General features: G+C 49.9%; 49 protein-coding genes and 2 other annotated features (2 of these 51 only partly in view). Of the genes, 10 read left to right on the top strand and 39 right to left on the bottom strand.

Features of this window, described 5'->3' with window-relative positions; all coding sequences use genetic code 11:
• Positions 1-3: the beginning of a dTDP-glucose 4,6-dehydratase gene (rfbB, locus tag HMPREF1207_RS16030; protein ID WP_009675212.1), read on the bottom strand. It extends 1,002 nt beyond the left edge of the window; only the first 3 of its 1,005 coding nucleotides appear in the window; its start codon is at positions 1-3; its stop codon lies beyond the left edge, outside the window.
• Positions 1-569, bottom strand: the 5' portion of a protein-coding gene (gene rfbC, locus HMPREF1207_RS16025) for a dTDP-4-dehydrorhamnose 3,5-epimerase (RefSeq protein ID WP_009675208.1). Its footprint begins 1 nt before the window's first position; the window shows 569 of its 570 coding nt (coding positions 1-569); its start codon is at positions 567-569; only part of the stop codon is in view: it crosses the left edge, with 2 bases visible at positions 1-2. Before rfbC ends, rfbB begins: the two co-directional genes overlap by 4 nt.
• Before the next feature lie 17 nt (positions 570-586).
• Positions 587-1,330: a sugar phosphate nucleotidyltransferase gene (locus HMPREF1207_RS16020; protein ID WP_009675204.1), complete on the bottom strand. Its 744-nt coding sequence runs from the start codon at positions 1,328-1,330 to the stop codon at positions 587-589.
• 99 nt (positions 1,331-1,429) lie between these two features.
• A complete protein-coding gene (locus HMPREF1207_RS16015; RefSeq protein ID WP_009675211.1) occupies positions 1,430-2,503 on the bottom strand; it encodes a glycosyltransferase in 1,074 nt (357 codons plus the stop codon).
• A 16-nt stretch (positions 2,504-2,519) separates the two neighbouring features.
• Positions 2,520-5,273, bottom strand: coding sequence for a methyltransferase domain-containing protein (locus HMPREF1207_RS16010; RefSeq protein ID WP_016423811.1), 2,754 nt, complete (start codon positions 5,271-5,273; stop codon positions 2,520-2,522).
• Positions 5,257-6,483 carry an ABC transporter ATP-binding protein gene (locus HMPREF1207_RS16005; protein ID WP_009675164.1) on the bottom strand — a complete coding sequence of 409 codons (1,227 nt, stop codon included), beginning with the start codon at positions 6,481-6,483 and terminating at the stop codon, positions 5,257-5,259. The genes HMPREF1207_RS16010 and HMPREF1207_RS16005 overlap by 17 nt, the downstream gene beginning before the upstream one ends.
• On the bottom strand, positions 6,473-7,330 hold the full coding sequence (locus tag HMPREF1207_RS16000) for an ABC transporter permease (RefSeq protein WP_016423810.1): 858 nt from the start codon (positions 7,328-7,330) through the stop codon (positions 6,473-6,475). The genes HMPREF1207_RS16005 and HMPREF1207_RS16000 overlap by 11 nt, the downstream gene beginning before the upstream one ends.
• Positions 7,331-7,458: 128 nt before the next feature.
• On the opposite strand from HMPREF1207_RS16000, the gene HMPREF1207_RS15995 reads away from it, so the two are divergent.
• Together HMPREF1207_RS15995 and HMPREF1207_RS15990 are read left to right on the top strand one after the other, a co-directional pair.
• Positions 7,459-9,915, top strand: coding sequence for an O-antigen ligase family protein (locus tag HMPREF1207_RS15995; protein WP_009675172.1), 2,457 nt, complete (start codon positions 7,459-7,461; stop codon positions 9,913-9,915).
• 170 nt (positions 9,916-10,085) lie between these two features.
• Positions 10,086-11,774, top strand: coding sequence for an S-layer homology domain-containing protein (locus tag HMPREF1207_RS15990; protein WP_009675228.1), 1,689 nt, complete (start codon positions 10,086-10,088; stop codon positions 11,772-11,774).
• Between the two features lie 53 nt (positions 11,775-11,827).
• Here HMPREF1207_RS15990 and HMPREF1207_RS15985 read toward each other — a convergent pair whose 3' ends face one another.
• The 7 genes from HMPREF1207_RS15985 to HMPREF1207_RS15960 form a co-directional block, all read right to left on the bottom strand.
• Complete coding sequence (locus HMPREF1207_RS15985) at positions 11,828-12,472, bottom strand: DUF4352 domain-containing protein (RefSeq protein WP_009675232.1); 645 nt, start codon at positions 12,470-12,472, stop codon at positions 11,828-11,830.
• 169 nt (positions 12,473-12,641) lie between these two features.
• On the bottom strand, positions 12,642-12,773 hold the full coding sequence (locus HMPREF1207_RS30590; protein ID WP_009675218.1) for a hypothetical protein: 132 nt from the start codon (positions 12,771-12,773) through the stop codon (positions 12,642-12,644).
• Positions 12,774-13,158: 385 nt separating this feature from the next.
• Complete coding sequence (locus HMPREF1207_RS15980; protein WP_009675158.1) at positions 13,159-14,352, bottom strand: metal-dependent hydrolase family protein; 1,194 nt, start codon at positions 14,350-14,352, stop codon at positions 13,159-13,161.
• A gap of 1 nt (position 14,353) precedes the next feature.
• A complete protein-coding gene (locus tag HMPREF1207_RS15975; RefSeq protein ID WP_009675163.1) occupies positions 14,354-15,835 on the bottom strand; it encodes a sodium:solute symporter family protein in 1,482 nt (493 codons plus the stop codon).
• The gene (locus HMPREF1207_RS15970; protein WP_009675199.1) at positions 15,835-16,044 is read right to left on the bottom strand and encodes a DUF3311 domain-containing protein; all 210 of its coding nucleotides are present in this window, start codon (positions 16,042-16,044) and stop codon (positions 15,835-15,837) included. Before HMPREF1207_RS15970 ends, HMPREF1207_RS15975 begins: the two co-directional genes overlap by 1 nt.
• A gap of 37 nt (positions 16,045-16,081) precedes the next feature.
• Positions 16,082-17,323 (bottom strand): metal-dependent hydrolase family protein, encoded by a 1,242-nt coding sequence (locus tag HMPREF1207_RS15965; RefSeq protein WP_009675222.1) that lies wholly within the window; start codon positions 17,321-17,323, stop codon positions 16,082-16,084.
• A gap of 65 nt (positions 17,324-17,388) precedes the next feature.
• Positions 17,389-18,522, bottom strand: a complete 1,134-nt coding sequence (locus HMPREF1207_RS15960) for an aminotransferase class V-fold PLP-dependent enzyme (protein ID WP_009675234.1) — start codon at positions 18,520-18,522, stop codon at positions 17,389-17,391.
• A gap of 41 nt (positions 18,523-18,563) precedes the next feature.
• Here HMPREF1207_RS15960 and HMPREF1207_RS15955 point away from each other — a divergent pair, with 41 nt between their 5' ends.
• Positions 18,564-19,262, top strand: coding sequence for a Crp/Fnr family transcriptional regulator (locus tag HMPREF1207_RS15955; protein ID WP_009675171.1), 699 nt, complete (start codon positions 18,564-18,566; stop codon positions 19,260-19,262).
• 231 nt (positions 19,263-19,493) lie between these two features.
• On the opposite strand, the gene HMPREF1207_RS15950 is transcribed toward HMPREF1207_RS15955, so the two are convergent.
• The 11 genes from HMPREF1207_RS15950 to HMPREF1207_RS15900 all read right to left on the bottom strand — a co-directional run bounded on the left by HMPREF1207_RS15950 (position 19,494) and on the right by HMPREF1207_RS15900 (position 28,542).
• Positions 19,494-20,366 (bottom strand): hypothetical protein, encoded by an 873-nt coding sequence (locus tag HMPREF1207_RS15950; RefSeq protein WP_009675161.1) that lies wholly within the window; start codon positions 20,364-20,366, stop codon positions 19,494-19,496.
• Between the two features lie 87 nt (positions 20,367-20,453).
• Positions 20,454-21,071 (bottom strand): suppressor of fused domain protein, encoded by a 618-nt coding sequence (locus HMPREF1207_RS15945; RefSeq protein ID WP_231392101.1) that lies wholly within the window; start codon positions 21,069-21,071, stop codon positions 20,454-20,456.
• Positions 21,072-21,139: 68 nt separating this feature from the next.
• Positions 21,140-21,721, bottom strand: a complete 582-nt coding sequence (locus HMPREF1207_RS15940) for a hypothetical protein (protein WP_009675219.1) — start codon at positions 21,719-21,721, stop codon at positions 21,140-21,142.
• Between the two features lie 273 nt (positions 21,722-21,994).
• Complete coding sequence (gene groL, locus HMPREF1207_RS15935; RefSeq protein ID WP_009675226.1) at positions 21,995-23,623, bottom strand: chaperonin GroEL; 1,629 nt, start codon at positions 23,621-23,623, stop codon at positions 21,995-21,997.
• Between the two features lie 137 nt (positions 23,624-23,760).
• Positions 23,761-24,042 carry a co-chaperone GroES gene (gene groES, locus HMPREF1207_RS15930; RefSeq protein WP_009675186.1) on the bottom strand — a complete coding sequence of 94 codons (282 nt, stop codon included), beginning with the start codon at positions 24,040-24,042 and terminating at the stop codon, positions 23,761-23,763.
• Positions 24,043-24,451: 409 nt separating this feature from the next.
• Positions 24,452-25,207: a twin-arginine translocase subunit TatC gene (gene tatC / locus HMPREF1207_RS15925; RefSeq protein WP_009675181.1), complete on the bottom strand. Its 756-nt coding sequence runs from the start codon at positions 25,205-25,207 to the stop codon at positions 24,452-24,454.
• Positions 25,208-25,250: 43 nt separating this feature from the next.
• Entirely contained in the window at positions 25,251-25,556 is a 306-nt protein-coding gene (locus HMPREF1207_RS15920) for a twin-arginine translocase TatA/TatE family subunit (RefSeq protein WP_009675193.1), read from the bottom strand.
• A gap of 29 nt (positions 25,557-25,585) precedes the next feature.
• Positions 25,586-26,713, bottom strand: a complete 1,128-nt coding sequence (locus HMPREF1207_RS15915) for a molybdopterin-binding protein (protein WP_016423808.1) — start codon at positions 26,711-26,713, stop codon at positions 25,586-25,588.
• Positions 26,703-27,203, bottom strand: a complete 501-nt coding sequence (gene mog, locus HMPREF1207_RS15910; RefSeq protein ID WP_009675197.1) for a molybdopterin adenylyltransferase — start codon at positions 27,201-27,203, stop codon at positions 26,703-26,705. The genes HMPREF1207_RS15915 and mog overlap by 11 nt, the downstream gene beginning before the upstream one ends.
• 36 nt (positions 27,204-27,239) lie before the next feature.
• Positions 27,240-27,734: a cyclic pyranopterin monophosphate synthase MoaC gene (gene moaC, locus HMPREF1207_RS15905; RefSeq protein ID WP_009675189.1), complete on the bottom strand. Its 495-nt coding sequence runs from the start codon at positions 27,732-27,734 to the stop codon at positions 27,240-27,242.
• Positions 27,718-28,542 (bottom strand): 5-formyltetrahydrofolate cyclo-ligase, encoded by an 825-nt coding sequence (locus HMPREF1207_RS15900; RefSeq protein ID WP_009675178.1) that lies wholly within the window; start codon positions 28,540-28,542, stop codon positions 27,718-27,720. The genes moaC and HMPREF1207_RS15900 overlap by 17 nt, the downstream gene beginning before the upstream one ends.
• 331 nt (positions 28,543-28,873) lie before the next feature.
• On the opposite strand from HMPREF1207_RS15900, the gene HMPREF1207_RS15895 reads away from it, so the two are divergent.
• Positions 28,874-30,829: an ABC-F family ATP-binding cassette domain-containing protein gene (locus HMPREF1207_RS15895; RefSeq protein WP_009675223.1), complete on the top strand. Its 1,956-nt coding sequence runs from the start codon at positions 28,874-28,876 to the stop codon at positions 30,827-30,829.
• 191 nt (positions 30,830-31,020) lie between these two features.
• Here HMPREF1207_RS15895 and HMPREF1207_RS15890 read toward each other — a convergent pair whose 3' ends face one another.
• The 3 genes from HMPREF1207_RS15890 to HMPREF1207_RS15880 form a co-directional block, all read right to left on the bottom strand.
• Positions 31,021-32,772: a methyl-accepting chemotaxis protein gene (locus tag HMPREF1207_RS15890; protein WP_009675176.1), complete on the bottom strand. Its 1,752-nt coding sequence runs from the start codon at positions 32,770-32,772 to the stop codon at positions 31,021-31,023.
• A gap of 46 nt (positions 32,773-32,818) precedes the next feature.
• Positions 32,819-34,570: an alpha-glycosidase gene (locus tag HMPREF1207_RS15885; RefSeq protein WP_009675229.1), complete on the bottom strand. Its 1,752-nt coding sequence runs from the start codon at positions 34,568-34,570 to the stop codon at positions 32,819-32,821.
• A gap of 305 nt (positions 34,571-34,875) precedes the next feature.
• Positions 34,876-36,426 (bottom strand): 2-isopropylmalate synthase, encoded by a 1,551-nt coding sequence (locus tag HMPREF1207_RS15880; RefSeq protein ID WP_009675213.1) that lies wholly within the window; start codon positions 36,424-36,426, stop codon positions 34,876-34,878.
• Between the two features lie 112 nt (positions 36,427-36,538).
• Positions 36,539-36,825, bottom strand: a binding site (T-box leader).
• Between the two features lie 242 nt (positions 36,826-37,067).
• Positions 37,068-37,416 (bottom strand) — a binding site (T-box leader).
• Positions 37,417-37,766: 350 nt separating this feature from the next.
• Between HMPREF1207_RS15880 and HMPREF1207_RS15875 the strand changes: the two genes are divergently transcribed.
• Complete coding sequence (locus HMPREF1207_RS15875) at positions 37,767-38,723, top strand: macrolide 2'-phosphotransferase (protein ID WP_009675196.1); 957 nt, start codon at positions 37,767-37,769, stop codon at positions 38,721-38,723.
• Positions 38,724-38,934: 211 nt separating this feature from the next.
• On the opposite strand, the gene tsaD is transcribed toward HMPREF1207_RS15875, so the two are convergent.
• The 6 genes from tsaD to HMPREF1207_RS15845 form a co-directional block, all read right to left on the bottom strand.
• On the bottom strand, positions 38,935-39,960 hold the full coding sequence (tsaD, locus tag HMPREF1207_RS15870; RefSeq protein WP_009675233.1) for a tRNA (adenosine(37)-N6)-threonylcarbamoyltransferase complex transferase subunit TsaD: 1,026 nt from the start codon (positions 39,958-39,960) through the stop codon (positions 38,935-38,937).
• A 52-nt stretch (positions 39,961-40,012) separates the two neighbouring features.
• The gene (gene rimI / locus HMPREF1207_RS15865) at positions 40,013-40,456 is read right to left on the bottom strand and encodes a ribosomal protein S18-alanine N-acetyltransferase (RefSeq protein ID WP_231392150.1); all 444 of its coding nucleotides are present in this window, start codon (positions 40,454-40,456) and stop codon (positions 40,013-40,015) included.
• Between the two features lie 70 nt (positions 40,457-40,526).
• A complete protein-coding gene (tsaB, locus tag HMPREF1207_RS15860) occupies positions 40,527-41,534 on the bottom strand; it encodes a tRNA (adenosine(37)-N6)-threonylcarbamoyltransferase complex dimerization subunit type 1 TsaB (protein WP_016423807.1) in 1,008 nt (335 codons plus the stop codon).
• Positions 41,531-42,004, bottom strand: coding sequence for a tRNA (adenosine(37)-N6)-threonylcarbamoyltransferase complex ATPase subunit type 1 TsaE (gene tsaE / locus HMPREF1207_RS15855; protein WP_009675175.1), 474 nt, complete (start codon positions 42,002-42,004; stop codon positions 41,531-41,533). The genes tsaB and tsaE overlap by 4 nt, the downstream gene beginning before the upstream one ends.
• A gap of 15 nt (positions 42,005-42,019) precedes the next feature.
• The gene (thiL, locus tag HMPREF1207_RS15850; protein WP_009675198.1) at positions 42,020-43,051 is read right to left on the bottom strand and encodes a thiamine-phosphate kinase; all 1,032 of its coding nucleotides are present in this window, start codon (positions 43,049-43,051) and stop codon (positions 42,020-42,022) included.
• Positions 43,052-43,215: 164 nt separating this feature from the next.
• Positions 43,216-43,410: a hypothetical protein gene (locus HMPREF1207_RS15845; protein ID WP_009675200.1), complete on the bottom strand. Its 195-nt coding sequence runs from the start codon at positions 43,408-43,410 to the stop codon at positions 43,216-43,218.
• A 191-nt stretch (positions 43,411-43,601) separates the two neighbouring features.
• Between HMPREF1207_RS15845 and ku the strand changes: the two genes are divergently transcribed.
• Positions 43,602-44,468 (top strand): non-homologous end joining protein Ku, encoded by an 867-nt coding sequence (gene ku, locus HMPREF1207_RS15840; RefSeq protein ID WP_009675216.1) that lies wholly within the window; start codon positions 43,602-43,604, stop codon positions 44,466-44,468.
• An 84-nt stretch (positions 44,469-44,552) separates the two neighbouring features.
• Here the strand turns inward: ku and HMPREF1207_RS15835 are convergent, their stop codons facing one another.
• Positions 44,553-45,500 (bottom strand): ATP-dependent DNA ligase, encoded by a 948-nt coding sequence (locus HMPREF1207_RS15835; RefSeq protein WP_009675166.1) that lies wholly within the window; start codon positions 45,498-45,500, stop codon positions 44,553-44,555.
• Positions 45,501-45,683: 183 nt separating this feature from the next.
• Here HMPREF1207_RS15835 and ligD point away from each other — a divergent pair, with 183 nt between their 5' ends.
• Positions 45,684-46,577 (top strand): non-homologous end-joining DNA ligase, encoded by an 894-nt coding sequence (gene ligD / locus HMPREF1207_RS15830; RefSeq protein ID WP_009675209.1) that lies wholly within the window; start codon positions 45,684-45,686, stop codon positions 46,575-46,577.
• A 204-nt stretch (positions 46,578-46,781) separates the two neighbouring features.
• Positions 46,782-47,189, top strand: coding sequence for a hypothetical protein (locus HMPREF1207_RS15825; protein WP_009675187.1), 408 nt, complete (start codon positions 46,782-46,784; stop codon positions 47,187-47,189).
• A 79-nt stretch (positions 47,190-47,268) separates the two neighbouring features.
• On the opposite strand, the gene cls is transcribed toward HMPREF1207_RS15825, so the two are convergent.
• Positions 47,269-48,699 carry a cardiolipin synthase gene (gene cls, locus HMPREF1207_RS15820; RefSeq protein ID WP_009675205.1) on the bottom strand — a complete coding sequence of 477 codons (1,431 nt, stop codon included), beginning with the start codon at positions 48,697-48,699 and terminating at the stop codon, positions 47,269-47,271.
• Between the two features lie 203 nt (positions 48,700-48,902).
• Between cls and HMPREF1207_RS15815 the strand changes: the two genes are divergently transcribed.
• The gene (locus HMPREF1207_RS15815; protein ID WP_009675230.1) at positions 48,903-49,649 is read left to right on the top strand and encodes an HAD family hydrolase; all 747 of its coding nucleotides are present in this window, start codon (positions 48,903-48,905) and stop codon (positions 49,647-49,649) included.
• Between the two features lie 39 nt (positions 49,650-49,688).
• Here HMPREF1207_RS15815 and HMPREF1207_RS15810 read toward each other — a convergent pair whose 3' ends face one another.
• From HMPREF1207_RS15810 to HMPREF1207_RS15800, 3 genes are all read right to left on the bottom strand, one after another.
• Complete coding sequence (locus HMPREF1207_RS15810) at positions 49,689-51,173, bottom strand: glutamate synthase subunit beta (RefSeq protein WP_009675221.1); 1,485 nt, start codon at positions 51,171-51,173, stop codon at positions 49,689-49,691.
• Between the two features lie 43 nt (positions 51,174-51,216).
• A complete protein-coding gene (gene gltB / locus HMPREF1207_RS15805; protein ID WP_016423806.1) occupies positions 51,217-55,806 on the bottom strand; it encodes a glutamate synthase large subunit in 4,590 nt (1,529 codons plus the stop codon).
• Between the two features lie 382 nt (positions 55,807-56,188).
• Positions 56,189-56,716: a YdcF family protein gene (locus HMPREF1207_RS15800; RefSeq protein WP_231392100.1), complete on the bottom strand. Its 528-nt coding sequence runs from the start codon at positions 56,714-56,716 to the stop codon at positions 56,189-56,191.
• 347 nt (positions 56,717-57,063) lie between these two features.
• Here HMPREF1207_RS15800 and HMPREF1207_RS15795 point away from each other — a divergent pair, with 347 nt between their 5' ends.
• Positions 57,064-57,642 carry a thymidine kinase gene (locus HMPREF1207_RS15795; RefSeq protein ID WP_009674701.1) on the top strand — a complete coding sequence of 193 codons (579 nt, stop codon included), beginning with the start codon at positions 57,064-57,066 and terminating at the stop codon, positions 57,640-57,642.
• Positions 57,643-57,671 lie beyond the last annotated feature (29 nt).

Raw genomic sequence — 57,671 nt, 5'->3', positions numbered from 1 at the left:
CATGGATGCAGCTCCTCCTCGTATTCAAAGTTTAACTCCGCATCTTGCAAAAGTGGATGCCGCCTGTCTTTGTCCGATAAAACCGGTGTTGAAGTAGGCCAATCGATGCCAAGAGCCGGATCATTCCATAAAATCCCTCTATCGTTCTCCGGCGAGTAATATTCATCCACTTTGTACAAAACTTCCGTGTTAGGAACTAGCGTACAAAATCCATGAGCAAAACCTCTTGGGACAAGAAGCTGCCGCTTATTGTTCGCACTAAGGATAAAACCTTGCCATTGGCCAAAAGTTGGAGATCCTTTACGTATATCCACAATTACATCGTAAATTCCGCCGACAAGTACACGTACCAGCTTCGTCTGCGCTTTTGGATTAAGCTGATAATGAAGTCCGCGAAGAACGCCTGTTTCGGAAGATAGTGAATGGTTGTCTTGGATGAAGCTGTAAGTTATTCCTAAATCGTCGAATCTTTTCTGGCTATAACTTTCCATGAAAAAACCACGGTTGTCGCCATGCACCGTGGGCTCAAATAGTAGAGCTTGAGAAAATTTTGTCGGAATGATGTTCATGATTTAGAACTCCCTTCTTACAATTTCAGTTTACCAAATTCCTCACCAAAGATAATGTCTTTCGCCAGCTCATTTGCTTTGGCCAACGATGCATGGGTCCCGGCATCCGTCCACCAGCCATTCAACACATCACAGGTAAGCTGGCCTCTCTCTATGTATGCATTATTTACATCCGTGATTTCTAACTCACCGCGTATGGACGGTTTCAATGTTTTGATAATGTCAAAAACCAGACTATCATACATATATATTCCCGTTACAGCGAAGTTGCTTCTAGGATTTAGCGGTTTTTCTTCAATCGAAACAATATGGTTGCCTCTTAATTCAGGCACACCATAGCGCTGAGGATCATGAACCTCTTGAATCAAAATTTTAGCTCCGGCTCCCTGCTCTCTAAAATTCTGTACATAAGTGGAAATATTATCTTCAAAAACATTGTCACCTAGTATCACAACGACCTGATCGCCAGATGCGAAGTGTTCTGCTAAACCTAAAGCTTGCGCTATACCGCCAGCTTCGTCCTGAACTTTATATGTAAATGTAACTCCCATCTCATGCCCACTACCAAGCAGATTTACTACATCCCCCATATGGTCTTTGCCTGTTACCACAAGAATATCAGTAATATTAGCTTGTTTAAGCTTTCCTACAGAATAGAATATCATGGGGTATTTGCCCACAGGGAGTAAGTGTTTGTTGGTGACTTTGGTCAAGGGAAACAATCTAGAGCCTGTACCGCCAGCTAGAATAATGCCTTTCATTTGGAGCACCTCTTTATCCCGAAATACAAATGAATATTTTACATTTGTTAGTTAAAAGATTCTAAGCACATATCTATTGATTATCTTCATTTTACTCATTTAATTAATAAGTTTTTTAACAACCTTTTTTATCCCTTTAACGAAATTCTCTTTTTTTACTATTTGTTCAGAAGTTGTATTTATCTCGGCATTACTATTGGTAAACGGGTCTTGAAACTTATACGGCATTTCCAAGTTGTCTCTATAGGCAATCCTGGTAGTTCTATCGATCTTTTCACCACTATTAAAATAATCATACGACCACGGAATCGCACCCAATTCCTCTTGGCCCATAATGTTCATCTCATTAACATACTCATCTCTCAACTTATAGATAGCATTCTTTTTATCGGGTACGTATTTATTTATCATCCCCTCATTAGCTCCGGAATCAAAACCGGAGAAATGAAAAAATCTAAGAAGCTTATCATTCACAATGTACTCATTATTAGAATTTATATGGATTTTTCTTTTGGATACATTCCATGGAGCCGCATTATAACCAGGATGTTTTAGTATATAGACATCAAAGAAGCACGGGGCTAAGTCCATCCATTTTTGATCTGTAAAAATTCCACGCGGAATGTCATCATAGCAGAACATATTCAGCCTCGAGGCCCACCATTCAATAAACTTTTTCGACTCTTCCGATCTGCTGACGGCTAAAAAGCCTAAATTGAACGCACCATGCTTTAATGCGCTAAGTTCGTTATCCATCACAGCATCCATTATATCCTCGGGGATTGTTAAATGAGGAGTTAAAACAATCGCATTTGATTCTAAAGCTTCTTCAAGCTCAGTCAAAGAACTTAACACTTGGATATCTGGATCTAAATAAACAAATTTTGTTTCTTCCTGATAATTTTCCATAAGATATAAGAACAATTGCCCTTTAACCGCTGTAGAGGCTTCAACTATAGAGTGTTTAAAAATAAATTTTTCGAAATTTTCAAAACCCAAATCTTTCCCTAAAACGATATCATCAAAATACTCAAAAGCCTGTGCTTCAGGGGTTATTTCTCTTTCCAACAAACTGACAACCACTTTTATAGTGGGATCAGCTTTTTTTATAGACTTTGCCAGAACCATAGCTTTGGGCAAGTAATTGGCACAAATAGAAGTAGTTATGATCATGCTTATCTTCTCCTTTTTAATCCAACTCATTATATTCTAGTTCATATAAGTTCCTTGTTCTATTCAATAAATTTAACATCCTATTATTATCTGATAGTAAACCCCATAGTTCTTTTTCATTATTAAGAACAACACCGATATCTTCCGAGCTATGCTGTACACTAAAGGCTATGTTGCCACTATTTTTATTAGTGATAATCGGAATACCGGCTGCTATGGACTCATAAAGAGTATACGAGTAACTTTCAGGCACAATGGACCATAAAAGCACTACATCTATGTTCTCTTTTTTCAAAAGATTTGTGGCTGCCATCCGCCCGTCCTTTATAAAAGAGTATTCATGTGAACGTACATTGGTATTATAGTGCTCAGACGAACCGATATGATGAAATTCATACAAATCGGCAAATTGCTCGTTATTGATCATCTTTAGCCATGCAGACCATCCCTTGTTCTCCATCTTGTACCCAAGATAGGCGATTTTGATTTTCTCATTTACTTTTTCTTTTTTTATAATTCCATCTTTTATGAGACGCAAGTGGCCATGCACAAGAAATTTATCTTCCCATTTGGGATATATTAGCTTAAAAACCTCAAGCACATATTGAGACGGCAAGACTATTTTTTCACACACGGTAAAGATATCGTTAAATATTTCTTTCCGTTTCTCCAAGTCAGTATAATGATCACATTTGAAACAGACATTTTCAGTACCGTATGTCATTAAATCAGGTATGCAACCTTTTTGGCCATTCGAATCAGAATACATCATATGGTAACTGGAGCAACAAGCGAAAAAATCATGAGCGACAAAAAAGGAAGGAATCCCCTTAAAACTAACTGCCTCAAATATATCTTTGAAATCAGAATATATCCAAAACAGTAAATGATGTATATACGTTTTTTTGTATTTATAGGCGCTATCTTGAATGAATTCGACTATTTCTTGAGCTGTCAAATATCCCAGAAATGTATCTCCAACATTAATACCATAAAAACTCTCTTCTTCCGCATAAAAATCATATCTATTAGAAGGAAAAATTTGAACAGTCCCTATACCACTTCTTGCGTTATAGCTGGCTTGCTCATAAATATACTTCTCGGTTCCACCCATGGAATTTAAATAATTCGTATGAGAGAACACCAAAATATACCTTTCTTTATCCAATAAATTAATCATTTCTTTTTTATTGCTTTTTTTTTTATACTTTACGATCCTGTTCTTGACTCTATGCTTTGCACTGTTTTTTAACTCTCTTAAGGAGTTCATGGCTGCTCTAAAAAATCGGGTATATTTCCATGAAGTAGAATTCAGCAAAACTTGTAATTCATTTAAAACTTTTTCTGTAGCCTCTTCTCTCTTTTGTAGTTCGTTCTCATAGTTCTTTCTGTGCTCCTCTAGGGTCACGTTCATTACTTCAAGTTGAGCTTCTAGTTGCAACACTTTATTTTTAGATGTCTCTACATCTTTCGTATACTTTTCCTGCAAAAATTGTTTAATATGTTCTAACTCAAACAGTAATTTATCTTGTTTTCTCTGTTCTTCTTCCATACTCATATTGAGTAGCCCTAAGCGCTCAGCTTCTCTCTTTATCTTAGAATATTGTTGGTTCATTTCTTCGATAAGCTCACTCATTTTAACAGACACACTCATTTTAACTCTTAAAAAATATGTTTTATCTTTTTTTATTTTGGTGGTAGGATTTAGTATAATATAAGGATCATTGTTTAAAGATATAAGAGGTTCCCTGCCTCCAAAATTCACAAGATTATAAAAGTGGCATCCTTCAAAATTATTTTCATTTGACCATTTTTGTATGTACGAAGGAGTACCATTTTCATTATCACACACTGTCTCTATTAAATAAATTTCAGATAGTTTTATTAAAGCTAGTTCTGAAATGGGATCCAATCTTAATTTGTTTATCTCGTTATTAAGAGGAAGCGGTACGTCATATGTTATAGTGCTGCCGTCTATATGTAACGGCAAATGAGCTGAATCATACTCTGTAAATTCTTCATTGGCGGACCAAAATAATTGAAGATAGTAATTAGATAACCTGTATCTTTGTTCTATCATTCCTTGATTAAGTTTTCCTGCATCCTTACTCTTTTTACCGACCGTTATATATTGGTAAACTTCTCCTTCCGTTCGTTGTTGTAAGAAGTCCCTTACCAAGGGGTAATTTTCATAACTTTGTTTGAACTCTGTCTGCTCTGGCATCATATACGTCGCATACCATTCAATCGGTTGCAATCCGGCATGTTCATATAACTCAAGAATACTTGACTTTGTAAAGAATCTTAAATGGGTATTATCCAGCAAACCTAAAGTCTTATATTCAAATCTTCCAGAAAGAAGTTCCATAATAACAGCGTTATTTGAGATATTGGGTATTGAAGTGATTAGAGTGCCTTCCTCTTTAAGAAACTCAACAGCAATTTTCAAGACTCTCCAGGGGTCTTTTAAGTGTTCAAGGACATCTACAAAAATGATATGATCAAATTTTATATCCTTAAATTTAGTTGCCCATGTTAAGCTTTCAACATCTCCTATTTCCATATCGACCGTAAATGCACTAGCCACTGTAGCCGCACTTTCTTCTATTTCTACTCCGTACACTTCACATTTAAGTTCCTTGAACATGTATTCTGTCATATATCCGGTAGCCGTTCCAAATTCGAGAACCGTTGTTTCAGGCCTGATATGTTGGAGAACTACGGTGTGTGCATTCTGAATAGAAGTATTTATTTTAAAGTCGTATTTCATCGTACGCTTCCTTTCTTGAATTCCAGTTATGGGGAATACAAGTTATTCCTTCGGCAAAATATTCAGAAGTACTGATAGTGAAAAAATCCATTTTCTTTTTAAAATCAAGTCTTACAATTCCCGAACTTTCAAAGAAACCGACATCAACAAAGTAAGATCCGGGTAACAAATTCATTTGTTCATAGTTGAGAACCAACTGATAATCACCTGGTTCAGACGGTAAGGGATACTTATCTAGTTTTGTATTTAATCCGCAGATATAATTATCTTGGGAATCATAGAGAGCGATTCCTCCCACTATCCCTTCTACATTCTTCTTTAACGTGTAATTAACTACAATAGAAAGCTTTTCGCCATAATTGAATCTTTTCTTGTCCGAAAATTGTGTATCATAAAATTCAATTCCATTAATATTTAGCACATCATCTTGCTGATTTTCTTCAATTTCCTCTTCTTCTATATGTTGGGATGGACTTGTCTTCATGAAATTTTCGTAGCTATTAGAAACTGAATGAACATCGCCGCGCATATGGATTTGCCCATCCATCATCCAAATGGCTTGATCACAAAAATTCTTTATAGAATACAGGTCATGGCTGACAAAGATAATAGTTTTTCCTTGTTTCTTAAACTCTTTCATTTTTTCAATACATTTTAGTTGAAATTGTATATCTCCAACAGCGAGCGCCTCATCGATAATTAAAATATCAGGATTCACATTTATAGCACACGCAAAGGCCAAACGTACAAACATACCGGATGAATAGGATTTAACCGGCTGATCAATGAACTTTTCAATTCCGGAAAAACTTATGATATCGGGTAATTTTGCTTTTATTTCTTCGGCATTCAACCCTAATATAGCTGAATTCATAATTATGTTTTCTCTACCAGTAAAATCAGGATTAAATCCACTGCCAAGTTCCAGCAGCGCCGATATCCTTCCATTCACATCCACGCTCCCACTGGTGGGTTGCAATGTACCTACAATAATTTGAAGCAAAGTACTTTTTCCTGACCCGTTCTTACCAATTAGTCCTATCGTTTCGCCTCTATTAACCGTTAAATCCACATTTTTTAAAGCCCAAAATTCCTTGGTAAATTTATTCTTGTTTGATGAAAAAAATTGTTTCAACCTGTCTTCAGGTCGATCGTAAAGTTTATATAATTTACTGACATCAGTAATTTTAACTGCAAAATCATAAGACATCAGCGAATCCTCCTTTGGTCTTTACAAACCAGATATACCCCAAAACAACCATTATTGTACTTAGGAGCAGACTGGTACCCATGAAGCTCCAATCGGGCATTTGACCCCAAATCAAAATTTTTCGGATGTCTTCAACAACGTAGCTCATGGGGTTTAAAAATAGCAAAGCTCTAAATTTTTCAGGCACAGAAGAAACGGGATAAAAAATTGGACTTAAAAACATTAGACCCTGCATGAATAAAGTAATAATATGTCCTATGTCCCTAATGAATACTCCTAATGAAGCTAGGAACCAAGACAAACCAAGTGCAACCAATAATAAAGGCAATAAAACAAGTGGAAGAAAAACAACAGTCCAGTGTATCGTTGAATAAGTAAACAAAATACCCAACAAGAGAATTAGCAACTGGATCACGTAATGAAACAATGCACTTCCAATCAAGGTTAAAGGAAGAATTTCAAGTGGAAACAATACTTTTTTAACATAATTTACGTTTCCTATAATTAAGCGTGGAGATTGAATTATAATCTCTGAAAACAAATTAAAAACACTAATGCCGCAAAATAAAATAAGTGCAAATTCAATGTTGTTGTCATTTGATGTTCCCCATCTTGCCTTAAAGACAATACTAAACACAAATGTATAGATCACAAGCATAAGTATCGGAGTTAAAAAAGACCAGAACATCCCTAGTTTAGAGCCACGGTATCGAACAGCTATTTCTCTTTTGATTAATTGATAAATTAATAATTTGTTTAATTTTAATAGTGAAGCTAGTTTCTTAATCTGTAATTTTAAGTTCCTCATTAGAGGATTTGATTTTAAAAAAACATCTTGTTTGGACATAATATTAATTTCTTTCCTCTCGTTAATAAAAATCTCGTCCTCTAACTGTACCCCATCCAATGATAAATTGGAATATTTTCTCCGCTATGATAAAATATTGTCGAGATTTATCGGAGAGGGAGACTGTGATGTACGCGTATAAAAAGCCAAAGCTAGACGAAAGAGAACAGGCTGAAAAGAGTTCTATCATCTTTTGGCTGTTGATCGGGTTCGTAACCCTGTTTTTATTCTGGGCCCCTTTTCAGAAGGCCTTGTTTAACGGAAATTCGCTGAATTTCGAAAGACCTATTTATTCCGCAGTTATATGGGCTTCCATTTTTCTGTTCCTGACGGGAATCTACTTCTTCTACTTCTGGAAGCTGCGGGAACGTAAAGATCTGCTGAGTTTGTTTATCTTTTTAATTCCACTCACTTATCTGATTTCCTTGCTGCCGGCCGCTTCCAAATATTCGGCGGTTAACCTCCTGCTTATTCAGATCGTGCTCGTAACGCTGTTCCTGATCGGAGCCTATCTGACCAAATCGGCATTAGGGAATAAAATTATCCAGACTGGTCTTTTGACTAGTGGCTATGTCATCGTCCTCTTCGGGATCATGAATTGGCTTGGCAACGGGAAGGTGGCAGGTGCAGTCATTGGATGGTTTTCCGAGTTAGACGCTGCAGGGTTATACAAAGATGCCGTCATGACTGATTCCAACGGTTTGCGTCTTACTTCCGTATTCCAGTACGCCAATACCTATGCGGGCTTCTTGATCGCTCTGTGGGGCACGGGACTATTCCTGGTATCGAAGAACCGCGGCTGGTCCAAGGTTCTGGTACACGCACTGTTCCTAGTGCCAGTTCTGGTGTCCTTTATGCTGACCCTGTCACGCGGAGCGATTATCTTTCTGCCCATTATTTTCTTTCTTATTCTAATCTTTCAGAAGCCATCTAGGCAAATCCTCCTGCTAGTTCATGCGATATTGTCAACTCTAGCCTCCTTCGCCGTTTTAAGCAAGATTACAGCGATCGGTATCGATGTGAACAAAGAGTTTTCGGCCTCTCTTTCGGGAAAAGGCTGGATGCTGCTTATCGGAGCTAGCGTGATTTACGGAATCCTTGCCTTGCTGGTTCAGCGGTTCCTTGCTCCAGCTTTGGAAAGCAAGCTCGGAAATTTCTACACCAAGAAGTGGGCTCCCTTTGCAATTCCGGCTGGTTCCATTGTACTGGGGATTCTGGGTGTCCTGATTGTTATGGCCACTCCGCTCAAAAACCTGCTTCCCGAAAATGTGCGGATCCGCCTGGAGACGATCAATTTCGGCCAGCACAGCGTACTTGAGAGGATCACTTTTTACAAAGACGCCTCCAAGCTTTTTGCGGATTACCCGCTATTCGGCGCAGGCGGCGGCGCTTGGTCGAGCTTGTACGAGCAATACCAGAACAACCCATATACAGTCCGTCAAGCTCATAACTTTTTCATGCAGTATCTGGTCGAAGTCGGGGCTGTGGGCATCCTGATTCTGGCTGTACTGCTGGTTGCGATCTTTGCGATCTACATTCGTAACTATATCCGCAGCACAGAACAGGAACGCGACAAACATTTTGTTTATTTCATCTTTGTCATTGCTATCCTGGGGCATAGCGTGCTCGACTTTGATATGAGCTATGTGTACATTGGAGCGCTTGTGTTCCTTTGCCTGGGCGCCATGATTGCAGACGTCAAAACAAAAGAATTTGCCAAACAAGCCGCACCGGTAAGATACGTGTATCCTTCGGTTATACTTGTTCTTTCAATCGTTACCCTCTTTGTTTCCGCACGCTATCTGAGTGCAAATAGTTCTTATAATAAAGCGCTGGAAGTGGCGAAAACTTCTCAGAACTATATGGAAATTGTAACCCCTTTAAACAATGCGCTTGATCTGAGACCAGCACATCCGGAGTTTGTATTGTTCAAAGTCGATATGCTTTCTCAACTTTATACACAAACACAAGATAATCAGTATTATCAAGAAGAGATCGCCCTTATTAATCAAGCCAGAAATAAAGAACCTTATAACAAGTTGCTGCTTGATCGTGAAATAAAGGCCGCTCAATCAAAAGGAGATAATACGAAGGCGGCTGAATTAATTCAATACGGAATGAATCACTTTATTTGGGATATTTCATTCTATGAGCGCAGTATTCAGTATCAAGTATCTGAAGGCTTGAAAAATTACGCAGCCAAAGATAAAACAGCAACAGAAAAGAACTGGAAGCAAGCCATGGAAATTTATAATCAAGTACTTGCCAAAATGAATGAGTTATCCAAACTTCCCAAAGGTCAACTGCAAGGCCGTGAATTTGATGTTACGAATCAGATCCGCTCAAGCATAGGTCAGATGCAGTTTGTTCAAGGCAAATACACGGATGCTGAAGCAATGCTGCTTCCTTTCACAACTATGGAGCTTAAAGATGCTCCGGAACAGATAGGCATACGCTATTATTTCGCTGCGCTAAAAAAACAGAATAAAACTAATCAACCGGCTTTGGAAAAAACTAGTGTTCAGTTACCTAATATCCAGCATGATATTGATCAAATTATTACAAGTACACCTCCTTTACAATAATCTTTTCGCTAACCGCATCTTTTAAAGATGCGGTTGTTTTTTATTTGCAACTTATAATCAATCCACATAACAAGAAAACTTTTGTTTCATTTTTCCATACTACGGATAATTATGATTGTTAAATACTTACAAGCCCACTTTTTCATCATAAAGGAGGTGAATCGACAAAGATGAAACGTAAAACCATAAACACAGAAGCAAAAATAAAGAGAGAATGGAGCGTTGCCCAGATGAACCGATGGTTTACCAAAACTGCACAAGTGCTGTGCTTCTCGTTAGTAGTTTCGGCTTTCACACCAATCCTAGCTTTTGCTAAGACAGAATTCTCTACTCCCGTTTCTTATACGGAAGGGACAGTAAGCGGCACTGTCTATTTGGATGAACGCGTTGCGGGAGATCAAACACAAATTCGGGTTTACGGACCAAACGGCAACTTACTCAATGTCATTGATGCAACATATACAAGTAAATTTGATGCCACAAATAATCGTTACGGGTATGATTTTTCGACTCCTGTTTCGAGCACTTATGAATATATAAATCTACAATCCGTTGTTGATTCCGTTTATCAAAGAGTTAACAATGCAAATTATACTAACGATTCCGATAACGGTTCCACTACTCCGGGCGGAAGCACAGGCGACGGTAGCGACAATGGTGGAGGCACGACCACTCCTGGTGACGGAAGCACAGCCGTGAACTCCATTAAAGCAAGCTCTGATGGCTCTCTTGACGCGAAGGCGCTGCAAGATGCCCTTGCCAAAGGCGACACGCTGGAAATTGCTTTAAACGGCAGCGACATGGTAAATATCCCGGCATGGGTGCTAAAAGATAACAGCAACTATAAGCAAATCACAGTTAAAAACGGCAGCGCCGTTTATTACCTTCCTCTGGCGGCATTAAATTACGATACTCTTGCTTCTTCCTTGAGTGTTGGACTCAATGAGCTTTATATCCGTGTCACTGTGAAAATGGTTTCTGAAAGCATGCGCAGTACGATGCAAACGGAAGCGGCCGCTATGGGTGGCAAAATCATCGGTACACCTGTAGATTTCAACCTGGATGCAACTACTGCTGCTGGAAAGACAACCATGATCAACACCGGTAATGTGTACGTGCCTCGCAGCCTGAACTTCGACACCGTGCTGAATCAGGCAAAAACGACGGCTTTCCTGTATAACGAAACAACTAAAACCATGACGTTCGTTCCCGCTTTCTACTCGTTTAGCGACGGCAAAACAGACGTAATGGTGAAGCGTCAAGGCAACAGCATTTACGGTGTACTGGAGCTTAACAAGACCTTCTCGGACATCAAGGGACACTGGGCGGAGTCCAACATTACGATGCTGGCTAACAAGCTCGTTGTTGACGGCGTAACCAACACAACCTTCCAGCCGGATCGCAGTGTAACCCGTGCTGAATTCGCAGCTATGCTCGTCCGTTCTCTGGGTATTCAGAACACCGGCGGAACTTCCACGTTTAAAGACGTTGCTTCCAACCAGTGGTATGCGGACGTAGTGGCGACAGCAGCCAAGCTGAAGCTGGTAGACGGCTATGAAGACGGCACGTTCCGTCCGAACAACCAGATTACCCGTGAAGAGCTTTCGGCTATGGTCGTTCGCGCTCTTAGCTACGCTGGGGTAAACACCAGCACTGAAATCACTAAGGGACAAGCCATGCTGACTAAGTTCAATGATTCCCATAAAATTATCTGGGCTAAAGATGAGATTGCTGCGGCACTCAGCCTCGGTATCATCGACGGCATGACTTCGACTACGATTGAGCCTCTCCAGCAGGCTACACGCGCACAAAGCGCAACGATGCTGAAGCGTTTCCTGACGGCGGCTAAATTTATTTAAACAACCCAAAAAGACAGTTCCTGAAAAGGAACTGTCTTTTACTTTTTCTACGACTACTCCACTTTCAACTTGATCTTCTTGCCGGTAAACCCGCCGCTTGCTTCCAGAACAAAACCTTTAGCGTCTGCAGGTACGTCAAACACTACGTAACCGGTAGCGGATAGACCTGGATTCAGCTTTTTCAAAAAGAAAGAGTCTTTCTTATCTTTAATGGAAGATTCCAGAGCGATTTGTGCTTCCGTGGAGTAAGAAAACTCACGTTTTTGATCATCTATCAGTTTAAAACTGTTGCCATCGATCGTAATCGCGTCTTTTTGATTATTTGTAAGGGTAACTTTCACAATTTTAAAAGCACCTTGCGCTTTAGCTTTACTGAATTGGTTATCTCCAACTTCAGCTTTCGATTCGAAACCGTCTACTACGATTTTGACGTCAGAAGAAACGCCCTCTTTAGACAATTCCTGCTGAACCGGTGCAGCATCCTTTTTAGTTTCTGTGCCCGCTTTCGTAGAGGCTTCCGTAGTCGGCTTATCCTTACCCATATTTGCAATGATCGCTATGACGATAATAAAACCTACTACACCAAGAATAGCTTTCTTAAAAAAGCCGGCCTTTAACTTTGCGCCACATCCCGGACAAACTTTCGCCGACGTTGCAACCTCTTTCGAACATGTCTTGCAAGTAACCATCTTTGCCATTTCATTGCTCCCCTTTTTTGCAGTTAAAATTTACCTCCTCCATTATAACACTTACATAATATTACACAATTCTTTTTTTTACGACTTTAGGGCACATAACAGGTTCTCAAAAATTAATTTTTATAGGACTATAGTCACACAAAAAAAGACCGCCTCTGTATCCGGCAGTCTAATTCGTATTTTCTTCCCGCTGGGGCACTTTCCAGTTGGTCTTGTCAATCTTCTTCTGCAAAAAGAAATGGCCTACGGCCAGCAGCAGATTGCTGATCAAGGGAATTATTCCTTTGATGATTTCCGTCATCCCTACGCGCCTCCTCTGCTTTCTTACTCCTTTTATTATACCAGAAAAAGCCATATGGGATCCAATGAAACCCGCCTCGTTACTTTATCTCTTTTATTCCTTACGCGAAATTTCCCGTTATCGTTCCACTTTTGCGACGAAGAATAATGAGTTCAACTCAACAAAAAAGCAGACTTCCCGATTTCTCGAAAAAGTCTGCTCCGGACCTTAATCCGTAATTCAGCGGAAGGCTGAATTACAGCATACCGCCCAAGAGGGACACGAATGCCGAAATCATAGGCACGCATTGACCAATGATCGGCGTAGCCAGTGGAAAGCGGTATGTCTTCTTCGTCTTCTTCGTCTTTCACCGCCTAAACGAGCAACACCGCGGCAGCCTCTATCCCTAAACTTCCAAAGCATGCATGTACATGCTTTCCCCGCTTTTGAATACATGGGTTACTCGGCGAAAAGCAGAGAAATCCGCTTCGGGATCACCTTCGAGGAGAATGACATCGGCCCATTTCCCGATCTCCAAGCTGCCGGTCTCCCCTTCGATGCCGAGCGCTTCGGCAGCCATGTAGGTAGCGGCGTGTATGACGTCTTGCAGGGACATGCCTTCTTCTTTCATGAGCTCAAGCTCCGTTGCAAAATCTCCATGCAGGTTAAAGGGGGTACCCGCATCTGTACCGGCGGCAATTTTTATTTTCTCTTTATGTGCTTTGCGAAAGCTCTCACGATGAGGAATCATGGCCTCCTCATTTTTTTTTACCGCAAACTCCGGTATGCCGGCAGCCGTTCCATTCTTTACAATCTGATAGGGAGCCGCCAGTGTCGGGACGAGATACGTGTTACGGTCTTTCATCAATTGGATCGCTTCATCATCCAGCTCGACTCCGTGCTCAATTGTTGTCACGCCTGCGCGGATCGCATTTTTGATCCCCTCGTTGCCTTGGGCATGTGCGGCTGTTCGTTTTCCGGCCTCTTTGGCAACTTGGCAAGCGACAGCTAATTCTTCTTCAGTTAGTTGGGAAGCTCCTGCCTTTACCCCGCGTGTTAGTCCACCGCCTGTAGCCATGAGCTTAAGAAAGTCGGCCCCTTCTTTTATCTTGCTCCTCGCTGTTTTTCGAACTTCCTCGATGCCATCTACCTCTGTACCGAACATATGGCAGTGGCCGCCTGTCATCGTAATCGGTTGACCGCAAGCAAAGATCCTTGGGCCTTTTACAATCCCTTCTTCAATCGCTTTTCGCAGTTCAATATCTATATTGTATTTGGAGCCACAATTTCTAACGGTGACTACGCCTGATTGAATCTGTTTCCCTGCACTAACAAGTGCGCGATAGGCAGCAACACCGGCCGAGTCCGCGATTGTTTTACCCATGGAATCGGGACTGCCATCCATTGTCAAATGAACATGCAAGTCAATGAGACCAGGTAGTGCGGTTAATCCTGTGCCATCAATGACCAGATCAGCTTGACTCGTCAGATCATAGGTACCTAATCCAAGAATTCCGGTTTCATCAAAAAGGATATTGGCGCCTTCCGTTTTGTTGCCTCGTCCGTTATATAAAGTAACGTTCCGAATGTAGGTTTTCATGTTAAGCCCCCTTCTCTAATCCGACGTTATTCATAGGAATAGTTTGTTTGCGTGTAAACATACTGACGAGGATTAACGCTGCAGTATTTAGAAGTACGGCGATGAACCCGATATTTAATTCTTGAATGGCTTGCGGCAGACCCGGGAATAGCTGAGCTATCGTAAGGTCGTTCAGTGTAATAATGATGACAGTGAGAACACCGACGAGCATTCCGGCTGCAGCGCCTTGCTTGGTGAAGAATCTCTTATTGACCAGAGAAGCGAGTAAGGGCGGGAATAATTGGGTTACAAAATTATAGCCCATCAGGAGCAGGGTCATGATCGTGCTGCTGTTGAAAATGGCGTAAAACATGCAAACGAGAGCGATAATCGGAACGATCATCTTGGCAACCCTGCTAAGCCCCGCATCTGTGGTTGCAGGAAAGATTACTTGGTAGATGTTTTTCGCGATAGCTGTAGAAGCGGCCATGAGCAGCAAGGAGCCGGGAACGACCCCTGTTAACAATCCTGCAGCTCCGATTAATCCAACGAGCCAAGGGTCGAACGTTTGGATCGATATTTTTAACAGCGCCAAATCTCCATTGGGACCGGTTAATCCGGGGACCTGTAAGATAGCCGTGAACCCAACGATTAATACGAATGGCAGCATCAGTGTATAAAGGGGCATGATGATCGTATTTTTCTTAAATACGTTCGTGCTTTTCGCGGAAAAATAGGCTGCGAAAGTATGGGGCCACATGCTGAAGCCGATCACAGTGAGCAAGGTTGTCGAAATGAACCAAGAGAAGGATAACCCCTTTTCAGGAATAAGCAAAAAGTTCGGTTTCGCTTCATTCACTGCCTCAAACATCGATTGAATACCGCCATAATAGTGGTAAGGGAGATAAATACCTAAAAAGAGAACGATTATAAAGATTAATATATCTTTCATGACTGCCGTCCAAGCCGATCCATGAATACCGGAAACGCTTACATAAACCGTGATGACGATGGTAGAGATGACAATGGCAAGAGAGGGCGAGATCGAACCATATGAAGCTGCGGATACGATAATCCCCAATCCTTTAAATTGCAAGATCAGATACGGTATGAGTGCCAAGACACCTACAATCGCTACCAATACACCTAAACCTTTGCTTTTGTATTTGATGGCAAAGAAATCAGATTGTGAAACGAGTTTGTGCTCTTTTGCATATCTCCAAATCGGCGGCAGCAGCCAATACCCCAGTAAATAGCTTAAGGAAGAGGTACATAGGATATAAAATGCGGGGCCGCCTTTGGAGTAGGACCAACCGCTTGTCCCAAGGAAAGTAGAAGTGGTGTAAATCTCCCCGGCGAGTAATAGAAAAACGAATACGGTGCCAAATCCCCGTCCCCCTACAGCCCACTGTTCCATATTCATATCTTTTCCTCTTCTCGCCATTAACCCGAGAAAGAGAGACAGCAAAAGAAACCCAAGCATAATGAGCAGAGCCGTATTCATTAGTCATCGCCCTCCTTATCGAGCAATCCGTTTGATTTATCCAGCTGATAAATTACCAGCATCGTAAGCGAAGAGAGAACAATCCACAGCAAGATCCAAAAGAGCAGGAAAGGCAATCCTAATACGTAAGGAGTAACTTGATTAAAGACAACGGCACCTCCGAGCATTCCAATAAACGGAATGATAACCAGCCAATAATAATTTCTCATTCTAGTTAACCCCCTCAAGCTTTTTCTATGATCAGAATCAGCATTCCGCAGAATTGGTATGAACGAGTTGCCCTCCTTTATAGACCCGCTTGATTCTCGCTTTATCTTGAAGGATTTTGATATCCAGCAGCGGATTCCCGTCGACGACGATCATATCTGCGATCTTCCCCGTCTCAATGACCCCTAGTTCCGTTAAACGAAGGGCTTCTGCGGCTACTTGCGTAGCACTTTTAATCGCATCCATTTCAGACAAACCGTTTCTCACGAGACATTCCAGTTCATACGCATTTTCCCCGTGATAATTAAAAGGGGTTCCCGCATCCGTACCGGCGACAATCTTGACGCCTGCCGCAATCGCCTTTTGTAAATTGGCTTCATGGGCAGTTTGGTAGTATTCCACTTTTTTAAGATGGTGTTCGGGGACTCCACCCGCTCTGCCGTATTTAATCGTTTTAAAAGCAGACAGTGTAGGAACGAGATATGCGTTTTTCTCCAAGAAGAGTTCAATCCCTTGATCATCTAAGAATGTCCCATGCTCAATAGTTCGAACACCCGCTTTCAAAGCATTATGAATTCCCTCGACACCAATGGCATGGGCGGCTGTGACTTTCTCGAATTTCACCGCTTCTTCTACGGCAGCTTGCATTTCCTGAATGGTTAATTGGGCGATCGTTCCCGGACCGGGGGACATTCCTCCGCCCGTAGCCATCATTTTAATATTGTCGGCACCCAGCTTTAATTGCTCTCGGGCAGCTCTTCTTGCTTGGTCGACACCGTCCAAGACGATGCCGATTCCATCCACACTTACTCCTTCAGGAAACATATCTCCGTGCCCGCCTGTTATGGTCAAGGCTTTTCCGCTGGCAAAAATGGTGGGTCCGACGATGATTCCTTGTTCGACTGCCTTTTTAATGGCGATATCAATATGTCCCTTTTCGCCCATGGTGCGAAGTGTCGTAAATCCTGCTTCGAGCGAGCGTTCGGCTCTTTCTACCCCTTTAATTGCGGCGAACGCCGGTGTATCCATGACCATGTCGGTGAAGGTGCTCGGCTCGCCTGCCATACACAGATGCACGTGTGTATCAATCATTCCCGGCATCAAGGTCATGCCTTTTAGATCGAACAGCTCCGCATCACCGGCTTGTTGCACGATGGTTTCATCGTATAAGCCAACATACGTGATTCTTTCGTTTTCCACCATTACTAGAGCTTCTTTTTGTACCGTGTTACTTTTTCCGTCTATGAGCAATGCGTTCTTGAAAATTTTCTGGTTAGCCATCTAGCATTTCTCCCTTTTTCTTCATAATTAAGATTGGATTGCACCGTAAAAGTAAGCGCATACAATCACGATTTCAGTTCATACAGCGTATCAATTGCAATAGCCACTTCTTCTTTTTTATTATAAAAATGGGGTGCAATCCGAATGACGTCATTGCGCGCCGACACAATAACTCCTCTTTCCCTCATTTTCATTTCGATCAGGGATGCGTTCGGGCAATGAAATGCCGTATTCGCTGCTTTTCGCTTGAGATCTAGCGGGCTTGCGATGGTTAATCCCTTTTCTTGTCCATAAGAAATGGCAAAGCTCGATAATTCGTTAAGATAGGACTCAATTCGATTGACACCTATCTGATTAATCAGTTCCAGCGCTGCATGAGCGGCGTAAGCGTTGATCATTGGAGGAGTTCCCGTATCAAAACGTCTTGTTCCTTCCGCATAATCCAGCGATTTAACATCAAACGAAAAAGGATCTATTCGGCCGAACCAGCCGGTAATGGAAGGCTGCAATTCATCGGCAAGTTCTTTCTTCACATATAGGAAGGCGATTCCCGGTATCCCCAGCAAATACTTCTGAGCTCCTGCCGCAAGAAAATCTACGTCCATCTCCTTAACATCTATAGCAACACAACCCGCTGACTGATACGCATCAACAAATAGCCGTGCCCCTTTATCGTGAACAATGGAGGAAATTTGTTTTAAATCTTGTTTAAGTCCATTATAATAAGCAGCATGCGACATGGAGACGATCAACGTTTGTTCATCCACACATTGATCATAAAATTCAATGGGAATCTCGTTGTTTTCACTTGGAACAAATGCGACTTGGGCCCCCCGAGATTGTTGAGCCAACCAGACGTGCCCGATTGAAGGGAAATCCATTTCGGTGGTCACGACTTTATTCCTGCGTGTTGTAAATTGCAGCGCGGATGCAACTGCCGCCGCCGCTAATGAAACGGACGGAAGCACCGCAATTTCATCGGGTGACGCATTAATCAGTGTGGCAAAAGATTGTTTAGCCATCTCTACCCGATGCACCCAGCCCGTCCAGTCCATGCCTTCTGCTAACCAACCGTCGGTATACTCTTTTACGGCCCCTTCCACTTGAAGGCTCATCGCGCTTTGCGAGCAACTGGACAGCTGAATCTTGTTTTTCAATATCGGAAAATATTGTCTTTCCTTACCAAAAGGATAGTCCACAGAAATCGCTCGCTTTCAATTTATATTTGAGGAGATTGACTATGACCAAGATAGAAAGCGCTATCAATTCTTCGGTAACATCTTGGCTGGAGAGCTTGGCTTTTCATTGGCATCCGCTCCCTCAACTTGGACAAAAACTGGTTTTTCAAAAAAATGCTTTTATCTTTTTGGAAAATCAACCTGATGATTTTGTCTATCTGGTTCTGAACGGACGTATTCGATTATATGTGACCTCCCTTAACGGCGTCGAAAAAACGATCGCAATCATTGGAAAAAACGGAATGATTGGCGAAAACGGCATCTTTGATAACGTTGCATCGTACAACCATAGCGCTATTGCCGCCAGTAAAGCTACTTTAATTAAAATTGATCGAAAAAAACTCGAAGAAACGTTGAAAAGCAATTTTGAACTCACGCGACAAGTTTTGCTTTTGGTAAACTTAAAAATGAGAATCATGTCATCCCAATTATTGCAATTAAGCTCTTATTCCGCCATCCAGCGAATTTGTCACACGCTTTTACAGTTAGTTGATACGTACGGGTTAAAAAGCGGTGAAAAAGAGTTCATCGGAATCGGCTTCACACACCAAGAATTGGCCAATCTAGTGAGCACATCAAGGGTGACAGCGGCAAAAACCCTGAAAAAATTGGAACTAACCGGCGTCATTTCCAAACAAAACGGCAAGTACGTGATTGAAGACAAGGCGCGCTTGATTTCTTTAGGAACCACTCACAATTAATTGGGTATGCATTTATTTTATTAATTACTTTCTAAATATTCTGTAAAGTAGTTTACAAGATATAAAATTTCTCACATCTAATCAACATTTTTTAAAACCTTATCCATACAGGATGAAAAAGACGCACGCAAAAAGGCCTCTCAGATATGAACTCTGAGAGGCCTTCATTAACAAATCTGGTTAAACGGTCTTCCCCTTACGGGAAACCTTAATTCACAAGGCTTTGGAGTATTAGATTTTGGGTATGTCGAGACATAATCGCAGACCTGCTAACTGGCCAGGCATATTTTTTAGAGGTAATTGCAGCTCGGTCAATAGCATTGCCCATTGCGAAGGGTGTTGAAACGGGTAAAATCCGGCAGCGCCTCCACGAACGATTATTTCATCGCTCGCTCCTCCAATGCGGGTGAATGCCGCAATGGCGAGACCTGCTATGCCAAAAATATTGGAAGCTGCTTTATTGAGCCTGCTATCACCAAATTGTGTAAGGCAGATGTCATCGGATAAATCTCGTGATGGAATTTCTTCTCCACAAATGAACAAATTATTCTTGAACTCCTTGGAGATATACTCCCACTCGAAATCCCATGGCATTCTATACCCTGTTTTTTCCAAAAAAGACTTTGCTTCTTGTAAGTTAACATAGGCGGGGAATGGGCCGTCTTCGCTATAAAAATCAGGCCGTTCTTCATCATTTGATAGATTAATATTCTCCTCTAATACCCACTCGTAAACAGGGAAACGGCTCATAAGGAATGGGTTTATACGAGTATTTTCATTATCCTCAGATTGATGGATAAGTTGAGAAATCATTGACCAATCGTTAGGTGTGCCTATATTTCTGATGCTTTCAATATGTTGAGAGGATGCACCATAAATAAAGTCTCCTCCAAATATTAAATTTAAAGGTGTTTCGTAAAGCTCATCATAAAAACATGGTATTTCTATTTCTTCACCATTTTGAGGATTTTTTATTATATGTGGTTTAACGAGTTTGAATCTGCCTGGTAATTTATTGATTATCGAATTGCAAATATCTTCGCGGCGTTCACGTGAAGCATTTTGCCAGTTTTCTAGGCTATTGATTTCCGTAATGTTGGTCATTGGGTGCACCATCCTCTTCAGCTTATTTTCCTCGGACCCTTATTGCCGTTCACTGCCGCTGGAGACCGAAATATATTGAACTGCTTATTAATAAGGACGAGTGGGATCTATTATTGAATACTGAGACTTTTCTATGTAAATATCAAAAGCATCTATACCTTCTTGTAAAATTATACGTGCTTCTTTATGAGTAATTGGTACAACCCACAAGACACTAATTATTTCTTCACCTATTTTTATTTCTTCTAAATCCTCACTTTCTCCTCTTAGTTCATCAATCAAAAGGGCTTTTGTAGTCCAGTTCTCTGGTGCGAGTGCGCTCTCAGTCATTACTCGTGGTGCTTCCGAAGATTTTATATTTTCAATATTATGGGCAATCAGGTCGCAGAAATAGGAGAATATACGATCAAGGCTTTCTTGTCCCAAATCGGGTTTTAAAGCCAGCATCCATTCAGTCTCAGTAGGTTTTCCAGTTTTTCGAATGGAATTAGATAGGCCGACTGTTGCGAATCTTGCAGGAATTTTATCATTAATTGATGGAAAATAATAGATCTCAATATATACGCCAATCTCCGGTTTTGTCATTATGACTCTATATTCTGGCATAGACCATTCTTTAATATATAAATTAAGAATGATTGTTCTTCTGATGTCGAAGTTCAGAATTTTTTCTTTGCTTGACTCTCTATTGATTTGCACATCCATCACCTTTTTTTATTGGTTTTCTCGGTTTAAAGTTTGGGCCGGTCTAGAGTGTTAATATACGAAGTTACTTAGTTTCCTTTCGATGATTGGTGCTTCATGACAGCTTCTTTTGCTCTAAGGACAATATCATCCACATCGGAAAACTGACGCTCAATAGATGCTAGCGCCTTCAGTAAAAAAAGGCCAAGATTTTTATCTCCTAAGCATAATTCCGTTTCGGCGAAAAATTCGATGTCTTCGAGTTTTTCTATATTTTTTTTATTATTGATGTTTTCAGGAAATTCGATGTATTTATGGAGGGTTAAGACCGCATCTTCGCCCTTGGTTTTAAAATCGTGAACAATTCCATTGAATATGGTGTCTTTGAATCCTTCCTTGAGCCTGCCTTTTTCATTCAATGCATCCGGATGAAATGTCGCCAAATATTTTTCGTTTCTTATGGCTTGATCATTAACGATGTAGGATATTTTTTCTTCGTCAAGAATCTTTATTATTTCATCAATTGACTTAAACTTTAGTCTTGCAAATCTTGCCGGAGAAAATTGCTTGCGCAAAGAATCTTCATTTTTTGAAAGATATGCCCTAAAAGAAATTTGAGAGTTTCCTTCCAAGAGTTCTTTGAAATAAACAAGATGCCTTTCATCTACCATATCTGCCTCCTGCACTTCTTGAGCTTTTGGGTAATATTATGGTCACGCATCATTTTTTTGATCTGGGATTGGAGAATCTGATTGAAAAAATCGGGGGTCGCACTAAGTTAATAAAATAGGCTTTTCACGAAGTTCGATTTGAACTCGTGAGAAGCCTATTTTTATTTCTATGTGGTCAAAATGTGGTCACTGGACGCTTTCCGTCCAGTCGGCAACGAAATCTACCGTTTAAGCGCGGTTGTTCATCATCGAATTACTTCGACAATGATTTCATTACATCATGCCGCCCATACCGCCCATGCCGCCCATGTCAGGCATAGCAGGTTTGTCTTTTTCAGGCTTGTCGGCGATAACCGCTTCGGTTGTCAGGAACATAGCCGCAACGGATGCCGCGTTTTGCAGGGCAGAACGCGTTACTTTCGCCGGATCGACGATACCGGCTTCGATCATGTTCACCCACTCGCCAGTAGCGGCGTTGTAGCCGATACCGATCGTTTCTTTCTTCAGACGCTCAACGATTACGGAGCCCTCTTGGCCAGCGTTCGCGGCGATTGTGCGAACCGGCTCTTCCAGAGCGCGCAGAACGATGTTCACGCCTGTTTTCTCATCGCCGTCGGAACCTACAGCGGCAACAGCATGGTACACGCTCACGAGAGCCGTACCGCCGCCTGCCACGATTCCTTCTTCAACCGCAGCGCGAGTAGCGTTCAGTGCGTCTTCGATACGCAGTTTGCGCTCTTTCAGCTCGGTTTCAGTAGCGGCGCCGACTTTGATTACGGCTACGCCGCCTGCAAGTTTAGCCAGACGCTCTTGCAGTTTTTCTTTATCGAACTCGGAAGTGGTTTCTTCCAGCTGCGCTTTGATTTGGGAAACACGCGCATCGATGTCTTCTTTGGCGCCGGCGCCATCGACAACGATCGTGTTTTCTTTGGTTACACGGATTTGACGAGCCGTACCCAGTTGTTGCACCGTAGCGGATTTCAGCTCAAGGCCGAGTTCCTCGGTGATCACTTGGCCGCCTGTCAGGGCAGCGATGTCCTGCAGCATAGCTTTGCGGCGGTCGCCGAAGCCAGGAGCTTTGACAGCCACGCAAGTGAACGTACCGCGCAGACGGTTAACGACCAGCGTAGCCAGTGCTTCGCCTTCTACGTCTTCAGCGATGATCAGGAGCTGCTTGCCTTGTTGAACCACTTTCTCAAGGACCGGAAGGATTTCTTGGATGTTCGTGATCTTCTTGTCGGTGATCAGAACGTAAGGGTTCTCCAGAACGGCTTCCATTTTGTCCGTGTCCGTAATCATGTACGGGGAGATGTATCCGCGGTCGAACTGCATGCCTTCAACCACTTCAAGCTCAGTCGCGAATCCTTTGGATTCTTCAACGGTGATAACGCCGTCTTTGCCGACTTTCTCCATCGCTTCGGCGATCAGTTCGCCAACTTCGTCGTCAGCAGCGGAGATAGCCGCTACTTGAGCGATGCTTTGCTTGCCTTCGATAGGCTTCGCAATGCTTGCAAGCTCTTCGACAGCCGCGCGAACGGCTTTGTCGATGCCTTTGCGGATAACCATCGGGTTAGCGCCCGCGGTTACGTTTTTCAGACCTTCGCGAATCATCGCTTGAGCCAGAACCGTAGCCGTAGTCGTACCGTCACCGGCAACATCGTTAGTTTTGGTCGCAACTTCTTTGACAAGCTGTGCGCCCATGTTCTCGAAAGCGTCTTCGAGTTCGATTTCTTTCGCGATCGTCACACCGTCATTGGTGATGAGCGGGCTTCCGAATTTTTTCTCAAGTACTACGTTGCGGCCTTTAGGTCCGAGTGTTACTTTAACTGCGTTCGCCAGAGCGTCCACACCACGAAGCATTGCGCGGCGCGCGTCTTCACTAAACATAATGTCTTTTGCCATCGTTAAAACCCTCCCTGAAATGTTTGATTCTGCTTACAGGTTCATGTGCATCTATATCGATTCCGATAACCGGCCTTGGCCGAGGCTTCAGGCGGTAAGTATTCAAATGAGTGGCTTAAGTATGTGAATCCGCTAAATTAGGCTAAGATAGCGAGGATATCGCTCTCACGCATAATCAACAGCTCGCGGCCCTCGTATTTCACTTCAGTCCCTGCGTACTTGGAGAAAATAACGCGGTCGCCTTCTTTAACTTCCAGCTCAACGCGCTCGCCGTCTTTCAGCGTGCCGCTTCCAACTGCTACAACTTTGCCTTCCTGCGGCTTTTCTTTAGCTGTGTCCGGAAGCACGATGCCACTAGCAGTCGTCTCCTCTTTCGCAATGGCTTCAATGATAACGCGATCACCCAACGGTTTGATCATGGATAAATAGCCTCCTTCAGTTTAGTTTGTAGTCAATGGATTTTTAGATTTTAGCACTCAAACATCTTAAGTGCTAACAACACTTTTAATGATAATGATTTTACCATCGTTTTGCAAGTGGGTTTTGTTAAATTTTATTGTTTTTGCCGCAAAAAGCAGAATGGAAGTTGTTCCCAAGGAAACGCCTCACCCATTGTTCCCCGACTGCCGGAATTTCATTCGTCTTGTACACCGATTTTACCGGCCCGGGCGAAAAAACGATTCCAACTTCGTATCCTATGCGCTGCCGGCTCTCTTATGACGAGGAATACGGCACTTTTCCGGCAGAATTGCGGTCATTCCAAGGAACGCCCAACCCTACCTCTTCTGACCCGATCCGAAAAAAAAGGGGCCGTCTTCCGACAGCCCGTTACTTTTGTTCCCCGTATTCCGCTTCCCAGGCCGCGTCCTGGACAAGCTGTTTGCGATAAATAAAGCCCGAAAGCAGCACGCTGAACTCATACAGCACAATCATCGGCAGCGCCACAAGAATAGCGGAGATCGCATCCGGCGGCGTGATGATAGTCGAGAGGATGACCAGAACCATATAAGCGTAACGCCGCATTTTGGCCAGCCGCTTGGGGTTCAGAATGCGCAGTTTAGTCAGAAACATCACCACGATCGGAAGTTCGAACAGAACCGAAAGCGGCAAAATAATGTTAAACATGAACGAAAAATACTGGGCCGCCCCGTAGAGCTCGGTAATTCCCATGGAATGGCTGATCGCCGTCGTAAAGTAAAAGGCCATCGGAAACACGACAAAATATCCGAAAGCAAGACCCGCCAGGAACAGGACAACCGCTCCCGGAATGTAGAGAATCGACGCTTTCTGCTCGCTTTCCCGGAGCCCCGGACTTACAAACGCCCAAATGTGGTAAAGGATCACCGGCAGTGTAATGAGCAGAGCCACGACAAAACCGAAGTTCATGTATAAACGGAGCGCATCCCACGGTGAAAATACATGCCACGCGATTTTATCGGCCGGAGGCACGGATTTCAGGAAAAGGATGACGTTCTTGGCGAAAACAAGGCCGATGACGAGGCCGATGATCAGGACTCCCAGCACCCAGAAGATCCGCTTGCGCAGCTCCGCCAGATGCTCGACCAAAGGTTGTTCTTTATCCATGCAGCACCAACCTATCTACGTATAGCTTCACTGAACCGGAACCTTAGTCGGGAAGCCGGCGGGGGTTGTCCGAAACCGCCCGTTCACTGCTCGCCGCCGGTGCGGGAGCGGCTTGCGTTAAAGAGGCCGGCGCCGGAACTTCTTCGGGCGCTGCAGCGGCAGACTTGACCTCGGCCGCTTTCTTGTCCGCCTGGTCATGCTCGGACATCATATCGCGCGCGCCCTTCTTGAACTCGCTCAAGGTACGTCCGAAAGCTCTCCCGAGCTCGGGAAGCTTGTTCGGTCCGAACAGCAGCAGACACACGACGGCAACCAGCAAAATTTCGGTAAAGCCTATATTTTGAAACATCCGGAATGTTTCCTCCTCAAAATGTGTAATCAGCAGCCGAGCAGGCCGCCGTATCCCATCTCCGTAATATCTTCGCGGAAAATCTCTTCCCCGGCGCAGATACGCGGGAGAAGCACGTCGAAGGACGTGTACGGATCGTGCATCACGCAGCCCGGCAGCCCCATTACCGGGACGCTGCCGATATAAGCCATCATCAGCATCGAGCCGGGCAGCATCGGCGTCCCGTAGCTGACGATGCGGGCGCCCGCCCGGGATATGGCCCCGGGCGTGCGGTCGTCGGGATCGACCGACATGCCGCCGGTGACCAGGATGAGATCCGCGCCGAGTCCGAGGAAATACCGGATCTCGGTTACGATCGCATCCATGTCGTCCGGCGTGAACCGCTGGTCGATCACCTTCGAGCCGAGCGCCTCGACTTTGGCTCGCACGACAGGGCCGAATTTGTCCCGGATTCGGCCCTTGAACACTTCGCTGCCGGTGGTGATCAGCCCCGCCCGCAGGCTGCGGAACGGCTTCACGGCGACAAGCCCCGCCGCTGCCGCCGGAGCTTCCTCCGGCGAAGCCGTGGAAGCTCCGGAAGGAGCCGCACTCTTGCCGGCCGCATCCGCCGGGCCGTCGTTCTCCGGCTTCAAACTCCCGGCGTCCAAGGCTTGGCCGCTTCTTCGCTGCGCAGCCAGCCGTTCCACACGGGCGACAGGCTCCTCCTCGATGACGAGCGGAATGACCCGGGTTCCCGCGAGAGGCTGCCCGGGTTTAACGACCGTATTCGTGCGGATGGTCGACATCACGATGCGACCTATGCCGTTGACTTGATCGACGAACACTTTGTCGATCTTGGCCAGCCCGTGAATCGCCGATTTCAGCGTCACCTTGCCTTCGTGCGGTTCCGTCCGTTCGGTGTTCGCTCCCCGCACGGCGCTCGCCAGACGAAGAGCCGCCTCATCCTCGTGAAGGTAGCCTTCGGCAAGTTCCAGCACGTAAATATGCTCCTTGCCGATGCTTAGCAAAGCGGGAATATCTTCTTCCGAAATCTGGTGGCCTTTGCGGAACAAGCGCCCCTTGAACTCCCCCGGAATAATCTGGGTCAAGTCGTGAGCGAGGACCAGACCGACCGCATCCTCCACTTTTACTTCACGAAGCATGGAGTCAGCTTTCATCCGCATGTTCCTGCTCCCGGCCCGTTAGGATCGACAAGGCATGAGGAAGCACATCAATAATGGCCATGAGACTTTCATGGACACCCTTGGGGCTTCCCGGCAGGTTAATGATCAGCGTAGAGCCCCGGATTCCGGTCACCGCTCGCGAAAGCATAGCCCGAGGAGACTTCTCGATCGATTTCATCCGCATGGCTTCGGCAAAACCGGGTGCCGAACGGTCGATGACGCTCAAGGTCGCTTCCGGGGTAACGTCCCGGGCCGCAAGACCCGTTCCGCCTGTCGTCAAGATGAGATCCGCCTGAAAGTAGTCGGTCATTTCTATAAGAGCCGCCATAATTTCGTCCATTTCATCCGGTACGACGCGGTATTCAATGATATCTCCTTGAATCTCTTCCTCTACCAGCTCGCGGATGACTTGGGCGCTCGTATCTTCCCGTTCTCCCCTCGATCCGCGGTCACTGGCAGTTAGAATCGCAACTTTCCAGCGCATTCCTCTCACCTCTTCCTCTACTGTAACAAAATTTGATTAAGAATGGGTATCAAATCTGTGAAAATCTCCATTTTTACCGCCGGTTTTGGTTACGAGCATCGTAGGCCCGATCACCATGTCCTTCTGGAGTGCTTTGCACATATCATACACGGTCAGGGCCGCAGCCGATACGGCCGTCAGCGCCTCCATTTCCACGCCGGTCGGTCCCGTTGTGCGCACTTCGGCTTCGATGCCGAGTTCCGTCCCGCTTTCGTATACGAAGCGGATGTCCACCCCGGACAGCGCGAGCGGGTGGCACATCGGAATCCAGTCGGCCGTTTTCTTCGCCGCCATGATGCCGGCCACCTGGGCGACAGCAAGCACATCGCCTTTGGCAAGCCGCCCTTCACGGATGCGCAGCAGCGTTTCCGGCAGCATCGTAATGCGGGTACGGGCAACGGCTGTCCGCTTGGTCTCCTTTTTATCGCTGATGTCGACCATTTTGGCGCGCCCTTGTTCATTAAAATGAGTCAGTTTATCCGGCTGCTCCATCCGATCCCTCTCCCCTCTTCCGGTCCGCTGCCGGATCCCGGATATATGCGGCGCTCTCCGTAATCAGCACGTCCAGACGGATATCGTGCGGTTCCACGGGAAGGCGCTCTACAAGCTGCACGTCAAAGGCCGCCGCCGCAAAAAGCGGCGCATCCCGTCCTTCCTCGCGAGCGGTTTGCAGCAGCTTTTCAAGAAAGCGGTCGTAATAACCGCCTCCATATCCGAGCCTTCCGCAAGAGGTATCAAAAGCAAGTCCGGGTACGAGAACAGCGAAAGCGGTGAGGGGATCCTGCAAAGTGGGGCTCAGGGGGTCTGGCTCCATTATGCCGTGCATTCCTTTCTGCAGGTCTTTCCACTGCCTGATTTCGTGAAAAAGAAGCTCTCTCGATGCATGCAGCGAACGAGGCACAAAAACGCGGATGCCCGCTTCCCAGCAGGCCTCGATGGTCCTGTGAATCCCGCATTCCGTGCGGAAGGGGACATAAGCCAGAACGATCGGAATGTCCGGCAGACGGGAAGAGCCGCAGCTTCCGGCCGTTTCCCGGCCCGTGGACAATCTTGTGCCGGAGTACTCGTGACTCGGACAGTTTTCTTCTGAAAGAGCCGTTTCTTGCGGCTGTTTCAACGGCAAAGGCGCCGTACCGCCGGAGGTATCGGGTGAAAGTTCCCGGCTGGCGATTATGCCTTTCAACCAGGCGGTCAGCCTTTCGTTGACCCGGCGCTCAAGGCTTGCTCTCTCCTTAGGCGTCAATTGCGACCGGAGCGTTTCGACGTGCCGGCGGATTTCTTTTTTATCGGAACCGTTCATGTATAAAGCTGCAACCTCTTTCCGGCTGGGGCTGTTATTTTTGGACTGACTGGCAGGATTTCGTAGATGGTTGTCTGCCTGCGGGGCAAAGAGCTCTATTTTAGATAGAAGGCATATGCAGACAGTAGTATATATTATTTTATCACATTGCCGGGAAGTTTGAAAAAAATGTGTTCAGTTTTCCTCGAGGCGTTTTTCCTGTACACTAAAAAGAGTCATTCTTATCCGCGGCGGAGCCTGCTTGCAAATCTCGCCAGGTTAATTCCCGCGACTTTGCGAAGCAGCCGTATTAATGAAGAAAATCGTGCAATCATGGAGGTAATAACGAAAGATGCTTCTCCAAGTAAACGGAATCGGTAAAAGCTACGGCACTTCGTCCGTGCTTTCTAACATATCCCTGCAAATCGAAGACCGCGAAAGAATCGGTCTGGTCGGTGTGAACGGGGCCGGCAAGTCGACTCTGCTGCAAATTATTGCAGGCGACCTTTCTTACGATGAAGGCGACATTTTTAAAGCCAAAGAAACCCGGATCGGCTATCTCCGCCAGAACGGCGGTCTGCAGACGGACAAAACGATCCTCGAGGAAATGCGCACGGTCTTTACGGCGCTTTATGCCGTCGAGAGAGAGCTGCGCGAGCTGGAACAGCAGATGGCGGATCCCAAGCTCATCGATAACGCTAAGGCGTACGAGGACACGATGAACCGGTATTCCGCCAGATCCGAGTGGTTCCGTGAGCGGGGCGGTTACGAGATCGAAGCCAGAATACGCGGAATCCTGCACGGTATGGGGTTTGGGGAGTTTCCTCCCGATACGCTGATCCAGACGCTCAGCGGCGGGCAGAAAACCCGTCTCGCGCTGGCCAAAATGCTCCTGGAAGAGCCGGACTTGCTTCTTCTCGACGAACCGACCAACCATCTGGACATCCGCACGTTGACGTGGCTGGAGTCCTACCTGCGCGGGTATCCCGGCGCTATTCTGGTCGTATCCCACGACCGCTATTTCCTCGACTCGCTCGTTACGGCGATCTACGAAATCGAGCGCACGTCGTCCAAGCGCTACACGGGCAACTATTCCCGTTTCGTCGAACTGAAGGAAGCGGACTATGAAATCCGCATGAAGCAGTTTGAGAAGCAGCAGGAAGAGATTGCCCGCATGGAGGACTTCGTGCAGAAAAATATCGTCCGCGCCACGACGACCAAGCGCGCGCAGAGCCGCCGCAAAGCGCTGGAGCGGATGGAACGGATCGACAAGCCTCTCGGCGATCTCAAGCGTGCCAGCTTTTCCTTCCAGATCGATCAGACCTCCGGCAAGGAAGTTCTGCAGGTGAGGGAGCTGGCGCTGTCCGTGGGCGAAGGCAAACGCCTTCTCGATTCCGTCTCGTTCGAGCTGAGGCGCGGCGAAACGGCCGCCCTGATCGGCCCGAACGGTATCGGCAAGACGACCCTGCTGAAAACCCTGATCGGCAAGCTGTCCCCCGATACCGGCGCCATCCGCTGGGGAACCAACGTCAAGATCGGCTACTACGATCAGGAACAAACGACCCTGAACCCGCAGAAGACGATCCTGGAAGAGGTCTGGGACACGTTCCCTACTATTGAAGAAGCGCGCATCCGCTCCGTGCTCGGCAACTTTCTTTTCAGCGGCGAGGATGTGTTCAAAAAAATCGCGTCCCTAAGCGGCGGTGAGAAGGCGCGCGTAGCGCTCGCCAAGCTTATGCTGCTTAATGCGAATATGCTCATCCTCGATGAGCCGACCAACCATCTGGACTTGTACAGCAAGGAAGTGCTCGAATCGGCTCTGCTCGATTACGAAGGCACCCTGCTCTTCATTTCCCATGACCGTTATTTCCTGAACAAAATGGCGGAAAGCATGCTGGAACTGGAACGCCACGGCGTGACCCATTATCTCGGCAACTACGACGATTATCTCGAGAAAAAAGCGGAGCTCGCCGAAATGGAAGCCGAACGCGCCCGTGAACAGGCGGCCCGCGACAGCAAGGCCAAGGCCTCTTCGGCGTCTGCCGCGGCGCAGCAGACGGATAAACCTTCGTCTTACGAAGCGGACAAGCAGGCCAAACGGGAAGAGCGCAACCGCCAGCGGCGGATCGAGCAGCTCGAGCAGGATATCGCCCGGCTGGAGGAGGAAGTGACCGCTCTTGAAGAGGAACTGGCCGATCCGGCGGTCTACAACGATTATGTGCTTGTCCAGGAGAAGAACGCCCTCATCGAGCAGAAAAAAGGAAGCCTGCAAGCGTGCTACGAGGAGTGGGAGACTCTTGTGGGCTGAATTCAGCCCCCGCCCAACAAAATAAATGCAAAAAAGAGGCCTGGCGGGCCTCTTTTTGTTATACCTGCAGTTATCCCGCTTTATGCGAGAAGCCGACGAACCGGAGCGGAAGAATCAGGTTAGGCTTGATTAGTCCGACGAACCGGACGACAGGCCCCTGTAGGTCTTCCTGTCGTTCGGACTTTCGCCAATTACAGCTTAAACCGGCTGATGCTCTGCTTAAGCTCCCGGGACATATCGCTCAGCGCACCGGCCGAAGCGGAAATATCCTCCATGGAAGCGAGCTGCTCTTCCGAAGAAGCGGCAACGGTCTGGGAGCTTTCCACGGTCTGCTGGTTCATATGGGACAGCTCCGAGATGGACGCGGCTACTTCTTCCGTTCCGGCGGACATCTGCTGGGAGGACGAAGAAACCTCCAGAATCTGCTTCGCAAGCTCGTCCATATGATTGACGATGCGCTGGAAGGCTTCCCCGCTCTCGGAAACGAGCTTGGTCATCTCCGTCACTTCTTCGGCCGTATGGCTCATCGTGCCCACGGCCTGACCCGTACCGGTGCGGATCGTGACGACCAGCTCGGCGATTTTGTCCGAGGACTGCCTGGACTGCTCGGCAAGCTTGCGGATTTCATCGGATACGACCGAGAAGCCGCGTCCGTGTTCTCCTGCGCGTGCAGCCTCGATTGCCGCATTCAGCGCCAGCAGATTCGTCTGGTTCGCGATATCCGAGATCAGCGCCGTAATGCCGCCGATTTCCTCGGACAGCTGCGCAAGCTGGTTGATCGATTCCACGGAACGCTGCACCGTATCGTTCATCCGGCTCATCTGCCTCACATTGTGCTGAATCATCCCGTTGCCCCGGGCCGCCTCTTCGGAAGCGGATTCCGAGGATTGCGCCGCATATCCCGCGGATTCGGCAATTCGCTGAATGCCCGTCGCCATCTCTTCCATGGCGTTCGAGCTTTCCTGCGTGCTCTGCAGCTGGCGCTCCGCTCCGGACGCTACCTGCTCGATCGCCGTCGCGATCTGATGCGTGGCCTGCGTCGTCTGTTTCGCGTTGGTATCCAGCACCTCTGCGGCATGACTCACCTGGTCGGAAGACTCCCGGATATCTAGAATGAGGCTGTGGATGCTCGCCGTCATCGCGTTGAAATTCCGGGCCAGCGTTCCGAACTCGTCTTCGCTGCGGACCGGAATGGACACGGCCAGATTTCCTTCCGCCACTTCCAGCGACAGGCGGGAAAGCTCCCCGATGGGTTTAAGAATTCTGCGGGTGAATACACCCAGAAGCAAGGCGAACAACACAGCCATGCCCACGTAAAAAGCCAAGCTCATCAGCAGCCTTTTGTTCAAATCCCAGGATAGCATGTCATAGTCAAAGTCAATGCCGACATAAGCCATTGTTTTGCCGGCCTCGTCCGCAACCGGGCTCAGAATGGTCACCCATTCTCCCGCCTGATCGGTATATACCGGCGTTACGCCCTGGCCTCCGGTCTTTTTAACCGTTTCGAAAGCTTTCGTGTACTGCTCGGAGAAGGCGTAGTCCGTCAAAGGCTTAAGCCCCGCCTTATCCAGTGTCTCATTGGCCGCGACAACGGTCAGAGCCATCTTGCCGTCCGCCGTTTTTTCCTCCGGATAGTATAGGGCGACGTTGGACATATCTCCGTCTTTTACATAATGCTCCATCATCGTGCGAATCGCTTCCATCTCGGCTGCTGCGGCGTCCGGTTTCCCCGTGCTTTTCATCTGATCCATTGCCTTTGTAAGGACAGGAAGCTGCTGCTCCCATCCCAGTTCTACGACCCGCTCAATCGATTTGAGTCGGCTGTAGTAATCGTTTTTCTGCTGCAAATAAGTCAAGGTCATGATCAACGCGCAAAGGACCACCACCAGTGCTGCCATCATCGTGATCATTTTCGCCGTCACGCTTCGTTTTAAGTATTTCATAGTTCCCCCCAAATAGTTAGATAGGAACTATATCGACAACATTCGACTATTTTTTTAACGTTCTATATAAAATTCTGTAGCCCAGTTCCTCCAGCTCGATATGCATCACGCCGTCCACCGGTCTGACCTCTTCCTGCGAAAGCGCATCGCGCCAATCTTCCGCCACCATAGGATGCTGCAGCGTAATCCGCTCCTCGGTATTGTTCATCCAGATCGTAAAATGCGTATGGGCGTCGATCCGTTCGTAAATGATGCAGGGATCGCCGTGGTCCGCTTTCAAAAACCGGAAACTCCCTTCACGCAGTGCCCGGTTTTCCTTGCGAAGATGGATCAGAAGTTTATAGAAATCCAGCAGCTCGCGGTCCTGCATATCGGGATGCCATTCCATACACTGGCGGCAATCCGGGTCGCCTTCTCCTTGAAGCCCCACTTCGTCCCCGTAAAAAATACACGGCGTCCCCATGTACGTCATCAGGAAGACTACGCACAGCTTCAGTCTTCTTTTGTCGCCGCCTACTCTCGTCAATACACGCGGAGTGTCATGGCTGCACAGCAGGTTGAAGACGACCTCGTTGGCCTGTTTCGGATATCGCATGAGCAGGAAGCCCATGCTGCTCGCGAAGGAGTGGCCGTCCATGCCCGGACCCGAGAAGAATTCCAGTACTTTGTCCGAGAACGGATAGTTCATGACGGAATCGAACTGGTCGCCCAGCAGCCACATCAAGGAGTCGTTCCATACCTCCCCGACGATGTAAGCTTCCGGATTAGCTGCTTTGACCACCTGCCTGAATTCACGCCAGAAGCGGTGGTCGATTTCATCGGCGACATCCAGCCGCCAGCCGTCGATTCCGATCTCCTCGATCCAGTACTTGGCTACGTCGAGCAGATACTTTTTCACTTCGGGGTTGGCTGTATTGAATTTCGGCATGCCTTCGAAAAAACCGAATGTATCGTAAGTGGGAATTCCGTTTTTTACGGCAACCGGGTATTCGTTGATATGGAACCAGTCGGCAAAGGCGGACTCCTCCCCTTTCTCCTTCACATCCTGAAAAGCCGGAAACTCCAGTGCGCTGTGGTTGAAAACCGCATCCAGCATGACCCGGATTCCGCGCTCGCGGCAGGTCGCGACCACTTTCTTCAGCAGAGCGTTATCGCCGAAATGAGGGTCCACCTGCATATAGTCCAGCGTATCGTACTTGTGGTTCGAAGGAGACTTGAACACCGGGGTGAAATAGATCGCATTGATGCCCAGATCCACGAGATAGTCGAGATGATCAAGCACCCCCTGCAGGTCTCCGCCGAAAAAGTTGTCGCGCTCCGGCTTTCCGCCCCACGGCTGTACGCCTTCGGGATCGTTCCCCGGATTTCCGTTGGCAAAGCGCTCCGGGAAGATTTGATAAAAGATCGCATCCTTGGCCCAGGCCGGGGGACTGAACAAGTCGATTTCATGAATATACGGGAACGCGTAATAGCCCCCTGGCGGATGAGGCTGTTCGGAATGAATACCCGTTTCCGTCATCCACAGCTGCTCGCTTCCTGCACTCAGCCTGAAGCAGTAGGACAGGCGTTTGTAGCTGGGCACGACTTCCGCCTCCCAGTAATCGAACAGCGAATCCGAAGCGGTTTTCGCCATGGATATTTCCTGATAAAAGGTGTCCCAATCGTATTTATCGCTGGCGATCACCGTAATTTCTTCCACGTCATCCCTTTGTGTACGGACTCTCAAATGAATCGTTTTGTTATCATACGCATAAGCCCAGTTGCTTCTCGTCCCGTGATAAAAGGCTTCTCTATTCATTCAGGCTCACTCCCTGTGGATCAGTTTTGCCTTTTATATAAACATTTTTTTCCATGGCCGAACCACGTTTTTTATCCACATCTTCATCCACAGATAAAATATAAAAAAGCGCCGGATTTTCGGCGCTTTAAGCACTTATAAACAGATTTATCCACATTATCCACAGATTCTGCTGAAAATGTTATCCGAGAGTTATACGGAAAAGGAAGAAAAAGCGGAAGCCTGAAAAATACGGAGTTTTTCAAGTTATGCACATTATCCACAGGGGGTGTGAATAAGTTCTTCACACCCATCCTGTTAATAATTTAAGCCATTAAGGTTACACCTTGTGAAGCACTCGGGTTGGCCCGCACGGCCTGGTTGCAGGCCGACAGGAAAGCTTTGGCGGTCGCAAACAGAATATCGACATCCAAGCCGGAGCTTTTGTAGGTCTGCGTCCCGCAGGAGACCGTCACGGTCGCTTCGCCGGTCGCCTTTTCGCTGGCGGACAAGGAGTACAGCTCCAGATCGGCGAACGTCACATCCATCGGAACCGCTTGACGGATGCAGTTGACGATCGCTTCGATCGGTCCGTCTCCGGTGCCCGACCAGGTTGCCTCTGCGCCGCTCTCGTTATCGCGGATGGTGGCCGATGCCACACGGCTGCGGTCGCTGGAGCTGACGACTTGAAGCTGTACCAGCGAGAAGCGCTCCGCCGCGGAAGCTCCCGCGTCACCGACCAGACTCATCAACTCGTCGTCCGTGACGTGCTTCTGCTCGTCGGCCATGTCCTTGAAGCGGGCGTATACTTCTTCTAAGGACTGGGCGTCCAAATCGACACCGTACTGGCCGATCCGATGCTTCAGAGCGTGACGGCCGGAATGCTTGCCCAGAATGATCATCGAACGCGGAATTCCAAGCTTTTCAGGCTCCATGATTTCGTAGGTATTGCGGTTTTTCAGCAAACCGTCCTGATGGATGCCCGACTCGTGCTGGAAGGCATTGCGGCCGACGACCGGCTTGTTGAACGCGATCGGCATATTCATCATCCGGCTAACCATCGTCGACGTATTGTAGATTTCCTCCAGAGCGATGCCGGTTTCCATGTTCAGCGTGTCTTTGTGCGTCTCGATCGCCATAACGATCTCTTCCAGGGAGCAGTTGCCCGCCCGCTCTCCGATGCCGTTCACGGATACTTCCACATAGTTCGCCCCGTTACGGATGGCCGCCAGGCTGTTCGCAACCGCAAGCCCCAAGTCGTTGTGGCAGTGGGTGCTGAATTCCACCTTGTCGGCGCCTCTCGCATGCTTCCGTACATCCGAGAACATTTTGCCGTAATCTTCCGGCATGGCGTAACCGACGGTATCCGGCAGGTTAATGATTGTCGCGCCCTCGGCGATGACCGCTTCCACCAGCTCATACAAATACTCCCGGCCCGTACGGCTGGAATCCATGGCCGTAAATTCGATCCGCTCGCAGAACTGCTTCGCGTAGGCAACCATCTGGCGCGCTTCCGCCAGCACCTGCTCGCGCGATTTGCGCAGCTGGAAGTCCAGGTGAATATCCGACGAGGAGATAAACATATGGATGCGCCGCAAAGCCGCGTCCTGAGTCGCCTTCACCGCGGCGTCGATGTCGATCTTGACCGCACGCGCGAAACCGCAGATTTCCACCCCTTGCAGCTCACGGGAAATCTGCTGCACTGCGGCGAAATCGCCGGGACTAGAGATCGGGAAGCCCGGTTCGATCGTATCCACGCCCATTTTCACAAGCTGCCGCGCGATGCGGACCTTTTCTTCCGGATATAAGGAACATCCCGGCGCCTGCTCGCCGTCTCTCAAAGTCGTGTCAAAAATTTTAATTTGCCGTTTCGTCATTTCGTTATCCTCCTGATTACCCGTTTCGGGTTTATTAAAAACTCCGGTTGGGAGTTTTTTGTGACATGCCTTCCTCAGCCGCCCTGAGCATGCAAAAAAGCCGCCGTCTCCAGAAAGAGACGACGGCTGTGCCGGCGCGGTACCACTCTTGTTGACCTTCCCCACGGGAAAGTCCGCTTACGGCAGCGAATGCAAAAGGGATTGAAGCCTAACATTCGCTGCGCGCCCGTTAACGGAGGCCAACCGTTTGTAAGCTTGAGTCACGGCCGCTCATGCGGCATTCGTAACATTCGGCTCCCGGCTCCCAAGCGAGTTCCGATCCCTTACGGACTGCGTCGCACCTCCCCGCAGCTCTCTGTACCGTTACCGGATCGTACTACTCTTGTTCATTGCCTTTTTGGATATACATGTTGTTCGATGTTTCCCGGACACCGGCTCCTGCCTGAATGTCCGCTCGTTTATATTTGCGATGATCGCAGGCTGTGCCTGCCGCGTTCTTGCTTCGCTTATACGATCGACCGGTGGTCACCGCCGTTCCGCCCTGCTTAGCCTATGCCCATCTATCTCGCTGTTGTTTATCAATGCTGTCTGTGCACATCCGTCTGCTGGAGAGGATGCAAAAAAGACCTGCCGTCTCTAACTTAAGAGACGACAGGCCGTTAGCCTTCCGCGTTACCACTCTCATTGATCCGCCGTAAGGCGAATCCACTCGATGCTCTTGGAAACAAGTCGGCCGGTATCCGGATACCGGGACGTTCCAATCGCTGCCCGATCACGGGGGCCAGCCGTTAAAACTTACTTCGCCGGATGCTTCGAAGACTTCTGACCCGACCGATGGGACATCTGTCTCACGGGTTCGGGACGGGCTTGCCGGCGTTGTTCAGTTTTACCGCTCCCGGGCGAGTTCAGGGTTCATCCGGCTGCGTTGCACCAACCCGCAGCTCTCTGTGCGACATGAATGACCTTACTTTTCCCGTTCGTTGCGTGTACGTTTTGAACTTGTTGTGATTATAATATGCGCGAAAACGCAAAGTCAATACAAAATGTCAAAATGTTCAAAATTTTAAGCGGGAGCGGAAAAAATTCATCAAGGAAAACTCGCCCATTGTCGGCGTTTTCTCTCCTATGGTACGGTTAAAACAGGGGATTTCCCCTAAGATCGATAGGAGGGCGTTTAACATGGTTATCCACTTCATGCGGATCAGGTAATGCAGGCGGACTGACACCCTACACCTGTTCTTTTTTTCAAAAAGAGAGATCAGGCTTATTTGTGCTGCCCCCGTAAGGATGCTTTCATGAGATTCGATTACTTGATTAAAGATGAAGAGGTGCTATGAGATATGAACGACTCCGTAAAAAAATCAATACCGTTAACGGAACAAGAACAACTCAACCATTTCCGCCTGTTGGCGGCAAAATATAATCTGGAACTGGACCCGTCGAAGCCCCTGGAGCTGAACGATTCCGGGCTGGACTTTCTGGCGGCTTCCGCCCGCTCGACAGACGATTCCTCCTGGATACTCCGTATCCCCAGGAGATCGGACGTTATCCAATCGGCCGCTTACGAAGCTAAAGTGCTGGAGCTTGTCGGCCGTTCGCTGCCCGTTGCCGTTCCCGGCTGGCAAATCAACCGGCCCGACTTCATTGCCTACCGCAAGCTGCCCGGGACGCCGGCGGCCACCGTCGATGCCGCCGCCAAAACCTATAAGTGGCACATAGATCCCGAGGCTCCTTCCCCCGAATTCGTTCAGTCGCTTGCGGCAGTAATGGCCTCCCTGCACCGGATAGACGGCCGTGGCGCCGAACAAGCGGGCCTGTTAGCCTTAGAAGCCGTTGACCTGAGAGCAGCCGCTGCGGCTCGTATGGAAGTCGTCCGGCAGGCCTACGGCGTTTCGGACGAACTTTGGGAGCGCTGGCAGGCTTGGCTCGCGGACGCTTCCTACTGGCCGGAGCATACGTCGCTGATCCACGGCGATCTGCATCCGGGCCATATTCTGGTCGACGGAAACGAGCGGGTTTGCGGGCTGCTGGACTGGACGGAAGCGGAATGCGGAGACCCGGCCACGGACTTTACTGCGTTTTACACCGTTTTCGGCGAGGAAGCCTTGTCGGTACTGCTGAAGGAATATGAAAAAGCAGGGGGACGCGTTTGGCCGAGGATGAAAGAGCATATCGCGCAATTGCAGGGGGCCTACGCCGTCACCATCGGCTTGTTCGCCCTTAAGTCCGGGCTTGAGGAATATGCCGACATGGCACGCGAAGCTCTGGGAGTCACTGTTCATAAGTCGGCGGATTAAATTCATTGATGCTGCATCTGGAGTTTGGCGAATTGTCCTTTTATGAATCCCCCTAACCTCACCCCCTGGCGCGCAGCGAAATGGCGTGATTAATAAACAAAGACAGCCCCGGTTGCTTAAAACTTCCCGGAGGCTGTCTTTGTTTGTTTATTTTGTTATCCCGCTAAACGAAGCTGGGGTAAATTTTCAACTATTCGTGATAGGCCTAAGCTCAGTATCCCCACTTCTCCAGGCTCAGCACCGGCTCCGCCTTAAACTCCGGCCCCGTGATATCCCCGCGGTTCCATTTGAGGAAAGCCGCGGCGCCGATCATGGCGGCATTGTCGGAGCAGAGATCCATCGGCGGCAGCAGCAGGGGCACGCCAAGCTCTGCACAGCGCTTCGTCAGCTCTTCGCGCAGTCCGCGGTTAGCCGCCACTCCTCCCGCGAGCAGAAGCTGCTTGGCGCCGTACTCCCGGACGGCCCGTGCGGCTTTCTCCACCAGCACGTCCACCACAGAGGACTGGAAGCCTTTGGCGACATGAGCCGCCACCGGCTCCTCTCCGCGCATACGCGACTGGTTAAGGACGTTAAGGACCGCCGATTTCAAGCCGCTGAAGCTGAAATCGTAGGAATCGTCCAGCCAGGCACGGGGCATCGGAATTTCTCCGTCCGCTTCCTGGGCGAGGCGGTCAATATGAGGACCGCCCGGATAAGGCAGTTTCAAGGCGCGCGCCACTTTGTCGTACGCCTCGCCGGCCGCGTCGTCACGCGTCTGTCCGATGATCTTGAAGCTTCCTTCGCTCTCCATATACACAAGTTCGGTGTGGCCGCCGGAGACGACAAGCGAAATCAGCGGATATTCCAGCTTGTGGACAAGCTGATTCGCATAAATATGCCCGGCGATATGATGCACGCCGATCAGAGGCAGGCCGAGCGAGAAAGCCAGCGCTTTGGCCGCCACTACGCCGACAAGCAGCGAGCCGACCAGACCGGGCCCTTGGGTGACCGCAATAGCGGACATGTCTTTCATCGCAAGCCCCGCCTGATCGAGCGCTTCCTGCAAAATCCAAGTAATGCTCTCGACATGCTGGCGGGATGCGATTTCGGGCACGACGCCGCCGAAGCGCCGGTGGGTTTCGATCTGGCTGGAAACCACGTTGGACCGGATAACGGTCCCGTTCTCTATCACGGCTGCGGACGTCTCGTCGCAGCTTGTTTCAATGGCCAGAATGTACACAGGCTTTGTAGTGTTCATGACGTTTTTTTCATTCCCTTTTATCGAATGCGAACAGGACGCTGCCGCCGCTTTAGGCGGGTTGATTCGTGTCGGGCAAATCCGCCCACATAATGATCGCGTCTTCGTTATTATCGGTGTAATAGCCTTTGCGGACGCCGACGTACCGGAAGCCCATTTTGTCGTAGAGGCGCTGAGCCACGTAATTCGACGCGCGGACCTCCAGGGTCATGCGGACCGCCCCCAGCGATCTTGCCTTGGATTGCAGCTGGTGGACGAGCGAAACGCCCAGCTTGCGGCCGCGGAACCGGCCGGATATCGCGATGTTGGTTACATGGGCCTCATCCATAATGAGCCACATGCCCCCGTACCCCGCAATAACCCCGTCTACCATCATTACCGTATAATGGGCAAAATGATTGCTCGTCAGCTCGTTGTGAAAAGCTCCCGCCGACCAGGGTGTCGTAAAGGCTTCCTGTTCGATTTCGCAAATGTGGGGGATGTCGTCCAGCCTCATCACACGGAAAATCGGGGTTGAAACAGGCTGCTCCCATCTTCGTTCGTCCAAAGAGCCCCTCCCCTTTCCGTCAGGATTTGGCCTTAGCCATCAGATTCACTTCAGCTTCCGTAAGCTGCGTATAGTTCGGAACGAACGTATACTTGTCGATCGTTTCCCCGCGTTTTAACCGGGGCAAGCCAAGCAGACCCACTTCGGCCGCCGTCAAATCGTAAGGGAGGACACGCACAGGGATGCTTAGCTCTGCCGCGGCCTGACCGATCGTTTCTTCGAAAAAGGAAGTCTCGCCGACGAAAACGATCTCCTGGGGTTTTGCAAATCCGGAAGGCACGACAACAGTTCCGCCGTCGCCCGCGGATTGCCCCCCGGTCGTTCCGGCGGCTTCCGCTCCCGCCATATCGTCCCCAATGTGCCGCGTAAAATCCGCCACAAGGCGGATGCCGTCCGGCTGAAGCCGGGCCCATCTGCTGCCGGTGTTATCCGACGACGACGCGCCGCTGATGTCTTCCGCGCCCAAAAGCTCATCGGCCGGTTCATTCCCTGCCGATGCATAAACCGCGGTAAATGCCTGCCCCCGCCGGGCATTCATCAGGGGCACGAACCAGCGCACGGCACCGTCCGTACCGCCCCCGCCCTCATCGGCGAGCAAAGCCGTTCGCCCGCCCAGCGCCAGCGCCTCCAGACTGGAGACGGCCGCCGCCGGAATGCCGAGGGACCAGGCGAAGGTTTTCGCAACGGTAACCGCAATCCGTACGCCGGTATAGGAACCCGGCCCCTGGCCCGCCACGACCGCGGTAAGATCGTTCGGCCGGATGCCGCGGGAAGCAAGCAGCTCCTGCAAATGAGGCATGAGGTGAATCGAATGATTGCGTTCCACGATCGTGTGCTTTTCGGCGACTACGCGGCCGCCCTGAAGCAGGGCAACGGCTAGCGAAGCCGTGGACGTATCCAGTGCAAGCACATACCCGTTTCCGTCGAATCCGGACCGGCTGCTTTCACGGCCTTCACTATCCCCGGCAAGCGGAGAGACCTTCACCTTTTCCCGCTCCTGCGTACTATTTCCGTTCCCGCTGCTCATACCAACCATCCGTTCTCTTTCAAATTTGCGCACCAGCTCTCGTAAGGCTGTCCGGACGGATTCAAGCGGAACACCCGCTCGTCTCCCCCGCTGTGCTCGATATAAATTTCAAGCCGGTTCGGCGGCAAAAGCTCCTCCACCAGACTGGCCCATTCAATCAAAGTCAGACCTTCCCCGTAAAAATATTCGTCCAGCCCCAAATCCTCGGCTTCTTCCAAAGAAATCCGGTAAACATCCATATGATAGAGAGGGAACTCTCGTCCCTCGTATTCTTTAATCAGCGTAAAAGTCGGGGAGTTGACAACGCCCTGCACCCCAATCGATTTAGCCACCGCCTGCGAAAAACGCGTTTTGCCCGCGCCAAGATCGCCGTCCAGCGCGATTACGGCGCCGGGACCCGCAAGCATTGCAAGCTGGGCCGCCAATGCTTCCGTGTCCCGTTCGTCTGCGGCTTTATATTGGTAAGCCATCTCCGTCGCTTCCTCTCATTTCGCAGCAAAGTGATTGTAGCCCCGCTTCGGCAGCGGCTGCACGGTCCCGTCCGGGCGCTGCAGCCGCACCCCTTCATCCGCGGCCGTCACACGTCCGATGACGTGCAAGGGCAGCCCCTCGCCCGCGAACGCCTCGCGCAGGGCTGCCAAATCCGCTTCTGCGGCCGTGCCCAGAAGCTGGTAGTCCTCGCCGCCGTACAGCACCCACTCCAGCGGGTCGGCGGCCAGCTTCTCCGCGCAGGCGCGAAGCCCCTCCGCCAGCGGCAGCTTCTCCTCCGCGATGAGGAGCCCGACTCCCGAAGCCTCGGCGATTTCGCCGGCTTCGCTCGCGAGCCCGTCGCTGATGTCGTTCAGCGCCCGGCACAAGCCCGTGCGCTGAAGCAGCTCCCCGGCCGCAGCCTGCGGCAGAGGCCGGGTGTGGGCGCGGACGAGCTCCGCGGCCTCTGCGGGCAGCTCGCCCCAAAGCGCCGCGTCCGTGCCGCGGTGCAGGAGGTAGCTCAGCCCCGCGGCCGAGCCGCCGAGCGGCCCCGTCACGAAGACGGCGTCGCCCGGCTTCGCGCCGCTGCGCAGCAGAGCCCGGCCAGCGGGGACTTCGCCCAGAATCGTGACGGTCAGCACGATTCCGCCGCGCGTGGACGTCGTGTCGCCGCCGATGACGGCCACATCGAACAAGTCCGCGCACTCATACAATCCGGCGTAAATGCGCCGGATCTGTTCCGTGTCGGCATCCTTCGGTAAAGATAGCGCGACAAGCGCATAACGCGCCTTCGCGCCCATCGCGGCCATGTCGCTGATATTCGAAGCCATCGCCTTGAATCCGATGTCCTCGTCCCGCATCGTCACAGGCAGGAAATGAATCCCTTCGGTCATCGTGTCGCAAGAGGCGACAAGCTGCATGCCGGGAGACAAAGCGGTAACGGCCGCATCGTCTCCGATGCCGACTACCACTCCTTGCGAACGCATTCCGTCCGCCTGTTGTCTGTCCCCCGTCAGCAGGCGGATCAGGCCGAATTCGTCATGCTGCATAGATGCCGCTCCTCCGGTTTGGTTTGCCTCCTATTATAGCCCTCTATCCTCCCTCTAGCAACCGGATATGCGTGCCCCCGCAAGGCGCGGGCGCTCTTCCGGCTCCTTTCCCGCCCAGCAAAAAAAAGCGCCTGCATGTGCTTTCCTCCATGCAGGCGCCGTCCTCACCCTTCCTCATCCCTTGCGGATTCGGGATATCCCATCGTATCCGTGGTGGATTCCTCGATCAGACCGTTATGAACCGTAACCTGGCCGCCGCCGAGCCCTTCATTGATCATCCGGTCGATGTCCATGTAATAGTCGTCCCGGCCCTGATGGTTGCCGTCTTTGGCTTCTTTTTGCTGCTTGTCGTCTCCCATTTCATTCACCTCCACTCTCCGGAGTAAACCTGGCTCCGGTTAGCGTGACACAAATCGCCCTAAAGCATTCATATCCGGCGAATTTTTTGGACATACTGATGCTAAAAAGAAGTTTGGTCACTGAGCGGCCGGTCCCATGCGGATCAATAAAATAAGCCCGTTACGCGGGCGCCCTTAGGAGGTTTCCCCTCATGCATACGGTCTGGAAAGGCGCTATCAGCTTCGGTCTGGTACACGTTCCCGTCAAAATGTTCTCGGCTACGGAAGAGAAAGACATCTCCATGCGTTACATTCATAAACGCTGCACCACTCCGCTTTCTTACGTAAGAAAATGCACCACCTGCGACACGGAAGTGGAGTGGGGAGAAATTACGAAGGGCTACGAATACGAACCCGGCCGCTTCGTTCTTTTTGAGAAAGAAGAACTGGAGAAAATCTCCGGTGAAGCGACTAAAGAGATTAAAATCTTGGATTTTGTCAACTTGACCGACATCGATCCTATTTATTTTCAGAAGACGTACTACCTCTCCCCCGGAGATACGGGTGCCAACGCCTATAACCTGCTGCTGGAATCCATCAAGCAGACCGGTAAAATCGGGATCGCCACCATTTCCATCCGTTCCAAAAGCAGTCTGGCCGCCGTCCGGGTTATCGATAACTGCATCGCTCTGGAAACGATTTTCTACCCCGACGAGATTCGCGCGATTAGCCAGGTTCCCAATCTTCCGGAAGCCTCGAACGTGAACGACAAAGAGCTTACGATGGCCAAAATGCTGATCGAACAGTTGTCCACGCCGTTCGAGCCGGAGAAATACCAGGACGATTACCGGACAGCGCTGATGGAAGCGATCCAGCAGAAAGTAGCCGGCGAAGAGGTCCAGGTCGCTCCGGAGCAGAAGCGCACCAACGTGATCGACCTGATGTCCGCGCTGCAAGCGAGCCTTGAAGCCGTCAAGCCCGTCGCGGCGGACAAGTCGGACGCCAAGGCCAAAGCGAAGCCCAAAGCCGCGGCCAAACCGCGCAAGCCGAAGGAAAAGGCAAAGGAAACGGTATCCTGAAGAAGCCTTCCTCAAGAGAACGACAGCAGAAACGAGCCGCCGGCATCGGGGGCTCGTTTTTTTCGGGCTGTTTTCAGACTGTCTTCACTTTTCCCGCAGGAACGTACATTCCTCAGGCACGACGGATAGAAAAGCCTGGATACTCGGCTGCCTCAGGGTCAGATACCGGGTCCATTCCATGAACCGGATCTTAACGGTAAGCCGCGGCTGCAGCCAGGCGGCCTCCCTGCTCCGTTCCGGTTCGTTGATAAACGGCCTCTCCGGCACGATAAGCGGCTTCGTTAAAGCCGTCAGGTCGATCCAATCCTGGCGGCTCAGCTTGCCTGTCCCTGCGTGTCCGATATACACAAGCTGCCCCTCTTCGTTGTACAGACCGAGCAGAATCGCATTCACAACTCCCGAGCGATAAGTCACGCCCCCGATTACCGCATTCACGTCCAGGTAGTTTTTATGCTTGCGCCAGCGGTGATCTTTGCCTTTGAGCGCGTAAGTGCTTCCCAAATCCTTGTACACGACTCCTTCCAGACCGTGCGCCTGGGCAATGCCGAACAGTTCTTCCGTCTGCGTAAAGCTTTGGACGATTTGGACCCGGTCATCCGGGATGATCAGTTCTTCAAGAAGCGCCTGCCTTTCCGAAAGCGGCTTGTCGATGACCCATTCGTCGTTACAATACAAAATGTCAAACAGCATGTAGACGACCGGAACTTTCTGCACCGAGCCCGCCAGGGATTTGCCGCTTCGCAGGCCGTCCCTTTTCATGACTTGATGAAAGGAAGGCTTCCCGTTTTCCAGCGCGATGATTTCCCCGTCCAGGATGACGCTCCTCGCTTGGCAATAATCCGTGACGACCTGATATTCCGGGTACTGGAGCGTTCTTTCGTTGAGCTTCCGGTTAAACAGCTGCACGCCCGTTCCGTCATAGTAGGTTAGCACACGGACCCCGTCCCATTTGAACTGGGCAATCCATTCCCCGCCCGAAGGCGCCTGATCCGTGGAAACCGGCTCGAATGGAACAACCCGCGGTAGATTCATGTAAGGTGCCTCGCTTCCGGTACTTTTTATGTTCCATTATTGCCAAAAGCTCCACGCGGAATCCCGCTTAGGGCCTTGTTCTTTGACCTCCTCCGGAAAGACGCCGCTGCCGCAAAGAATAGCCCGCCTCTTTTTCGTCCACAATGGGGATAAATGCTTGTACGTCCGGAAGGAGTGCACAGGATGCCCACAGGGTACAAAAAAACGCAAGGCACGATCATGGTCGAAGGGCAGGAACTGACCATTACCAACCCCGAGAAGCCTCTCTGGCCTGAGGCGGGAATTACGAAGCTTGATTTCCTCCAGAAGCTGATTGAGCTGTCCCCCTATTTGCTGCGCTACTGCCGGGACCGGCATTTGACGACGATCCGTTTTCCTCACGGCATTCACGACAAATCGTTTTACCAGAAAAATACCCCGGAGCCCGTTCCGGATTTCGTGAATCTCGCTCCGCTGGACGGCATCCGGTATGTCAATCTGGATTCGCTTCCGACGCTGATCTGGCTCGGTAACCTGGCCTGCCTGGAGTTTCATCCCTCGTTCCACCGCATCGGAGAGACACTGCCGGCCGAGTGGCTCATTGATATCGACCCCAGCCTGGAAGTCGAACCGCGGATTATGGAAGCGGCTCACCTGATCGGAGAGGTGCTCGATTCCCTTCATATCCGGTCCGTGCCCAAAACGTCCGGAGCGACCGGCGTACAAATTTACGTGCCCATCCAGCACGGGTACACCTTCGAGCAGCTTCGCAAAATCGGCTATTTTATCGGCTCCTTCGTCGTCAAAAAATATCCGAAGCTGTTTACGATTGAGCGCCTGAAAAAGAATCGCGGCGATCTCATTTACTTCGACTACCTGCAGCACTGGTGCGGCAAAACGCTTTCCGCTCCCTACACGCCGAGGGCCAAAATCCACGGAACCGTCTCCACCCCGCTGCTTTGGGAGGAAGTCGAGCGTCGCTGCGATCCGAGGGACTTTACGCTGCACGTCATCGTGGAACGGATCAAAAAGATGGGCGATCTGATCGAGAAAGTGCCTCCTCAGAACCTCGATGCTGTTTTGTCTCATCTGGAGTAACATGGCGGGCCGCTTGGCCCCCAGTAAGATCTTTCACTTTTCAGTGGGAGATCTTTTTAGCATGAATTCTGTAAAATTCTAAAATTTCTTTTCCAATGACTGCATATATGGGGTAAAATAACAACATACATTAAATGACAATTATGGATGTCGAATAGGACGCTTTATTGATTTATAAACTTTTATCTGGAGGCGATGGCTGCCATGAACTTTAAAGAGGTATTAAAGGGCAGAAAGCTAATGCTGCTCGGTTTGCTGGTTCTGCTGTTCATTTTGTTTAAAATGGTTCCGCTGCTGGATGCCGGTCAGCCTACCTTCTGGCCCACCCTAATCTTCGTTGGATGCATTCTAATGAACATGTCATGCGACATTTTTTTATCTCCATTCCTTAAACAACCGGATGAACGGATGAAGGCGATCCGGTCTAAAGCTTATTTCTATTCCTATTTTGCCACTCTGATTTATATGGCGGCGGCTGCGGTTCTTGTTCTCATGGAAATGACGCCAATTCCCCTTCCCCTGATTTTCTTGGATCTGATCGCTTTTGCGGGCCTGACTCCCAACCTCCTCCTGATTCTGTTTTTCAAACGGTCCCCAAAGCTCTTATCTTGATGTTTCCGGATTGATGCACCAAAAAGCCCCGCTTCACTTTTTCAAGCGAAACAGGGCTTTTTTACATTTGCCTTGCCTCTTAAAACAAAGGCGACAGCAATCTTCCCAGCACTTCTTTGCCGCGCTGGAAGCGGGAGCGTTTTTCGAACTCCGACAGGATGATCCGCTTGCTGTTTTTCAGATCCTCCAGGAAATCATGCTCCAGCCGCTCGATCGATTCTTTGTCGTACAGGATGGCGTTCAGCTCGAAGTTGCTGTAGAAGCTGCGCATGTCCATATTGGCCGTCCCCACGGTAGCGAACAAATCGTCGATGATGGTGACCTTCGCATGCACGAATCCGGGCTGGTACTGATAGAACCTCACCCCCGTCTGCATGAGCTCATGAATATAGGACAGCGAAGCGTAGTGGACGATCCAGGAATCGGGAATTTGCGGAAAAATGATTTTCACATCGACGCCGCTTATGGCTGCCGTTTTGAGCCCCATGATCAGACTCGCGTCGGGGATAAAGTACGGGGTCGTAATATAGATCCGCTTCTTTGCCGTCGTAATGCCCCCGAAATAGGATTCTAAAATGGAGTCCCAATGGGCGTCGGGTCCGCTCGCCACGATTTGGACGGGTTTGTGGCCCTCACACGTGTGCTCAGGGAAAAAGTTCGTGTCCACCAGCTTCTGCCGGCATACGAATTCCCAATCGGACAGGAACGTACTCTGCAAATAGTACACGGAATCCCCTACCAGCTTCAGGTGGGTATCTCTCCAAAACCCGAGAACCGGATGCTTCCCGAGGTATTCGTCTCCTATGTTGATGCCGCCTACGAAACCGACCGTCCCGTCTACCACAATAATTTTGCGGTGATTGCGGTAGTTCATCCGCTTATCGAAAAAAGCGATAAAGGCCGGAAGGAAACAGTAGGTATCTATTCCGGCTTCGATCAATTCGCGTATGTAAGAAGAGGCAAGCTTGTAACTGCCGATTCCGTCATAAATGACGCGGACTTTAACGCCTTCGCGCGCTTTCCGGATAAGCAGTTCCTGAAACTTTTTACCGGTGTCGTCGTGCCGAACGATATAAAATTCGAAATGAATATGGTGCTTCGCATTCTCCATCGCCTCGAACATAGCCTCATAAGCCGCCTCGGCGTTGGTCAGCACTTCCACCTCGTTGTTACGGGTGATCGGCGAGCTGGGAATGTTGCTCAGCAGGCCGAACAGACGCGGTTCTTTGACAATGCTGGGGACGGGATAATCCCGGCCTTTTTTCGTGTTCTCCAGCTCGCGGCGCATTTCCCGCTGCATTTCACCGAGCACCCGCCGGTTTTTACGCTTCACGTGGCGCCGCTGCGAGTATTCTTTGGCCAGAAAATAGTACATAATAAATCCGATGACCGGCAGGATAAACAATATCATAAGCCAGGCGACCGTCTTGGTCGGGTTTCGGAATTCCACCACAACGATCGTGACGATTTGAAAAATAAATAACAGCAGCGCAATGACAAGCCACAGCATCGGCCGGTTCTCCCCCTTCTCTACTCCATGGCCGGCCCTTGCCGGCCGGGATTGCCGTATCTTTAGGTTTTACGTACTTTTAATCCACTATTCGGATCCTATAAACATAAGCCGATCACGTTGTCTTGTAAAGCTGGGTTATCTACACCGGACATGGTATAATAATCGTTAAACCTATCTACAGAGACCAGGAGAGAAAGCACATGAGACAAACCATTTTGTTCGATCTGGATGACACCCTCATTCACTGCAACAAATATTTTAATGTCGTGATTCAGCAGTTCGTGGATACGATGCTGACCTGGTTCGCGGGTCACCGTCTTACGGATGAAGACATTAAACACAAACAGCTTGAAATAGATTTGGCGGGTGTGGAAATCCACGGTTTCAAAGCGGAGCGTTTTCCGCAGTCGTTTATCGAAACGTATCATTTTTATTCCGATTTTTATGACAGAACTCCTCGGAAAGAAGAGGAAAAATGGCTTTATCAGCTCGGCAACAGCGTCTACGAACATTCGATTGAACCGTATCCGATGATGGACACGACTCTTCAGTCCCTGACGGACCAGGGGCATGAGCTGTACCTGTACACGGGCGGCGACGCAACGATCCAGATGCGTAAAATCCAGGAAGCCGGGCTTCACCGCTACTTCGGCGAACGGATTTTCGTCGCGCTGCACAAAACCCGCGAATTTATGGAAACTCTTATCCATACCCAGCAGTTCGAGCGCGCCCGCACCTGGATGATCGGCAACTCCGTACGGACCGACGTCCTCCCGGCCATCGAGGCGGGAATCAATGCGATCCATATTCCGGCTCAGCTGGAGTGGAAGTACAACATCGTCGATATTACCGCTACGCCGAAAGGCGCCTTCTTCACGCTGCCTTCCCTGACGGAAGTTCCGCAGGTCATATCCGACTACAGCGGCAAACAGGCCGTTAGCCTGTAAACGCAAAAAAGGAGCCATTCGGCTCCTTTTTTATTTACCTTACGGAAGGTTCGAACTGCCCATCAGGAAACGGTCCACTTCGCGTGCCGCTTCCCGTCCTTCGTTAATGGCCCAGACGACCAGGCTCTGTCCGCGGCGTACGTCACCGGCGGCGAAGATGCCTTCCACGTTCGTCTTGTACTTGCCGTACTGCGCTTTCGCGTTCGAACGCACGTCTCTTTCAATGCCAAGCTGGTCGAGCAGATTCTGCTCGGGACCCGCAAATCCCATGGCCAGGAAGACCAGCTGAGCCGGATAAACCTTCTCGCTGCCTTCCACTTCCTCAGGCACAAGACGGCCTTGGTCGTCGCTTCTCCAGCGGACTTTGACGGTTTTAAGCCCCGTCAAGTTGCCGTTCTCGTCGCCGACAAAGTTTTCGCTCAGCGTCAGGTACTCACGCGGATCTTTGCCGTGGACAGCTTTCGCTTCCTCGTGACCATACTCCAGCTTGTAAACCTTCGGCCATTCCGGCCAAGGGTTGCTCACCGCACGGGTTTCCGGCGGCTTCTCGCGGTATTGGAACTGCACGACGCTTTTCGCTTTGTGGCGCACAGCGGTCGCCACGCAGTCGGTACCGGTATCGCCGCCGCCGATGACGATGACGTCTTTGCCTTCGGCGTTGATATACTCGCCGTCGGCCAGGTTGGAATCGAGCAGGCTCTTGGTATTCTTGTGCAAGAACTCCATCGCCGGGTAGATCCCTTTAAGCTCGCGCCCTTTAATGTCCAGTTCACGCGGACGTGTGGCGCCGATAGCCAGAATGACGGCATCGAACTCGTCCTTCAACTGATCGACCGGCACATTTTTGCCGATTTCCGCATTTGTAACGAAGTTAACGCCTTCCGCCGCCAGCAGGTCAACCCGGCGCTGCACGAGATGCTTCTCGAGCTTCATGTTCGGGATGCCGTAGGTCAGCAGCCCGCCGATCCGGTCGTCACGCTCGTAAACGGTCACGGTGTGACCCGCTTTGTTGAGCTGTGCCGCCGCCGCAAGTCCGGTCGGACCGGAGCCGATGACGGCGACTTTCTTGCCCGTACGCGTTTTCGGCGGTTCCGGTACGATCCAGCCTTCTTCGAAACCGCGGTCAACGATCGTTTTTTCGATGTCCTTGATTGTAACCGGAGAATCGATCAGCCCCACCGTACAAGAGCCTTCGCATGGAGCGGGACAGACCCGGCCGGTGAATTCCGGGAAGTTGTTCGTCTTGTGAAGCCGGTCAAGGGCTTCGCGCCATTGACCGCGGTAGACGAGGTCATTCCATTCCGGAATGAGATTGTTTACCGGACAACCAGTCGTTGATCCGGCAATAATTTTGCCTGTATGACAATACGGAATGCCGCAGTCCATACAGCGTGCTCCCTGAACCTGCAGTTTCTCTTCGGAATTTTTATTGTAAAATTCCTTCCAGTCCTGAATCCGCTGCAGAGGGGCGCGCTCGGTGGGCAGCTCGCGTTGAAACTCAATAAATCCGGTAGGTTTTCCCATTGCGCTTCCTCCATCGTATAGAATCTGTCCTGCTCGTTATGAATTAGTTGCCGCCGACACGGGCCAGATCGCGCGTGTTTTCCTCGAACGCCTTCATAACGGCATCCTGCTGGCTCAGTCCGGATCTCTTCATCCGCTCGATAGCATCGAACATCCGTTTATAATCCTTCGGAATGACTTTCACGAATTTCCAGATATATTCATCCCAACGGCCCAGCACGCGGTGTGCGATCGAGCTGTCGGTAAAGGTTGCATGATGCTGAATCATCAGCTTCAGTTCGTTGATTTCATAGCTTTCTTCCACCTGCTCCAGCGACACCATCTCGGTGTTGCAGCGGCTGGCCATCGTACCGTCCTCGTCGAGGACGTAAGCTACGCCGCCGGACATGCCCGCCGCGAAGTTGCGGCCGGTCTTGCCGAGGATGACGACGCGTCCGCCCGTCATGTACTCGCAGCCGTGGTCGCCCACGCCTTCGACAACGACGCGCACGCCGGAGTTGCGGACAGCGAAGCGTTCGCCCGCGATACCGCGGATATACGCTTCCCCGTCGGTAGCTCCGTAGAAGCCCACGTTGCCGATGACGATGTTGTCTTCCGGCACGAACGTCGATTCGCTCGGCGGGAAGATGACGACTTTACCGCCGGATAATCCCTTGCCGACGTAATCGTTGGCATCGCCTTCCAGCGACAGCGTCACGCCCTTCGGCACGAATGCGCCGAAGCTTTGACCGGCGGAGCCGGTGAAATGCAGGCGGATCGTGTCGTGCGGGAGCCCTTTCGCGCCGTAACGGCGGGTCACTTCGCTGCCGAGAATCGTGCCGACAACCCGGTTTGTGTTGTTGATCGGCAATTCGATGCGGACGTGATCCTGGTACTCCAGCGCAGGTTTGCAGAGCGGAAGAATCTCACGCATGTCGAGCGATTTCTCCAGCCCGTGATCCTGCTGCATCTGGTTGTAGCGGCCGACCTCTTCCGGCATCTCCGGCTGGTGAAGCAGCGGGCTCAGATCGAGGCCTTCGAGCTTCCAGTGCCCCGCTTCTTCTTCCTGGGCCAGGAATTCGGTGCGGCCGATCATCTCTTCCAGCGTGCGGAAGCCGAGCTCCGCCATCGTTTCGCGAACATCTTGAGCGATGAAGTGCATGAAGTTCACGACATGCTCCGGCTCGCCCATGAAATGCTTGCGAAGCTCCGGATTCTGCGTCGCCACGCCGACCGGACATGTGTCAAGGTGACACACCCGCATCATGATGCAGCCCAGCGAGATGAGCGGAGCCGTGGAGAAGCCGTATTCCTCGGCTCCCAGCAGCGCTGCGACGATCACGTCGCGGCCGGTCATCATTTTGCCGTCGGATTCCAGCACAACGCGGCTTCTCAGGTTGTTCAGGATGAGCGTCTGGTGAGCTTCGGCGAGGCCCAGCTCCCAAGGAAGTCCCGCGTGGCGGATACTCGTCTGCGGCGAAGCGCCCGTACCGCCGTCGTAGCCGCTGATCAGGATAACGTCCGCCTTGCCCTTGGCCACGCCGGCCGCGATCGTGCCGACACCGACTTCGGAGACGAGCTTCACGCTGATGCGGGCCTGAGGGTTCGCATTCTTGAGATCGTGGATCAGTTCCGCCAGATCCTCGATGGAATAGATGTCATGGTGCGGAGGCGGGGAGATCAGGCCGACGCCCGCCGTCGTACCGCGCACTTCCGCTACCCAAGGATATACTTTCTTGCCCGGCAGTTGCCCGCCTTCTCCCGGCTTGGCGCCTTGGGCCATCTTGATCTGAATCTCGTCGGCATTGACGAGGTAATTGCTCGTTACGCCGAACCGGCCGGAAGCTACCTGCTTGATGGAGCTTCTGCGCAGATCGCCGTTCTCATCCGGCGTGAAGCGGTTCGGATGCTCCCCGCCTTCGCCGGTGTTGCTGCGGCCGCCGATACGGTTCATGGCGATGGCAAGCGCTTCGTGCGCTTCCTTGCTGATGGAACCGAAAGACATGGCGCCGGTCTTAAACCGCTTGAAGATCGCTTCGATCGGCTCGACTTCCGACACCGGAACCGGCGAGCGGTCCGATTTCAGCTTCAACAGGCCGCGCAGCGAAGCCGCTTTCTTGGACTCACGATTGATGAGCTCGGCGAATTTCTTGTACATGGAATAATCATTGTTCCGCACCGCGGTCTGCAGCGAGTGGATCGTCTCCGGCGTGAACACGTGATCCTCGCCGTCCTGACGCCATTGCAGTTCGCCGCCGGCATCCAGAACGCGGTCGCGTCCGTCGCGCGGAGAATACGCCCGCTGATGGCGCTGCAGCGTCTCTTGTGCCACTCCGTCGAGGCCGATGCCTTCGACAGGCGTGTAGGTCCAGGTGAAGTAACGGTCCACGAATTCCTGACTGAGGCCGACCGCTTCGAAAATCTGCGCGCCCCGGTAGCTCTGGATGGTCGAAATCCCCATTTTCGCCAGGACTTTGACAACCCCTTTGGTTGATGCCTTGATGTAGTTATAGGAAGCTTTCTCTTCCGTGATGTCTCTAATTTGACCGTTGCCGATCATATCTTTAAGCGTCTCGAAAGCGAGATACGGGTTGATCGCGCCCGCTCCATAGCCAAGCAGCAGAGCAAAATGATGCACTTCGCGCGGTTCCCCGGACTCGACGACCAAGCTCGCTTTGGTTCTTGTTCCCTGACGGATCAAATGATGATGCAGTCCGGCAACGGCCAGCAGGGCCGGAATAGCCGCCTGTTCCCCGTCCATGCCTCTATCGGAGAGGATTAGGAAAGTAGCTCCGTCTGTAATCGCTTCATCGGCAGCCGTATAGAGCTCCTCCATCGCCTGCTCAAGCCCTTGGCTTCCCGACGATGCCTGGAAGAGAGTCTTGAGCGTGACGGATTTAAAGCCTTCACGCTTGATGTGGCGCAGCTTCGCCAGTTCCTCGTTGGAGATAACCGGAGTCGGAATACGGACCTGACGACAGCTTTCCGCTTCCGGACGGATCAGGTTGCGCTCCGGTCCGATCGTCGTTTCCTGTGCCGTGACGATCTCCTCGAAGTTGGAGTCGATCGGCGGGTTCGTTACTTGAGCGAACAACTGCTTGAAGTAGCTGTAAAGAAGCTGCGGGCGTTCCGACAGAACAGCCAAAGGCGCGTCATAGCCCATGGAACCGATCGGATCGACGCCGGTTTTGGCCATTGGCTCCAGGAATTTGCGGAGATACTCGAATGTGTAGCCGAATGCCTGCTGGCGCTGAACGAGCAGATCGTGATCCGGCTGCGGCTCGGAAGCGGCTTCCGGCAGTTCCCCGATGGAAACGAGATGTTTCTTGAGCCATTCCTGGTAAGGCTGCTCGTTAATGATCTGTCCTTTGATCTCTTCATCGGTCAGAATACGTCCCGCCACCGTATCGACGACGAGCATGCGTCCCGGCTGCAGACGTTCTTTGCGCGCAATGCGCTCCGGTTCGATGCTGAGCACGCCGACTTCGGATGAGAGGACGATGAGATCGTCATGCGTGACATAATAACGGGCCGGGCGAAGACCGTTGCGGTCAAGCAGGGCGCCGATAATGCGGCCGTCCGTGAACGAAATCGCGGCAGGACCGTCCCAAGGCTCCATCAGGGTGCTGTGGTATTCGTAAAAGGCGCGTTTGGCCGGATCCATCGTTTCGTGCTTGGACCACGGCTCTGGAACCATCATCATGGCCGCGTGCGGCAAAGAACGTCCGGAAAGCGTAAGGAATTCGAGCGTGTTATCTAGAATTTGAGAATCCGATCCGTCGTTATCGACAATCGGGAGCAGACTTTGGAAATTTTCACCGAATAAATCCGTTTGGATCATAGCTTGACGGGCGTGCATCCAGTTAACGTTGCCCCGCAGGGTATTGATTTCACCGTTGTGGATGACGTAGCGGTAAGGGTGGGCGCGTTCCCAGCTTGGAAAAGTGTTGGTACTGAAACGGGAGTGAACGAGGGCCATAGCTGTCTCGAAGGACGGGTCTTGCAATTCCGTGTAATAAGCGTCTACCTGCTCGGGAGTGAGCATGCCTTTGTATACGATGGTACGGCTGGATAAGCTGGGGAAGTAAAGCGGCGCGTTATCCAGGGCGCGGGTTTCATTCTCCATCCGCTTGCGGATGACATACAGTTTGCGTTCGAAGTTCAGTTCGTCTTGAATATCTCCGCTGCGGGCGATAAACAACTGACGCACGAAAGGCTCGGAAGCTTTGGCCGATTCGCCGAGGGTGGCATTGTCGGTAGGCACCGTTCTCCAGCCCAGGAACTGCTGGCCTTCTTCCTTGATAATCCGCTCCGCGATGCGCTCGCACTGCTGTCTGGCTTCCAGCTCCTGCGGGAGGAAAGCCATGCCGACGCCGTAAGTGCCGGCTTCCGGCAGAGATATGTTTTCTTCGGCGCAAACCTTGCTGAGAAATCCGTGCGGAATCTGCAGCAGGATACCGGCGCCGTCACCCGTATTGGCTTCGCTGCCCTGGCCGCCCCGGTGGTCCAGATTGCAAAGCACATTCAACGCCTGCCCGACGATTTCATGGGAAGGCCTGCCTTTCATATTCGCAACAAAACCAATGCCGCAGGCATCATGCTCGAACCGCGGATCGTACAAACCTTGTTTGGAAGGGGAAGCGTTTCTGTTCATGATTGTGCAACCTTTCCTCTTGTTTATTTGGGTAGAGCAACGTTTCATGCCTGCATTAAAGGGGTGAATTCCGGAAATACGCGCGTAACTTGCCAAATTCGCCTGTATTTGCCCAAAAACCGAATCTTTTAGCGATTCGCCTCGATATTTTTCTATTATATTAACATTAGACTTTCTAGAGTGCAATTTAAAAAAAGGTTATGGGTTGAAAAAAAAATTTAATGGGAAACCCTGGACAGGGCTTGAAACTCAGAGATTCCGGGGAAAAATATCGTTTTTTTCGAATCTACAAATCTACCATTTAATGTTAGTTTACAATATTTTCAAATCCGAAAGTTAACATGGACTTACCCTTCAAATGTTTGTGTTTGGACAAGGAGATTTATCCGATTCCGATCGTCTTCAAAAGGCGTTCGCCCATAAAATATGTAATTCCGGCGCATTCGCGCAGCGTATAATAGTAGATCGCCACGGGTTTGATCCGGACCGGCTCAGCCGTTACGTTCATGTTTAGGCTCCTTGCCATAAGCAGGGAACGGTACGTATGAAAGCCGTGCGTTACGATAATCGCCGTCTCCCACTTCTCCCTCTCCATGATCTTACGGCTGTTGTCCAGATTCTCTATCGTGGATGTAGACTCATCCTCCAGAAAGACCGCCGACTCCGGGATGCCTTTGCCGACGAGGTAGCTCCGCATCACACTGGCTTCCGTCGGTTCGCTTGTCGTCGTTCCGCCCGTTGCGATGATGTTCTTGGCCAGCCCGCTCCGGTAGGCCTCGACCGCGATATCCAGCCGCTCTTTCATCGCGTTGCTGGGCTTTCCGTTCCAGACGGCCGCGCCCAGAATAATGATCGTATCGCTCTCGGTTCCGTGGGAATTCTCTCCCACATAATGAATCCATCCGCTCATTCCTACTATATATAATAGGATAACTCCCATGCAGGACAAGAATCCGTACAACCGTCGTTTCCACCGTTTGTTCTTCCGTCTGTCTTCCCGTACGGCCTTCATTCCGCCTTCATCCTGCCTCTCTCCTCCGGTACCGCTCCACCGAACGGAGGCCCGTCCCGAGCGGCCTCATCTTGATTCTTCTATCATAACGTGCCGTGAGGAAGTTAGCTACAGAAAAAGGCAGGTTTTTCCACTTTCCTCCAGCGATCGGATTCCGCTTCCATTCATGCCCTTTTTTCTGACGCATAAAACATGCTATGATAGCATATACCTGATGGTTATTGGTAACAGAGAGGACGACACCTGTGGCTAAATTATATTTCCGATACGGAACCATGAACAGCGGCAAATCCATTGAAGTGCTCCGCACTGTTCACAACTACGAAGAACAGGGTAAGAAAGTATTACTCTTCACCCCCTCGGTGGATGACCGGAGCGGAGTCGGTATCGTTGCCTCCCGCATCGGCATGCAGAAGAGCGCCATCGTCATTCAAGACGGGGTCAATATGAAAGAACTGGCGGCTAAAGAGCGGCCGAACTGCATTTTGATCGACGAAGCTCAATTTCTTAATGCCGGACAGATCGAGCAGCTTGCCGAAATCGCGGACGACCTTAATATACCGGTTATCGCCTACGGGCTGCGGGCGGATTTTATGGGACAGCTTTTCGAAGGCAGCGCCAGCTTGTTCGCCATCGCCGATAAAATCGAGGAAATCAAAACCGTGTGCTGGTATTGCGATAAAAAAGCTACGATGAACATGCGCTGCAAGGACGGTGTTCCTATTTTTCACGGGGAGCAGATCCAGATCGGCGGCAACGAGAGCTACATTCCCGTCTGCCGGAAATGCTACACAGATAAGAAAAGAGAGGCGGAACAGCACTGACCGCCGAACACAGAATGCCCGATCCGGCG

This window comes from Paenibacillus sp. HGH0039, from assembly GCF_000411255.1.
Taxonomy (GTDB): Bacteria; Bacillota; Bacilli; order Paenibacillales; family NBRC-103111; genus Paenibacillus_F.
Note: the sequence above shows the minus strand (reverse complement) of the source record. Positions and strands in the feature narration are given on the sequence as shown.

Bases quoted from the DNA above. Each gene is read 5' to 3' on its own strand.
- mog (WP_009675197.1), bottom strand. From the start codon at position 27,203: ATGCGCTGGAAAGTTGCGATTCTAACTGCCAGTGACCGCGGATCGAGG.
- HMPREF1207_RS15965 (WP_009675222.1), bottom strand. From the start codon at position 17,323: ATGGCTAACCAGAAAATTTTCAAGAACGCATTGCTCATAGACGGAAAA.
- tsaD (WP_009675233.1), bottom strand. From the start codon at position 39,960: ATGAACACTACAAAGCCTGTGTACATTCTGGCCATTGAAACAAGCTGC.
- HMPREF1207_RS16010 (WP_016423811.1), bottom strand. From the start codon at position 5,273: ATGAAATACGACTTTAAAATAAATACTTCTATTCAGAATGCACACACC.
- HMPREF1207_RS15890 (WP_009675176.1), bottom strand. From the start codon at position 32,772: ATGAAATACTTAAAACGAAGCGTGACGGCGAAAATGATCACGATGATG.
- HMPREF1207_RS15950 (WP_009675161.1), bottom strand. From the start codon at position 20,366: ATGACCAACATTACGGAAATCAATAGCCTAGAAAACTGGCAAAATGCT.
- HMPREF1207_RS15800 (WP_231392100.1), bottom strand. From the start codon at position 56,716: ATGAGCGGATGGATTCATTATGTGGGAGAGAATTCCCACGGAACCGAG.
- HMPREF1207_RS15915 (WP_016423808.1), bottom strand. From the start codon at position 26,713: ATGAAAGCTGACTCCATGCTTCGTGAAGTAAAAGTGGAGGATGCGGTC.
- HMPREF1207_RS15985 (WP_009675232.1), bottom strand. From the start codon at position 12,472: ATGGCAAAGATGGTTACTTGCAAGACATGTTCGAAAGAGGTTGCAACG.
- HMPREF1207_RS15845 (WP_009675200.1), bottom strand. From the start codon at position 43,410: ATGGGAGACGACAAGCAGCAAAAAGAAGCCAAAGACGGCAACCATCAG.
- tatC (WP_009675181.1), bottom strand. From the start codon at position 25,207: ATGGATAAAGAACAACCTTTGGTCGAGCATCTGGCGGAGCTGCGCAAG.
- thiL (WP_009675198.1), bottom strand. From the start codon at position 43,051: ATGCAGCATGACGAATTCGGCCTGATCCGCCTGCTGACGGGGGACAGA.
- HMPREF1207_RS16000 (WP_016423810.1), bottom strand. From the start codon at position 7,330: ATGTCCAAACAAGATGTTTTTTTAAAATCAAATCCTCTAATGAGGAAC.
- HMPREF1207_RS30590 (WP_009675218.1), bottom strand. From the start codon at position 12,773: ATGACGGAAATCATCAAAGGAATAATTCCCTTGATCAGCAATCTGCTG.
- ku (WP_009675216.1), top strand. From the start codon at position 43,602: ATGCATACGGTCTGGAAAGGCGCTATCAGCTTCGGTCTGGTACACGTT.
- rimI (WP_231392150.1), bottom strand. From the start codon at position 40,456: ATGAGGCTGGACGACATCCCCCACATTTGCGAAATCGAACAGGAAGCC.
- tsaE (WP_009675175.1), bottom strand. From the start codon at position 42,004: ATGGCTTACCAATATAAAGCCGCAGACGAACGGGACACGGAAGCATTG.
- cls (WP_009675205.1), bottom strand. From the start codon at position 48,699: ATGCTGTGGCTTGTCATTGCGCTGCTGTTATTTATTTTTCAAATCGTC.
- HMPREF1207_RS15900 (WP_009675178.1), bottom strand. From the start codon at position 28,542: ATGAACGGTTCCGATAAAAAAGAAATCCGCCGGCACGTCGAAACGCTC.
- HMPREF1207_RS15810 (WP_009675221.1), bottom strand. From the start codon at position 51,173: ATGGGAAAACCTACCGGATTTATTGAGTTTCAACGCGAGCTGCCCACC.
- ligD (WP_009675209.1), top strand. From the start codon at position 45,684: ATGCCCACAGGGTACAAAAAAACGCAAGGCACGATCATGGTCGAAGGG.
- HMPREF1207_RS15825 (WP_009675187.1), top strand. From the start codon at position 46,782: ATGAACTTTAAAGAGGTATTAAAGGGCAGAAAGCTAATGCTGCTCGGT.
- HMPREF1207_RS16005 (WP_009675164.1), bottom strand. From the start codon at position 6,483: ATGTCTTATGATTTTGCAGTTAAAATTACTGATGTCAGTAAATTATAT.
- HMPREF1207_RS16020 (WP_009675204.1), bottom strand. From the start codon at position 1,330: ATGAAAGGCATTATTCTAGCTGGCGGTACAGGCTCTAGATTGTTTCCC.
- HMPREF1207_RS15945 (WP_231392101.1), bottom strand. From the start codon at position 21,071: ATGGATGTGCAAATCAATAGAGAGTCAAGCAAAGAAAAAATTCTGAAC.
- HMPREF1207_RS15940 (WP_009675219.1), bottom strand. From the start codon at position 21,721: ATGGTAGATGAAAGGCATCTTGTTTATTTCAAAGAACTCTTGGAAGGA.
- HMPREF1207_RS15980 (WP_009675158.1), bottom strand. From the start codon at position 14,352: ATGAAAACCTACATTCGGAACGTTACTTTATATAACGGACGAGGCAAC.
- HMPREF1207_RS15835 (WP_009675166.1), bottom strand. From the start codon at position 45,500: ATGAATCTACCGCGGGTTGTTCCATTCGAGCCGGTTTCCACGGATCAG.
- moaC (WP_009675189.1), bottom strand. From the start codon at position 27,734: ATGGAGCAGCCGGATAAACTGACTCATTTTAATGAACAAGGGCGCGCC.
- gltB (WP_016423806.1), bottom strand. From the start codon at position 55,806: ATGAACAGAAACGCTTCCCCTTCCAAACAAGGTTTGTACGATCCGCGG.
- HMPREF1207_RS15955 (WP_009675171.1), top strand. From the start codon at position 18,564: ATGACCAAGATAGAAAGCGCTATCAATTCTTCGGTAACATCTTGGCTG.
- HMPREF1207_RS15875 (WP_009675196.1), top strand. From the start codon at position 37,767: ATGAACGACTCCGTAAAAAAATCAATACCGTTAACGGAACAAGAACAA.
- HMPREF1207_RS15880 (WP_009675213.1), bottom strand. From the start codon at position 36,426: ATGACGAAACGGCAAATTAAAATTTTTGACACGACTTTGAGAGACGGC.
- groES (WP_009675186.1), bottom strand. From the start codon at position 24,042: ATGATCAAACCGTTGGGTGATCGCGTTATCATTGAAGCCATTGCGAAA.
- HMPREF1207_RS15990 (WP_009675228.1), top strand. From the start codon at position 10,086: ATGAAACGTAAAACCATAAACACAGAAGCAAAAATAAAGAGAGAATGG.
- HMPREF1207_RS15815 (WP_009675230.1), top strand. From the start codon at position 48,903: ATGAGACAAACCATTTTGTTCGATCTGGATGACACCCTCATTCACTGC.
- tsaB (WP_016423807.1), bottom strand. From the start codon at position 41,534: ATGAGCAGCGGGAACGGAAATAGTACGCAGGAGCGGGAAAAGGTGAAG.
- HMPREF1207_RS15970 (WP_009675199.1), bottom strand. From the start codon at position 16,044: ATGAGAAATTATTATTGGCTGGTTATCATTCCGTTTATTGGAATGCTC.
- HMPREF1207_RS16015 (WP_009675211.1), bottom strand. From the start codon at position 2,503: ATGATCATAACTACTTCTATTTGTGCCAATTACTTGCCCAAAGCTATG.
- HMPREF1207_RS15895 (WP_009675223.1), top strand. From the start codon at position 28,874: ATGCTTCTCCAAGTAAACGGAATCGGTAAAAGCTACGGCACTTCGTCC.
- HMPREF1207_RS15920 (WP_009675193.1), bottom strand. From the start codon at position 25,556: ATGTTTCAAAATATAGGCTTTACCGAAATTTTGCTGGTTGCCGTCGTG.
- HMPREF1207_RS15975 (WP_009675163.1), bottom strand. From the start codon at position 15,835: ATGAATACGGCTCTGCTCATTATGCTTGGGTTTCTTTTGCTGTCTCTC.
- groL (WP_009675226.1), bottom strand. From the start codon at position 23,623: ATGGCAAAAGACATTATGTTTAGTGAAGACGCGCGCCGCGCAATGCTT.
- HMPREF1207_RS15885 (WP_009675229.1), bottom strand. From the start codon at position 34,570: ATGAATAGAGAAGCCTTTTATCACGGGACGAGAAGCAACTGGGCTTAT.
- HMPREF1207_RS15995 (WP_009675172.1), top strand. From the start codon at position 7,459: ATGTACGCGTATAAAAAGCCAAAGCTAGACGAAAGAGAACAGGCTGAA.